Raw genomic sequence first — 55,763 nt, forward strand, 5'->3', positions numbered from 1 at the left:
CCGGCCAACCCCACGGCCGCGCGCTCACGGGCCACACCGCTGCCGTCCGGTCGGTGGTGTTCTCCCCGGACGGGCACCTGCTCGCCACCGCCGGCCACGACGGCGCGGTGCGGCTGTGGAACCCGGCCACCGGCCAACCCCACGGCCGCGCGCTCACGGGCCACACCGCTGCCGTCCGGTCGGTGGTGTTCTCCCCGGACGGGCACCTGCTCGCCACCGCCGGCGATGACCGCGCGGTGCGGCTGTGGAACCCGGCCACCGGCCAACCCCACGGCCGCCCACTCACAGGCCACACAGGCCCCGTCTACTCGGTGGCGTTCTCCCCGGACGGGCACCTGCTCGCCACCGCCGGCCACGACGGCGCGGTGCGGCTGTGGGACCCGGCCACCGGCCAACCCCACGGCTACCAGTTCGCCGGCCACACCGGCGCCGTCTACTCGGTGGCGTTCTCCCCGGACGGGCGCCTGCTCGCCAGCGGCAGCTACGACAACAAGGTGCGGCTGTGGGACCTAACCAGCGACCAACCCCACGGCTACCCGCTCGCCGCCCACACCGGCTCTGTCCACTCGGTGGTGTTCTCCCCCAACGGGCGCCTGCTCGCCACCGGCGGCGATGACGGTGCGGTGCGGCTGTGGGACCCGGCCACCGGCCAACTGCACGGAGAACGCCTGACCGACCACACCAGCCGCATCTACTCGGTGGTGTTCTCCCCCGACGGACGCCTGCTCGCCAGCGGCAGCTACGACGGCATAGTGCGGCTGTGGCCTCACCGCCCACCGAACGGCAGCCAAAGGAAGTGGTAGACGACTATCTTCCCCTTCTCCCGGTGTCTGCCGGGGCTCAGCGGATCAGTCGGCGCAGCACCGGCGCGCTCGCCCCCCGGCGGTGCCGTCGGCTCGGCCTCGGCGCGCACCGTCCGGTCATTTTCTCCCTGGTCGGCGACGCGCAGGTCAACGCGGGCCGACACGCGGCGGCTGTCGTGAAGCAGTGTCAGGACAGGGGGCGTTCGACGCCTTCCGTCACTACACGGCGACGGTGTACGCGGCCCGTCCACACGGCGGGACGGACGTGTCCCCGTCGCTGCCGCTGCTGGAGAACACCTCCGCCGTCTGCCGGCAGATGCAGGCGATCTGCAACCAGTACGCGGACGCCGTCGACGACTGCCGCAACTCGCTGATCGGCCTGGCGACGGCGGAGCCGGAATCATCACCACGGCCGGCGTCGTCCTGACCTTCTTCACGCTGGGCGGCTCGGACGTCGCCACCCGCGCGGCGGACGCGGCGCTCGCCGCCGACGCCGCCGTCGCGGCCGACGCGCTCGCGGCAGCCGAGGCCGAACTGGCGGCCGCCGCCGCAGTCGCCGAAGCCGAGGCGGTGGTCGCCTCGCTGGCCGCCCGCCTGTCCGTCACCGTCGCCGCGGCCGACGCGGTCGCAGCCTCGCCGGCAGTCGCCATCGCCTCGACACCGCCCGGCCCGCAAAACCCTCTCGCCGTGCCGGGCGTCGGCCCCGTCGCGGCACCGGCGCCGCCCCCGTACCCGACATACGGCCCTGCCCAGCAGTTCGCCGCCTCCACCCGGCGCTGGCGGCGCGAGGCCGGCAGGGGCCGGACGAGGGGGGCCTACCTCGGGTCGGGGCGCTGCGGGCGCAGCAGGACTTCGCTGCCGATCGGGGTGAACCCGCAGGCGAGGAAGGCGCGCAGGGAGCGCGCGTTGCCGGGCGAGACGGCGGCGAACACCGGCTCGCCGCCCGGGACGAGGCTCAGCGCATCGGCGATCAGTGAGCGTCCGCGACCTGGCACGGGCCCGTCCGGGAGGTGCAGTTCGACGCTCAACTCCCGCCGCCCGGCGAGGCCTTGGGCGATCGTCACCAGCCCGCGCGCGTCCCCGTACACGCCGACGGCGGTGCGCAGCTCGCGGGCGTGCCGGACCCGCGGGTGCCCGTCCGCCCCGTCGAGCGGGCTCAACTGCGCGGGGCCGCCGCTGCCGCGGGCGACCAGTGTCACGTCCAGACAGCCGATCCACCCGCCGGGCCCCGCCAGGTAGCGCAGGAAGTCCGGCCCCATCGACTCCCCGAACCCGTCCGGCCCCTGCGCCCGCACCTCGGCCGCCGGCCGCGCCGTCGCCACCACCGCGTGCCCGGTGAACGCCACCGCCCCCGCCAGCCCGCGCCCGAGCTCCGGCACCACCGTCACCCCGCCGTCCACGGGCGGAAACCTGCCCTCGGCCGCTTCCAGGAAGTACCCCAGCAGCGGATGCGGCTCCACCATTTCCCGACCACCCCTCCGTTTCGGACCACTGCCCTCGAACCTACGCCGAACTCGGCCCGCCGGACGGCGTGTTCCCGGGCCGCCGCTTGACGGTCCGTCAACGAGCCGGCGCGGGCGACGCCGAGGATCAGCCTCTCCGGCGCGTGCGACGTCGACGCTCGCCCCTCGACACTCGGGAAGAACCGGCCGCAGCAGAGGACGTCGAACTCGGGTGGGGCCGGGGCCTCGCGGGGACGATGTCCTTCACGATCCCGGCGAAAGCCTTCGCGGTGGGGGACTTCAGCAGGGCCGAAGCGGGCATCCGGTGTTGTTGAACACCCGTAATCGCTTTTGACAATTCGAACGCTACCTCTATTCTTCAGGCCATCTCTGCGCGTGATCAGCACCGCAGTCGCTTTCCGGTAGGGGCCCGCAGTGCATCCCGAATCCACGTACGACCAGCCGCGCCCGCAGGGCCTGCCCGACGACGGGCGGCTCGCCGGATTCCGGCGTCTGGCCCTGGCCGCACAGGTGCTGATCGGTGTTCAGACGGTCTGGAACCTGGTCCTCGGCGCGGCCGGCGGGACGCGATCCACGCTGTTCCGGCTGTCCGCGCCGCTCACGCTGGTGCTGTTCGTCGCCCCGATCGTCGTGTTCCTGCTCTGGTTCCGCCGCTGCCGGCTCAACGCCGACCACCTCGCCCCGGAGGGCCTGCAGGACTCTGCCGGCTGGGCCGTCGGCGCCTGGTTCGTCCCCGTGGTGATGTGGTGGATCCCGCGCCGGATCGCCCTCGACATCCGTCGTGTGTCCGCGCCCACCAGCAGCCCCTGGCTGATCAACGCCTGGTGGGCCGCCTGGCTGGCCATGACGCTCGGCGCCGCTCTGCTCCCCGTGCTCGGGGTGAAGTCCACCGGCTACTCGCCCTACAACCTGGTGCCCGGCCTGGCTGCGGCCGTGCTCGCCATCCTGGTGATCCAGCAGCTCACGTCCCATCAGGACGCCCGCCTGCGCGCCCTCGCGCAGCCCGCCCAGCACTCGGCTCTCGGGTCGTGATCCCGGTTTCTGCGGGTGCCGCACGGCCGTGATCGCTCTCTGCTGGGTTCGCCTGCGTCAGAGCAGTGCCATGTCGACGCGTCACCGGGAGGGTGAGGTTCATGGTTGCCGGGAGCGAGTTCCGTCACGTCCCCGACCGGGTCGCCGACTGAGCCGGCTTCTGCCGCCGGCGGTCCGGGCCGCTTCACAACTCCGGAGTTCGTCAACCATGCAGAGCATCACCCACCGCCCGCTGAGCCTGCTCGTGCTGGGCGGCACGCGTTTCGTGGGTCGCACCCTTGTCGAGGCCGCACTGGCCGAGGGGCACCAGGTGACGCTGTTCAACCGCGGCCGGACCGCGCCCGAGCTCTTCCCCGGGGTCGAGACCGTCGTCGGCGACCGCACCACCGACCTGTCCGCGCTCGGCGAGGGCCGCTGGGACGCCGTGGTCGATGTCGCGGGCTACGAGCCCGAGGTGGTCCGCCGTTCGGTCCGGGCCCTGGGCGAACGCGTGGGCCGGTACGTCTTCGTCTCCTCCCTGTCGGTCCTCGCCGACCAGGCCACCGTGCAGAACGAGGACGGCGAACTGCTCGTCCTCGGCGACGGCCTGGCGCCGCATCAGCTCTACGGCGCACGCAAGGCCGCCTGCGAGCAGATCGTGCTCGACGCCTACGGCGAGCGCGCCAGCATCGTCCGCCCCGGCCTGATCGTCGGGCCGCACGACCCGACCGACCGCTTCCCCTACTGGCCGCGGCGCTTCCGGCGGGGCGGCCGGGTACTGCTGCCGGGCGACCCGGCCGACGCCGCCCAGTTCATCGACGTCCGCGATGTCGCCGCCTGGATCCTGGGGTGCGTCGCGGCGCAGCGCGGCGGCGTCCACCACGTCACCGGCCGCACCCTGCCGTTCGGCGAGTTCTTCGCCGCCTGCCAGGCCCTGGTGAACCCCGGGGCGACGCCGGTCTGGGTCAGCACCGAGAAGCTGCTGAAGGCCGGCGTCGCCCCGTGGATGGGCGTTCCGCTGTGGATCGGCGCCCCCGAGTGCGTTGCGATCAACCGGGTGGACATCTCGCGCGCCCTGGCCGCCGGCCTGACACACCGTCCGCTCGCCGAGACCATTGCCGACACGCTCGCCTGGGACACCGCCCGCGGCGGGCCGGCCGCCGACGACGAGGGGCTCACCGCTGCGGAGGAGCAGCGGCTGTTGGACGAGCTGACGTGATCCGGCCCGGTGTGCTCGGGGTGGTGGCGGCCTGCGAGCCGGGCGCCTCGTGACCTCGCTCTGCGGGCCGATCGGCGGTCACCTGCCCCGGGATGCCGGAGTGGCCGCCTGCGGCCGCCCGCCGCGGGTCCCGCGCCCGAAGCCGCACCTCGTCCGCGCCACGGTGTGACGGTCCGTCCGGCACGTTCGGGGCTGCCGCCGGCCCGAGTCGGGATAGGTTCACGAGTATGTCGACCTCTGCGCAGTCCTTCGGTTCCGCGGCCCGCCTGTACGACGCGGTCCGGCCCACCTACCCGGCGCGGGCGGTCGCCTGGGCCGTCGGCGCCGGGCCGGTGCGCGTGCTGGATCTGGGGGCCGGCACCGGGCTGTTGGCCGGCGCTCTGCACGCCGCCGGCCACGAGGTGATCGCAGTGGAACCCGACGAGCGGATGCGCGCCGTGGCCGCCGAGCGGTACTCCGGCGTGCAGGTGCTCGCCGGCAGCGCCGAGGACATCCCGCTGCCGGACGGGTCCGTCGACGCCGTCGTGGTCGGGCAGGCCTACCACTGGTTCACTCCGCAGGACGCCCTGCCGCAGATTCACCGGGTGCTGCGCAGGGACGGCGTCTTCGCCGCGCTGTGGAACATCCGTGACGACCGGACCCCGTGGGTGTCCGCGCTGTCCGCCGTCGTCGGCCACGAGGGGTACGGCCTGGAGAGTGCCTGGCAGTACGGGCCGGTGACGCCCTGGTTCACCGAACCCGAACGCGGTCTGACCGAGCACACCGTGACCGTCCCGACGGACCGGCTGATCGACCTGGTGCGGTCCCGCTCCTCGTACCTGACCGCCGACGCCGCCGAGCAGGCCCGCCTGGACCGGGAGATCGGCGAGCTGGCCGCCACCGACCCGGCCCTGGCCGGTCGCGACAGCGTCGAGATGCCCTACCGGACCTGCGTCTACCGGATGCGGCGGGTCTGACTTCCCGGCCGTCGCCCTCGGCCTCGACCCACCGACCCTCGGACCTGCGCCTTTCGAACCTCCTCGAATCACTCGCCCCGACCGACCGCCGGACGATTCCATGGATTCACGCCGGAGCTGCCCGGTCACCGGCCGGAGCTGTTCCGGGCTGTCCGGGCTGTCCGGGGAGCCCAGGTAGCCCCGGGGTCCGGGCCGTCCGCGCCTCGTCGTGTGCCATCGGCATCCGGGAGGCGGCGCCCCGTCCGGCGGTCGTGGCACAACTTCGTTCGGGGGAAAGGGCATTGTCCATGAAGATCACGTCCAGGTCGGCGGTCGCCGCCGGAATCGCGGCAACCACCATCGGGCTCGCGACGGCGCTGGTCGGCCCGGCCGCCGCCGCGACCGGTGCCGCCGCAACCCGTCTCGATCGTGCCCACCTCGTCGCGCACTTCGATGTGACGGCCGGTCAGACCGCGGAGAACATCGCGTTGGAGCCCGACGGCTCGGCCGACATCACCTTCTCGGTCAGCCACCAGATCGCACACGTCACCCTCGACGGGCGGACCCGCGTTCTGGCCACGCTCCCGACCCCGCCCGACGGCGGCGTCAACACCCCGGTCTTCGGCCAGCCGATCGCCACCGGCATCGCCCGCGGCCAGGACGGCACCCTGTACGTCCTGTACGTCGCGGGCAGTGCGGACCTGACCGGCGTCTGGCGGCTGGCCCCCGGCAGCAGCGCTCCCGAGCACATCGCCGCCCTCCCGGCGGACAGCATCCCCAACGGCATGGCGCTGGACGGGCGTACCGGCACCCTCTACATCGCCGACTCGAACCTCAGCACGATCTGGACCGTCCCGACCACCGGCGGCGCCGCCACCCGCTGGGCCACCGCCCCGGAGCTCGGGCCGACCGCGGACGACCTCGGCGCCAACGGCCTGAAGCTGCACGGGGACGCGGTCTGGGTCACCAACACCTCCCACGGCACCGTCCTGCGCGTCCCCATCGGCCGGAACGGCCGGCCCGGCGCGGTCGAGACCCGGGCCACCGGCCTGGGCCCCGTCGACGACTTCGACTTCACCGGCCGGGGCGACCAGCTCCTCGCCGCTCTCGTCGAAGGCCCCGGTCAAGTCCTCCTGGTCGACCCCGACGGCACCCACTCCACCGTCCTCACCGCGGCGAACGGCCTCCAGAACCCGACCTCCGTCGCCGTCCGCGGCCGCACCGCCTACATCGCCAGCGCCGCCTACAGCACCGGCACCGACCCCAACCTGCTCCTCGCCCACCTCGACGCCGGGAAGTCCCGCCCCTGAACGGGCCGCCTGAGCACCGGTCAGGACGTGTTCGCCGGCCGGGCCACTCCGGACTCCTGCCCGGACCTCGGCTCGCCGCGCGCACAGCGCGCGTAGCAGCGCACTGCGGACGGGCGCACGCCGGGACGCGGTAGTACGTACCACTCGATCGGCCCAGTAGGGGCGTTCTCGCTTCGATCGCGGCGTCGTCGCACCGCCATCATCGTGCGGGTACCCGAACCACCGTGTCCGCCACCGGCTTCCGGCCGGACGAAAGGCGTGCTTGCACGGTGCCACCAATCCCGCAGGGTCGTTCGAAAGGGAATACGCACGATGAAGTTCCACCACCTCGCCCGCCGAGTGCAGTCGATCGCCGCCGCGGTCGTCCTTGCCGTTGGGACTTTCACCGGCGCTGCCCCGGCCCACGCAGCCGACTCCCACCAGGACGCGCTGCCGCGCCTCTCGCAGAACTATGCCGGGACCGGGCAGGTCGTCCCGACGGAGACCTCTCCGTGGGCCGGTGCCTCCCGGATGACGTTCCGCGGCCCGGCAGCTCGTACCGCAACCCGCTGAGCGTGGAGATCCGGGCGCAAGTGCCCAGCGCCGGGGGCCAGGGCCGGTCAGCCGATCGGGCGGCGCCAGCGGGGTGCCGGAGGCGAGCGGCGGTCAGATGGTCCGGCGGCCGCTGGTCCTGTCGGGGCCGCAGCTGAAGGTGCCGTCCGCCGGGACGTCCGCGACGGTGCAAGTGCCGTTGTGGTGCGCGCCGTTGGAGATCCGGGAGCCGAACTGCGCTGCTCACCCGCGCTGCTCACCGCCGGGCGGCCGGGCGCCGGCGGGCGGCTCGGCGGGCCGGCCGGTCGTGGCTCAGCCGACAGCCGACCCAGACCTCGTCACGTCGCGTCGGCCTGGTCGCTGCGGGTCGTCACGGTCGATCTCGGCGCGCAGCGGCGCCCCGGGTGCCGATCGCCGGGGTGACTGCGCGGGAAGGCGAGGTGTCGCCGGGTTCACTCCTGCTCTCTCAACACCCGGTCGACCTGGGTGCGTTCGTAGCCCCTCCGCACGATGTCGAACCCGGCAGGTCGCGGCCGCTGATCGGGCGGCAGCGCGAGGTGTGCATCGACCTGCTGCCGGTCGTAGCCGCGCCACGCCACGTCGAACGCGGCGCCCGGACCTTCCGCGGGCACCGGCTCGGCGGCGGTTCGACGCTGCCACCAGTGGGGGCGACGTTCCTCGGTCATGGCGGTGGTCCTCCCCCGTCGACGGTTCCTTCCGGGATGCTACCCGCCGGTCGGGGAGTCGCCCTGACGATGCCTCAGGGTCGTTCAGGCCCGGAGGCGTCGGCATCGACGGTCGCACTCGTGGCACCGAGTGGCACCATCTGGCACCGCTCGGCATCACCAGTCTCGCCCCGGCCCATGCCGCCGACCGCCACCGCCAAGCCGTTTCCGCAGGTCGACAGGGATCCCTCGGCCGCCACAACGCCCTGACGTCACAGGGGACTTGATGTGGCATCACTTTGGTGCCACCATGGGGCCATGGACCTCACTCCGTATGTCGACAACCTCCGGCGCGAGTTGGCCGTGGCCGCCGAGGCCGGCGGGCCGGACGCCCGCGAGTTGGCCGAGCGGCTGACGGCCCCGCTGGAGTCGGCGACCCGGCTGACCATGCTCCATGTGCTGTCCGCCGCGATGGCCGAGGTCACCCGCGAGCTCGCCCCGGGCTCGGTCGACGTACGGCTGCGCGGCCTGGACCCGGACTTCGTGGTCACCGCGCCGCCCGCCCCGATCGCGCCCGCCCTCGCGGCGGGCGCAGGCCCCGTGCCGGGCGCAGGCCCCGCACCCGCCGATCCGCCCGCCGCGGAGGACGACGGCGGGACGGCCCGGATCAACCTGCGGCTGCCGGCCCAGTTGAAGGCCCGCGCCGAGGAGGCTGCCGCCCGCGAAGGGCTGTCGGTCAACGCCTGGCTGGTGCGAGCGGTGGCGTCCGCCGTCGAGGGCGGGGCCCGTCCGCCCGGGCCGGTGGAGCGCTCGCAGACCTTCGGCCAGAGCTACACCGGCTGGGTCCGCTGAGCCGGACCACCCTTACCACCCCGCCGTCGGCCGACCGGACCCGGCGGCCGAGCCCCGACGGCCGCACTCCGCCGACCGAACCCCGACGGCCGCGCTCCGCCGACCGAACCCCGACGCCTCTGACGACCCATGAGGACGGTACCGCCATGCCTTCTTTCGACACTCCCGAGCCGATCGCGCTGAACGCCCAGGTGTCCGCGGGCTCGGTGCACGTCATCGCGACCGACCGCGCCGACACCGTGGTCCGGGCCCGGCCGCGCGACCCGCTGCGGGAGGTGGATGTGCGCGCCGCCGAGCAGACCGAGATCGAGTTCGCGGGCGGCGTGCTGACCGTCCGCACCCCCAGGCAGCGCCACCTGCTGGGGCGCACCGGCACGGTGGACGTGTCGGTGGAACTGCCGGCCGGCTCGCGGCTGGAGGCCGGCGGCGCCTGGATGCAGGTGCTCGGCGAGGGCCCGCTCGGCGAGGTGCAGGTGAAGACCGCGTCCGGCGACATTCGCCTGGGCAGCGCCGGGCCGGTGCACCTGACGGCCGCCCACGGGTCGATCACCGTCGACCGGGTGCGGGGCCGGGCGGAGATCAGCACCAGCTCGGGCAGCGTCCGGGTGGGGCTGCTGGACGGCCCGGCGGTGGTGAAGAACTCGTACGGCAGCACCACCGTCGCCGTCGCCGCCGACGACCTTCGGGTGAGCGGCGCCAACGGCGACATCACCGTCGAGCGGGCTGCGGCCTCGCTGCGCGCAGGCACCGCCCGCGGCGCTCTGCTGGTGGGTGAAGTCGCGCGCGGCAGTGTGCAGTTGGAGACCGGTTTCGGCGGGATCGAGATCGGTGTCCGCTCCGGCACCGCGGCCTGGCTGGACGTCAGCGCGCAGCGCGGCCAGGTCCGCAACTCGCTGACCGGGGCGGACGCCCCGGAGCAGCACGAGGAGACCGTCGAGGTCCGGGCCCGCAGCCGCTACGGCAACATCGACATCCGCCGCGCCCGCGCCTGACGTACGCCCGAACTCCCGCTCCACGTACCCCCTTTCACGTTCACCTTCACGCCACTCATCGGGAGGGCACATGCCTTCACTTGTCATGCCCGCATCCAGGAAGGCGCCCGACGGCCCGGCCGTCACCGCGATCGGCCTGCGCAAGTCGTACGGGACCAGGACCGTCCTCGACGGCATCGACCTCACCATCCCCGCCGGGACGGTGTTCGCCCTGCTCGGGCCGAACGGCGCGGGCAAGACCACCACGGTGGAGATCCTCTCCACCCTGGCGGGCGCCGACGGCGGCCGGGCGCAGATCGCCGGCCACGACCTCGCCACCGACCCGGACGGGGTCCGGTCGGCGATCGGCGTCACCGGACAGTTCGCCGCCCTGGACGACCTGCTCACGGCCGAGGAGAACCTCCGCCTGATGGCCGACCTGCTGCACCTGCCACGCAGCCGAGGACGCGCCCGGGTACGGGAGTTACTGGCGCGCTTCGACATCGCGGAGGCGGCCGGCCGGCGCACCGCGACCTTCTCCGGCGGGATGCGCCGCCGGCTCGACCTGGCCATGACGCTGGTCGGCGACCCGCAGGTGATCTTCCTGGACGAGCCCACCACCGGCCTCGACCCGCGCAGCCGCCGCACCATGTGGGACATCGTGCGCGACCTGGTCGCCCGCGGCACCACCGTGTTCCTGACCACCCAGTACCTGGAGGAGGCCGACCAACTGGCCGACCGGATCGCCGTCCTGGACGGCGGCCGGATCGTCGCCGAGGGCACCCCCGACGAGCTGAAGGCCCGCATCCCCGGCAGTCACGTCCGCCTGCGCCTCACCGATCCGCAAGGGTACGCGCGCGCCTGCACCGCCTTCCCGGAGGCGAGCCGCGACGAGGAGGACCTCGCCCTGCGCATCGCCGGCGGCGCCGGACTGGACGCCCTGCGCGGCGTGATCGCCCGGCTGGACGCGGCCGGCGTCCCCGCCGCCGACTTCTCCGTGCACACCCCCGACCTCGACGACGTCTTCTTCGCCCTGACCGGCTCCGGCTCCGGCTCCGATACCGCACTCCGCCCCTTCGCCGCCGAGGAGACCCCGCGATGAGCAGCACCCTCGCCCTCGCCGCGCACGACTCGCTGACCATGCTGCGCCGCAACCTCAAACACGCCGTCCGCTACCCGGCGTTGACGCTCGCCCAGGCGATGACGCCGATCCTGATGCTGCTGCTGTTCGTCTACGTCTTCGGCAGCTCGATCGGCGCCGGACTCGGCGGTCCCGGCAGCCCCGGCGGCGGCGTCGGCGGTCTCGGCGGTCTCGGCGGTCTCGGCGGTCTCGGCGGCGGGCGGGACGCCTACCTCGCCTACCTGACGCCCGGCATCCTGGTGATGGGCGTGGCCGGCGGCTCGATGTCCACCTCGGTCGCGATCTGCTCCGACCTGACCGGCGGCATCGTCAACCGCTTCCGCACCATGAACATCGCCCGGTCCTCGTTCATGACCGGGCATGTGATCGGCAGCGTGATCCAGACCATGGTCGGCCTGGTGCTGGTGGTCGCGGTGGCCGTCGCGGTCGGTTTCCGGCCGCGCGCGGGCGCGCCGGAGTGGCTGGCGGCGTTCGGGCTGCTGCTCGCGGTCGCGGTCGCCGTGACCTGGCTCTCGGTGGCGCTCGGGCTGATCTCGAAGACCGTCGAGTCGGCCTCCAACAAGCCGCTGCTGATCCAGTTCCTGCCGTTCCTGGGCTCGGCGTTCGTACCGGCCGGCTCGATGGCGCCGGGGCTGCGCCTGTTCGCCGAGTACCAGCCCTTCACCCCGGTGACGGAGACCCTGCGCGGGCTGCTGTCGGGGACGGCGATCGGCCCCAGCGGCTGGGTGTCGCTCGCCTGGTGCGCGGGCATCGGCCTGGCCGGCTACGCCTGGTCGCGCCGCCTCTTCAACCGCGCCACCCGCCGCTGACCACCCACTGCTGACCACCCACTGCTGACTGACCAATGCTGACTGACCACCCACCGCCGACCACCCGTCGGCGCAGGGTCGGGGGCCGGGCGGATCGCCGGGCCCCCGCCCGCACGCGCCGGTCAGTTCACCGGGGCGTTGACGCGTTCGATCTGCTGGGTGCCGCTGCGGGTGCGGTAGGAGCGGGTCCACTTGGTGGTGGCGTCGGGCTTGGTGCGGTCGGAGAGGATGTAGTAGTCCATCTGCGCCCACTCGGTGGTGAGGTCGAGGACGCCGTAGCCGTGCGAGTCCAGGTCGGTCCACTTGACGTGCCGGTTGGCGGACTGGATCGCGGCGGCGGCCACCAGGGAGAGCGTCTGCGGCGCGACCTTGAGGATGTCGTCGATGTTGTCGGAGCTGACCGAGGTGACCACGAACTCGGTGGCGGCGCTGCCGGACGCCGGGTAGGTGGCGGCCTCGAACGGGACGTCGCAGGCCCAGGCGGAGTGGATGTCGCCGGTGAGGAAGACCGTGTTGGTGATGCGGTGGTCCTTCAGGTGGCCGAGCAGTTCGCGCCGGTCGTGGGTGTAGCCGTCCCACTGGTCGGTGTTGACGGCCAGTCCTTCACCGGGCAGGCCGAGCAGTTGGGCGAGCGGGCGCAGCAGGTAGTCCGGCAGCGCCAGGAACGCGACGGGCGAGATCATCACCTCGTTGCCGACCAGCCGCCAGGTGGTGTCGGAGGCGGCCAGTCCGGCCTTCAGCCAGTCGAGTTGGGCCCGGCCGGTGATGGTGCGGTCGGCGGAGTCGACGTCGCCGTTGCCGATGCCGGCCTGCTGGGAGCGGAACGAGCGCAGGTCGAGCAGGTGCAGGTCGGCGAGCTTGCCGTAGCGCAGCCGTCGGTAGGTGGTGCCGGAGATGGACGGGCGGACCGGCATCCACTCGAAGTAGGCCTGCTTGGCGGCGGCGACCCGATCGCTCCAGTCGCCCTCGGCGCCGGGGGTGTGGTTCTCGGCGCCGCCCGACCAGGCGTCGTTGGCGAACTCGTGGTCGTCCCAGATCGCGATGGTGGGGACGGCGGCGTGCAGCGCCTGCAAGTCGCGGTCGGTCTTGTAACGGCCGTGCCGGGTGCGGTAGTCGGCGAGCGTGATGATCTCGTTGGCGGGGGCGTGCGGGCGCACCACGGTGCCGCGGGTGCCGTACGCGCCGGAGGCGTACTCGTAGATGTAGTCGCCGAGGAACAGGAAGGCGTCCAGGTCGCCGCGGGCGGCCAGGTGGCGGTAGGCGGCGAAGTAGCCGGCCTCCCAGTTGGCGCAGGACGCGACGCCCAGGCGCAGCCGGTCGACGGCGGCGTCGGCGGCGGGAGCGGTGCGGGTGCGGCCGACGGGCGAGACGGCGTCGCCGGCCAGGAACCGGTACCAGTAGGCGGTGTCGGGGCGCAGGCCGCGGACGTCGGCCTTGACGGTGTGGTCGGTGGCGGCGGTGGTGGTGACGGTTCCGCCGGCGACGACGGTGGTGAAGGCGCGGTCGGTGGCGAGCTGCCACTGGACGGCGGTGTCGGGCCCGAGGCCGGAGCCGGGCGCGGCGTCGGCGCCGGGGGTGACCCGGGTCCACAGCAGGATGCCGTCGGGGAGCGGGTCGCCGGAGGCGACGCCGTGCAGGAACTGGGCCGCGTCGGCGGCGGCCGCGCTGCCGGCGGTGGCGGTGAGCGGCAGGGCGAGCGCCCCGGCGGTGAGGGCGGCGGCCTGAATGACCTGGCGGCGCGCGGGGCGGGCGGTGGGCGCGGTGGCGGCGGTGGGTTCGGTCACATCACCTGAGACTTACCGACGGGTAATGGCTTGTCCAGAGCCCGGGTTGACTGTTCGTCAAGTTTTCACCATGACCTCGCCAAGGGCGGTCGGGCCCCGCCCGGCTACAGGCTTCCGGCCTCCGGCCAGTGCGACCAGTGGGTGTTGGGCGGCAGGGTGGGCCGGTAGCGGGACGGGTCGGCGCTGTCCAGCACCTCGGCGAACAGCCGGAAGGTCTCGTGCGCGCCCGGCCGCGTGTCACAGAGGTCCTCGGGCTGGTTCCACTCGTCCAGCCGCAGCAGCAGCGGCAGGTCGGCGGGCAGGCCGGCCCGCAGTTCGGCCTCGTCCGCGAGCAGCAACTCCCGGTGCGTGGGCACCAGTTGCCGGAAGACGTCCTGCAGCGGGGTGCCCGCCGCCGTGTCCACCGGCAGCGCGGTGCCCCGCACCACCACCGGCACGGCGCCGCCGGGGTGGCACTCCTCGCCGTCGGGGTCGAGCTGCGCCATGTTCTCCACCCGGTCGAGGAATTCCAGCGTCCCCGGCTCGCCGTCCAGGCAGTTGCCGTACCGGTGGATCACGTCGGCCAGGCTCCGGCTGCGCGGGCCGTACCCGAGCAGCTCGACCACCAGCGCCCAGCGTCGGCCGTCTCCGTACAGCTGGGCGCGGGTGTCGACGGGGTAGTAGTAGCCGTTGTCCAGGTCGGGGAAGTCCGCCCGGTCGGCACAGTGGTCGAGCTGCCCGAGGATCGCGGAGACGGTGATCACGGCCCCGAGCCTATGCGGACACGGGCTCCCGGACCGGCTCGGCCTCCGGGGCGGCAGCCGCGCTGCGGCGGCGTCCGACCATGGTGAAGACCAGCGCCGCGCCGAGCAGGCCGAGCACGCCCGACACCAGGAACGAGTCCCGCAGTCCGTCCGCGAACGCCTGGTGCACCAGCTCCGCCAGGTCGGCCTGCCGGTCGGGCGCGGCGCTGCCGATCACCAGGTCCGCCTGTCCGCCGGCGAGCGCGTCCGCGACGCCCTTGGCGTCCGGCAGCGCTCCGTCGCGCAGGCGGTGTTCGAGGCCGGACTGGAAGACCGCGCCGAGCACGGCTATGCCCAGCGCGTTGCCGAGCTGCCGTGCGGTGTTCAGCGCGCCGCCGGCCATGCCGCTGCGGCGCTGCGGCACGGCCGCCATCGCCGCCGCCGCCATCGCGGGCGTGGCCAGGCCGACCCCGGCGCCGGTGACCGCGAGGCCGGGCAGCAGCACCGGCCAGCTGGATCCGGGCCCGATCAGCATCAGCAGCAGCGCGCCGCTGCCGACCAGCAGCAGGCCGAAGCCGACGGTGAGCCGCGGCGAGGCGGTGTGCAGCCGCCGGCCGACCACGGCCGACACCACGAAGGCGACCACGCTCATCGGCACCAGCGCCAGGCCGGCCGCCACCGGGCCGAGGCCGCGCACCGACTGGAGCCAGACCGAGGTGTAGACCAGGTAGGAGAACGCGGCGGCGGAGAGCAGCAGCGCGCCGGCCAGCACCCCGGTGAAGCCCGGGTTGCGCAGCAGCGACAGGTCGAACATCGGTTTGCTGCTGCGCAGTTGGACGGCCACGAAGCCCAGCAGGGCGACCGCGCCGAGCGCGAACAGGCCCAGCGTGGGGGCCGATCCCCAGCCCTCGGCCGCGCCGCGGATCAGGGCGAAGGTCAGCGCGCCGGCGGCCACCGTGAAGGTCACCAGGCCCGGCAGGTCGATCCCCTTGGCCTGCGGGTCGCGGGACTCGCGCAGGGCGCGCACCGTCACCAGCACGGCCAGCACGCTGATCGGCAGGTTGATGAAGAAGATCCACCGCCAGCCCAGGTGCTCGGTGAGCAGCCCGCCGACGACCGGGCCGGCGGCTGCCGCGGCGCCGCTCACCGCACCCCAGACGCCGAACGCGATGCCGCGGTCCCGCCCCTGGTAGGAGGTGTTGAGCAGGGCCATGGTGGTGGCGAACATCGCCGCGCCGCCGATGCCCTGGACACCGCGGAACAGGATCAGCTGCCCGCCGTTCGCGGCCAGCCCGCAGGCCAGCGAGGCGGCGGCGAACAGCACCAGTCCGCCCACGTAGATCCGGCGCCGCCCGAACCGGTCCGCGACCGCACCGGCCCCCAGCAGCAGCGCGGCCAGGGCCAGCGCGTAGATGTCCAGCACCCATTGCAGGTCGGTGAACCCGGTGTGCAGGGCACCCGCCATGTCGGGCAGCGCCACGGTCACGATGGTCACGTCCACCAGCAGCATGAACGTGCCCAGGCTCACCGCTGTCAGCGGAAGCCACTTGCGCATGTTGTACTCCAGAATCCGATTGTCTTTCCGGATGAGGATCGCTGCGGGAGCGGCGAAAAGCGGCACCAGCGGCGTCCCGGCGGCGGATTCCGACAGGACCGCGCCCTGGCATGATGGAAACCATGCAGAGCGGGCAGAGCGGGCAGGGCAGACAGAGCAGGCAGGCGGTGGAGCTGGACGGGCTGGACCGGGCGCTGGTGCAGGCGCTGATGATCGACGGCCGGGTGCCGTTCAGCCGCCTCGCCGAGCTGCTGGCGGTCTCCGACCAGACGGTGATCCGCCGCTACCGGCGGCTGCGCGGCGACGGGCTGATCCGGGTGATCGGGCTGCCGGCCGGCCCGCGGGTGGGCCTGGCCGAGTCCTGGCTGCGCCTGCAGTGCCTGCCGGACGCCGCGCTCGCGGTGGCCGACGCGCTGGCCCGGCGCCCGGACATCTCCTGGGTCACGCTCAACTCCGGCGGCACCGAGGTGCAGTGCATCACCAAGGCCCGCACCCGGGAGGACCACGACGAGCTGCTGCTGCGCCGGCTGCCGCGCACCCGCCGGGTCACCTCGATCACCGCGCACAGCGTCCTGCGGTCGTTCACCGGCGGCCCGCAGGGCTGGGTGGGCCCCGGCCGGCTGACCGAGGCGCAGGCGGTCGCGCTGGCGGGCCCGCCGGTGCGAACCGACGGGCCGGTGGTCCGGCTGGACGCCGCCGAGCAGGCCATGCTCACCGTGCTGGGGAGCGACGGCCGCGCGGGCTTCCCCGAACTCGCCCGCGCCGCCGGGCTCTCCGAGTCCACCGCGCGCCGCCGGCTGGAGCAGCTGCGCGAGCGCGGCGCCTGCTACTTCGACGTCGAGATCGACCCGCGGCTGCTCGGCATGGAGAGCCGCGCCGCCCTGCTGATCACCGTCGCGCCGGCCCAACTCGCCGCCGTGGGAGCGGCGGTGGGCGGCCACCCGGAGGTGCCGTTCGCCGCGGCGATCACCGGCTCGGCGAACCTGCTGGCGATCGTGCTGTGCCGCGACAACGACGGGCTCTACCGCTACCTGACCGAGCGGATCGGCGCGCTGACCGGGGTCCAGCACGTCGAGGTGGTGCCGCAGCTGCGGTCGATCAAGCGCGCCGGCATGCTGACGGACGGCTACCGCCTGATCGACCCGCCGCCGGCCTGAACCGGGGTGGCGTCAGCAGCCGGCCAGGACGTTGGTCAGGGCGGTCTTCTCGGCGGCGTCGACGGACAGGTTGTAGTAGTACTTCACCTGCACCCAGGCGCGGACGTAGGTGCAGCGGTAGCCGACGACCGGCGGCAGCCACTCGGCCGGGTCCTTGTCGCCCTTGGAGCGGTTGGTGCTGGCGCTGACGGCGACCAGCTGGGGGCGGGTGACGTCGTTGGCGAAGGCCTTGCGCTGGTCGGTGGTCCAGGCGGAGGCGCCGGAGTCCCAGGCCTCGGCGAGCGGGACGACGTGGTCGATGTCCAGGCCGGAGGCGGCGGTTATGGTGACGCCGTCGTACGGGGAGACCCAGGTGCCGGAGGTGGCGGCGCAGCTCGCGTCGGTGACGACGTTGGAGCCGTCGCGCTTGAGGACGGTCTCCCGGGTGTCGCAGGTGCCCGAGATGGTGATCCAGGTGGGGAAGAGGCTGCGGCTGTAGCCGGTGCGGTCCTCGGCCTTGACGGTGAGTTGGGCCAGGTAGCTGCGGGCGGTGGCGGCGGAGACCGGGGTGGGCAGCGCGGCTTCGGCGGTGCCGGTGCCGACGGTGACGGCTCCGGCGGCGAGGGCCGCGGTGGCGGCGAGGGTGGCGAAACGGCGGAGGAAACGGTTCGTCACGACGTGGGGCTCCTGGACTCGGCGGCGGGGCGGGGAGAGCGGTGCCGGGACAGCGTGGCAGCCCAGGGTCTATGCGGGTAGATACTTCGCCGTGAAGATTGCGTTACCGTCCGGTAGCCGACTCGGCCCGCAATGTGAAGGTTCATCATCAACCGCCCGGCGGGCGCCACTTACGGGCACCGCCCCCTACTCAACTCCCCTCCCTCCCCTCCCTCCCCTCCCCCGCTCAGCGTCCGCGCGCGGCCGGCCAGCGGTCGAGCGGGAGCGGGCCCCGGGAGCGGATGGTGCGGATCGCGAACGTGGACCGGGCGTCCCGGACCGGACCGATCGCCAGGATCTCGTCCAGCAGCACCAGTTCGTAGGTGGCGAGGTCCGGCACCGCGATCTCCACCAGGAAGTCGGCCTCGCCGGAGACCACATGACAGGCCACCACCGCGGGAATCTCGGTCAGCCGCTGCTCGATCTGCCGCGACGTCTCCCGGGAGTGCTGCTCGACCCGCAACGAGACGAACACCGTCAGCCCCAACCCGACGCGCTCCCGGTCGAGTTCGGCCCGATATCCGGCGATCACCCCGTCCGCCTCCAACGCCTTGGTACGGCGCAGCGCGGAGGACGGCGAGAGCCGGACGGCCTCGGCGAGGTCGACGTTGGCGGTGCGGCCGTGCCGCTGCAGGTGTTCCAGGATGGCGCGGTCGATGCGGTCGTACTGCTGGCTCGGCATGCCGTGCTCCCTGGACGAGTCGTTCCGATGCGGCCTGTGGTCGCGGGCGACCGGGGCCGGGGCGATCGGGGCTGCTGCCGCCTCCTGCCGGTCGGACGCCGTGCAGCCGATCCCGCCGGAGGTGAGGCGGCGGAAAAGTTCACGATATCGGATGATTCCATGTCCGATTTATGACGTTTCATCACGATCCCGGGGTTAGCGTGCAGCCGGACGAGCCGGAGCGCCGACGACCCAGCCGGGCTGGGAGCACCGACGCAGTTCCGGCAGCTGCGCCCTGATTCCCCACGCCTGCGTGAACACGCCAGGCGCCGACCCGGGACCGCCGGGCCGCCGGGTCTCTCGTCGGCCCGTCCTGTCCCGCCGCGAGAGGAAAGACCGTGACCCAGCAGCAACCCCCCGTGCCGATCCTGATCAAGAACGTGCGGGTCTTCGACGCGGTGCACTCCGGGCCGAGCCGGCCGACCCGGCCGACCGTCCTGACGGAGCCGACGTCGGTGCTCGTCCAGGACCGCAGGATCGCCGCGATCGGCGTGGAGAACCCTCCGGAGGGGACCGTCGTCATCGAGGGCGGCGGGCGGGTGCTCATGCCCGGCCTGACCGACGCGCACGTCCACCTCTTCGCGACCGGGACCTCCCTGGCGGGCCTGACCACCGGCGCCACCGGCACGGGCTACTACAACGCACTCGCCGAGGCCGAGCGGATGCTCATGCGCGGCTTCACCACCGTCCGGGACATGGGCGGCGACGTGGCCTCGCTACGGCAGGTCCTGGACGCGGGGACGTTCCCCGGCCCGCGCATCTACCCCAGCCAGGCGGCCATTTCGCAGACCTCCGGCCACGGCGACTTCTCCCACGTCTACGAGAACGCGAACACCTTCACCTGCGGCGCGCATGCCCGCGCCGAGCAGATCGGCTTCCTGCGGGTCGCCGACGGCCGCGACCAGGTCCTCGCGGCCGTGCGCGAGCAGCTGAAGAAGGGGGCCTCCCAGATCAAGGTCATGGCGGGCGGCGGAGTGTCCTCCGCCTACGACCCGCTGGACGTCCTGCAGTACACGCCGGACGAACTCAGGGCCGCGGTCGAGGCCGCCACGGACTGGGGCACGTACGTGGCCGCGCACGTCTACAACGACGAGGGCATCCGCCGTGCGATCGCCGCCGGGATCAAGTCGATCGAACACGGCCACCTCGTCGCCGGCCCCGAGACCGTCAAAATGATGGCGGACAACGGGGTGTGGCTCAGCACCCAGCCCTTCCTCGAGGACGACCACGAATACACCAACCCGGAGAACACCAAGAAGAACGCGCAGGTCTGCGAAGGCGTCGCGAACTCCTTCCAGTGGGCGCGCGAGCAGGGCGCGAACATCGCCTTCGGCACCGACCTGCTGCTCGAACCCGAGAAGGCCGGCCTGCAGAACGAGATGCTCACCCGGCTGTCCACCGACTTCGACTTCACGCCCGCCGAGGCCCTGGCGATCGCCACGTCCGGCAACGCCGAACTCTTCCGGCTCTCCGGCGAACGCGACCCCTACAAGGAGGCCCGGCTCGGCCAGATCACCAAGGGCGCCTGGGCCGACGTCCTCCTCGTCGAGAGCGACCCCACCCAGAACCTCACCGTGCTGAACGACCCGGACAAGAACCTCGCCGTGATCATCAAGGACGGCCGCATCTACAAGAACCTCCTCGGCTGACCCCGTCCGAGCAGGCCGCAGAGGCTACGGATTCCCGGGCGCTACGGATTCCCGGGTGCCCGGGTCGACGGGCGCGACACCTTCCGGGTGGCCGCGCCCGCTTCGCTGCCGCCCTCGTGCTCCTCACCGCGCCCCCGGCCCGAGGGCGGTGGCCCGTACACCGTGTTCAGCAGGCCGTCGACGAACGCGCCGAGGTCGTCGAGCCCCGCCGCCGTGCGGGACGCGGGGGTCTCGGCCACCAGGTGGGGGAGCGCGGCGTGCAGGGCCAGGGTGACGGCGGCGGCCCGCCGCGAGGTCACGGGCAGGCCCGCACTGCGCTGGGCGTCCTCGAAGTACGCGAAGTCGGCGGCCGTGAAGGCGTCGAGCGGCGCCGCCAACCACGGCGTCCGCGTCGCCTCGCGATGGAGCTCCAGCAGGGCGAGCACCCGCACCCGGCCCGGCCCCCGGGCATGTTCCAGGAGCGTGCGCAGCAGGTCGTTCAGGCCCGCCCGGTCGACGGGCGCGGGTCGAGGGATCGCGGCGTGCAGTTCGACGATGCGCTCGGTACTCCCCCGCAGCAGGGCGTCCCTGGTCGGGAAGTAGTTCTTGGTGGTGCCCGGCGGCACGCCCGCTGCGGCGTCCACGGCCCGGTGGGTCAGACCCCGGCTGCCGGACTCCGCCAGTACCCCGATGGCCGCGTCGCCCAGGCGTTCCCGTCTTTCCTGATTCACGTACCCAAAACTACCACATCTGTGGTACCACAGATGTGGTAGTTCAAGTCGAGTGTCGAACGGGGAGGTGGTTCGGATGGCCGTGGGCTATCTGACGACGGTCGTACTGGCCACAGTGATCACGGTGTTCTGTCTGGTGCCCGTCCGGGGGCCGAGCCTGCTCTTCTGGTTCAGCTACCGCCTGGGGCTGGTCTTCAACGAACTGCCGTTCCTCGCCCTCTACGGATTGGCGGCGGCAACGGCACTGGCCTTCGCGGAGGGTGACATCGCGACGACGGCGGACCGGGTGGTCGTCGCACTGGCGGTGATCCCCGCCGCCGGACTGGCGGTCGTCGCCCGGCGGGGAACGCACACCGCAGCCGTGGTCGGACGCGCCCTGGACGAGGCGCTCGGGGCCGGAACAGCCACCCGCCGCCGGCCGCCGCTGGCCCGCATCCTGCTCAGGCCCGTCTTTCGCCGGCGCCGCGAAGTCCGGCGGGTGGGCAATCTCAGGTACGGCGACGCGGGCCGCCGCAACCTCCTGGACGTCTACCACCACCGCGCCCGCCCCGAAGGAGGACCCGTACTGATCCACTTCCACGGCGGCCACTACGACCAGGGCCGCAAGAACACCCAGTCCCTCCCCCTGCTCCACCGCCTCGCGAGCCAGGGTTGGGTCTGCATCAGCGCCAACTACCGTCTGCGGCCCGCTTCCTCCCATCCGGACCACCTGATCGACGCGAAGAAGGTCATCGCCTGGGCCCGCGAGCACGCCGTCGAGTACGGCGCCCACCCCGAGGCCGCGGTGTTCGCTTCGGGGAGTTCCGCGGGCGCCCACATGGCGGCACTCGCCGCCCTCACCCCCAACGACCCCGCCTACCAGCCCGGGTTCGAGGAAGCCGACACCTCCGTGACCGCGGTCATCGCCCTCAACGGCTACCTCGGGACGTACTTCGACGGAAACCCGGCCACCTCCCCCGTCAATCTCGCCCGCCCGGACGCGCCCCCCTTCCTCATCGCCCACGGCGACCTGGACGAACTGGTCGGGACGGACAACCCCAGGGCCCTCGTCAACGCCCTGCGCTCCACCTCCACCTCCCCCGTCGTCTACGTCGAACTCCCCGGCGGCCACCACGCGTTCGACCTCTTCCACTCCTTCCGCTTCGAAGCACTCATCGACGGCATCGAGGACTTCGCCGCTTGGGTGCGCAGCAGGGCAGAGCCGGCGCGGCAGACGACCACCTGACCGCCGCTGGAACCCTGGCCCCGCACAGGACGAAGGCCCCGGACCGCAGAGGCGGGTTCCCGCACTGCAACGGTGCTTGCCGTGACGGGCGTTGGGCCGGCTCGTCGGGCCGAGGAGCTGACGCACCGTCACCATGGCACCGCCTGCCGCGCAAACCGCCCGGGTGCGGTGGATTCTGCCGCACGGCGGGCTCCGCGCGGCGAAATTCGCCATCGCGTGCCGCGCGTTCGGGGCCACAATCGCCGCATGTCCGAGAAGATCGTCGAAGGTCGTCCACCGCTGTCCACGGCCGGCGCGGCCGCGCTGTACATCGGGGCCCTGCTGGGCCCGAGCCTGTTGCTGCTCCCGGGGCTGGCGGCGCGCGCCGCCGGCCCCGCCTCGCTGCTGGTGTGGCTGGCCCTGCTGGTGCTGTCGGGGCTGATAGCCGTCGTGTTCTGCGCGCTCGGCACCCGTCTCGGTTCGACCGGCGGCGTGGCCGGCTACACCGCCGCCGGCCTCGGCGAGCGGGCCGGGCGGGCCGCCGCCTGGTGCTTCCTGGCGGGCGTGGTGGCGGGCGCGCCGGTGGTCTGCCTGATCGGCGGCAGTTACGCGGCGGCGGCGCTCGGCACCGGCGAGTCGACCGCGGTGCCGGCGGCGCTGGTGCTGCTGGCCCTGGTCCTGGCGGTCCGGCTGGTGGGGGTGCGCACCGGCGTGAAGCTCCAAATGGCGCTGGTGGCCGTCCTGATGGCCCTGGTGCTGTTCGCCGTGCTCGGTTCCGCACCGTCCTCCCGGGCCGCCAACTGGACGCCGTTCCTGCCGTACGGCTGGGCGGGCGTGGCGCGGGCCGCGCCGCCGCTGATGTTCGCCTTCGTCGGCTGGGAGGCCGCCGCCTCGCTGACCACCCGGCTGCGCGACCCGCGCCGCCAGCTGCGCCTGGTCGTACTGATCGCTTTCGTGGTGACGTCGCTGCTCTGCCTCGGCCTGGGAGCGGCCACCGTCGCAGTGCTCGGCCCGGGCGCGGGCGGCGCCGTCCCGCTGGCGGACCTGATGCGCGCCGCGATCGGCGACAGCGGCCGAATCCTCGCCGTCGGCGCGGCACTTGTGCTCACCCTCGCCGCCACCAACACCTACCTGACGGGCGCCGCCGAACTGGCCGAGGCCCTCCTCCCGCCCGCTCCCACCCCGGGACGACGCGGCTCGTACGCGGTCGTGGCGACCACCGCACTGACCGGCGGCCCGCTGATCGCCCTGGTCGGCTCGGGCACCCTGACGACCGATCAGCTGGTGGCGGTGCCGACCGCGCTCTTCCTCTCCGTCTACGTGGCCTGCACGGCCGCCGCCGTCCGGATCCTGGACGGACTCCCCCGCCTGGCCGCCCTGGTGTGCTGCCCCGCCGTACTCGCCCTGGTCCTCGGCACCGGCTGGCCCGTCCTCGCCGTCGCCGCCGTCGCCGCGACCGCAGCCGCCCTCCCCGGACGCCGCCCGGCCCCCGCCGACCCGGTCGGCGACGAACTCCCGGACGTTACAGCGCCGTTGGCCTCTCACGACAGCCGCTGAACCGACGTGACGGCCGAACGGAAACACCGTGCACCCCTCCCCCGCCGGCTGCGCCCCCTTCCCGGTTCGCCGCAGCCCGGCCGAGTCGGTGCCGACCGTTGTCGATCACGCTCTCGCCCCGGCCCGGGCGCTGCCGCGATCGTCCCCGGCGGGCGAGAGAGCCGACCCGGCCCGACTGCGCCAGGGCGCACGCCTGCGGCGCTGTGGGCCGCTGATCGCCGCCGACAGGCCTGCGGGCCCACGCCCGTGTTGCGGGCAACTGATCGCCCGCCGGCAGGCACCCGCGCCCGCTGGACGCCGAGCACCGTCGGCAGAGCTGCGGCTCCGAGCAGCCAGTTCCGGTGGCCGGCGAGGAGCAGCGCCGGGCCGAGATGGGCCGCCGCCGTGGCGACCGGGCTCCACCGGTGCACGGCCGAGGGCGTTCTGGGCCGCCGCACGGCGCTTCGTGCGGCCCGGACGCACCTCGCCGACCAACAGGAACCGAGGGCGAGCACACGCAGGTGCAGACCCTCAGGCTCCGCCCGTCCTCCGTCCCCGCCTGCTAGAATGGTGATCGTCGCGCAAGCCTTCTCGGCCCGGATTCCGATCCGCCGAGGAGGCTTTTTTCATGCCCCGGGCCGGCCCGCGCCGAGCAGCCGACCGCGCCGGCGGCCACCCGTCACTTCCCCAACTGCCAAGGGAGATCCCTGTCATGAGCTCATGGACGAACGCCGCATCCGCCGCCGGCACGTGGTGTCTCGGCGACCGGGTCGTCAACCGTCTCGGCTTCGGCGCGATGCGGCTGACGGGCACCGCACCGTTCCACGGTGGCGTGCCGCGTGACCGTGACCGGTCGATCGGTGTGCTGCGGCGGGCGGTCGAGCTCGGTGTGAACCATGTCGACACCGCCGCGTTCTACTTCTCGGCGACCCGGGCCGCGAACGAGTTGATCAACCGGGCGTTGGCGCCCTACCCGGACGAGCTGGTCATCAGCACCAAGGTCGGGCCGGGCCGCGACCCGTCGGGTGCCTGGTGGTGGGCCACTCCGGAGCAGTTGCGCGGGCAGGTCGAGGAGAACCTCCGTCAACTCGGCCGCGACCACCTGGACGTGGTGAACCTGCGGGTGCCGCCGAGCAACCGGACGGGCTCGATCGGCGAGCACTTCGCCGCGCTGGCCGACCTGCGCGCGGCCGGTCTCGTCCGCCACCTCGGTGTCTCCCACGTCACGGCCGAGCAGCTGGCCGAGGCCCGGACAGTCGCCCCGGTGGTCTGCGTGCAGAACCCCTTCGGGGTCGGTGCGCCCGACGAGGACCGGGCGCTGCTGCGGCGCTGCGGTGAACTCGGCGTCGCCTTCGTCCCGTTCTTCGCGATCGCCGGCGCCCGCCACGATTCGGCCCGGGGCGCCGACGAGCACGAAGCGGTGCGGGCCGTCGCCCGTGCACACGGGGCGTCCGTCGCCCAGGTCCGGCTGGCCTGGACCCTTCAGCAGGGGCCGCAGGTGCTGGCGATCCCCGGGACCGGCGATCCGGAGCACCTCGCGGAGAACGTGGCGGCCGGCGCGCTGCGGCTCTCGGCCGGCGAGCTGGCCCGCCTCGACGCGATCCGACCGGTCAGCGCCGACGGGCCGGCCTCGAACTGACGCCCCGTCGCCGCTCGGGCGTTCCGGCCCGGGCGGCGGGTGGTTCGCCGCGTTCACCGCCCCGTGGGGTTTGGGCGGGGACAGGTCTCGACAGGGCGGCGACAGCCGGAGGATCGGGCAATGGACCCTGCCCCAGGCGCGTTCCCGCCGCCGTTCCCGCACCTGCCCCCGCTGCCACCACACCTTCACCTGCACTGGCCGCCCTGGCACTGCCCGCACCTGCACCCGCACCCCAGCCCGAGTCCCAGTCCGAGCCACAGCCCCACGCCCAGCCCGACGGCCGCTCCCCCGGCCCACCCTTCGCCGGCACCACCGCCGCCGGAACCGACCCCGGCGGTGGCGGCCCCCGCCCCGCACCGGCCGACACCGCCGCCCCATCAGTCGCCGGTCGCCAAGGCGGCGCCGGCCACCCCCGCACTCGCCCCGCCGCCGGCCGTCCCGGTGCGCCCCGTCCCCACCCCCTCGACGACGCTCGCCGCGCCGCCGCCCCCGGCCGCACCGGCCGCCGCGGCGATCGAGCCGTCCGTATGGGCGACCGTGCTGGTCCTCACCGTTCTGCTGCCGGCGGCGCTCGCCGCATTGGCCGGGCAGCACCTCGTGTCCTCCAGGAGGAGCCGATGAATCCCTCTCCGCTGCTCGGTGCGCTGGCCGCGATGACGCTCGCCGTCGGCTCGCTCGTGATCGCTCACCGACTCCGCCCGCGGACCTCGGAGGGCGAGCCGCCGCCGGACCCGCACCCCGCCCTGGGCGCGATCGGCTCCGGGCTGCTGTCCGGGTTCACCCTGCTGACGGGGTTTCTGATCGCCACCGGCTGGGCCGCGCACAGCACCGGCATCGTCCCGCCGGACGGCCTCTACCTGGCCGACCTGGCGGCGGGCGGCGCGGTGCTGCTGTACCCGTCGCTCGCAGGGCTGCCGGTCACCCCGCGCTACGTGACGGCGGTGTGCCTGTTCGGACTGCTGGTCGGCTACGTGATGGTGACGGCCGTCCAACTCCGGCCGTGAGCAACGACGTTGCCCCGCCGACCTGAGCAACGGGCGGCGGGGCAGCGCGGCGGAGCGGGGCAGCTGGCCGGGCGGGTCAGGCGAGCGTGCAGGCGGCCCCGTTCAGGGTGAAGGCACTCGGTGCGGTGTTGCTGCTGCCGTACGTCGCCTGAAGCCCGAACGCGGTGGACGCGCCGGCCGCCAGGGTGCCGTTGTAGCCCAGATCGGTGGCGGTGACGGCGGCCCCGCTCTGGGTGACGGTGGCGTTCCACGCGCTGGTGACCTTCTGGTCGCCCGGGAACGTCCAACCGAGCTTCCAGCCGGAGATGGTGGCACTGCCGGTGTTCTTCACCGTGACGTCGGCGGTGAACCCTCCGCTCCACCCGTTCACCCGGTACGCGACCGAGCACGACGCCCCACCGCTCGGCGGCTGCGAGGTCGGAGGCTGCGAGGTCGGCGGCTGCGAGGTCGGGGGCTGACTGGTCGGCGGCTGCGAGGTGGGCGGGCTGCTCGGGTCGGCCGCGTTCACCGCCAGCTGGTAGGCGATGTCGGGGACGAACGTGCCGGCGGCGGCCGCGCAGCCGTCCGCCTCGCCCGGGGGCTTGATCCACAGGAACGCGTCGATCGCGCTGTCCCCGGTGCTCGCCGTCGGATAGTTGCCGATGGCGCGCCCGGACGGGTCGCACCAGGTGCTGCCGGCCGGGCCGTTGCCGTTGCGGCTGGTGTCGATGACGGCATGCAGGTTGCCGGGGTTGCCGAGCGCGGAGAGCACGTTGCGCGCGAACGCGGCCTCGTTGGGGGTGGTGTTGAAGTTCGAGACGTTGGTGAAGAAGCCGTCCGCGTTCAGTACGCCCGCGCTGCGCAGCCGGTTGGCCTGTTCGCTCGCCGAGTTCCAGGTGGAGTGCCCGCCGTCCAGGTACACCTTGGCGGCGGGGCTGGCGGCGTGGATGGCGGTGACGGCGCGCGCCAGCGAGGCGAACCGGTCGCTCTGCTGCTGGGCGCTGAGACAGGTGGTGAGCGCGATCGAGTCCGGTTCGAGCACCACGACGGAGCGTGAACTCCCCAGCCCGGCGGCGAACTTGGTGACCCACGCGTCGTACGAGGCGAGGTCCGGCGCCCCGCCGGCGGACGCGCCGCCGCAGTCCCGGTTGGGGATGGCGTAGGCGACCAGCACCGGCGTCTGCCCGGCCTGTTCGGCAGCGGCCGTCACCGCACGGACGTCCGAAGTGACGGTGTTGGGGCGGTAGTTGCTGAACCAGATGCCCTGCGGCTGGCTGGCGATCCGCTTGGAGATCACCGGCGTGCGCGAGTCGCCGGGGTTGGCGGCCACCCACTTGACGACCTGGGACGTCGAGTCCCGGTAGAACTGCGTGCCGCCGGGCAGGCTGCCCTGCACGGCGGCGTCGGCACCGCCCTGCACGCCGGCGACCAGTCCGAACGCGGCGGCCGTGGCGGCCAGCGCGAGCCCGGCGGCCCGGCGGGAAGGGCGGCCGGTGGGGCGGGGTGGGACGGTGCTGCTCCGGTGGGGGTCGGGGGTGTGCACGGTGTCCTCCGGGGTGCTCTCGAGTGGGAGAGGGCGGCCGCCCGCCCGGGTGGGGGCAGGCTGACCTGGGCCGCAGCGGGAAGCAGAGCGTGGGAGCGCTCCCGCAGCGGGCACGGCCGATGGTAGCGGTCCCACCGGCCCCGGCGGCAGGCCGCGCACACCGCCAACTCCTCTTGTTCCAACCCTCATTGACACCCCTTCCCGCGCTCCGACCTGCACCCTCTCCGGACGTCCCGGGCCTTCGGGCCCCCGGCCCCCCGCCGTGTAACTTCCACCGAATCACCATGGCCCGGCGTCGGATCGGGCGCGTACGGTTGTCCCAGCACGTGCGGCAACCTGGGGAGGGACGGACGATGCGCACTCTTGGGCGGGTGGCCGGGAACGTGGCGCTGGCCGCGCTGATCTGGGCGGCGGTGCTCTTCGCCTTCCGCGGGCTGGCGGAGCTCTCCTACCGGGCGAGCATGCAGGTCGCCATGCCGGCGATCGTGATCACCGTCCTGTGGATCGTCTTCGCCGCGTGGTCGTCCTCCCACAAGGACCCGACGGGCTGGATGATCGTGGTCGCCGTCCTGGCCGTCGTCATGCTGATCGCCCACAGCTACCTGCTGGACGTCCGGGCGCTGCGCGACCACGGCCTGTTGCAGCACGCCCGGATCACCAAGGTGACCACGGAGTTCAACGCCGACAACACCTCCTACCCGCGCTACACCCTGGAGGCCATCGACGGCCCGCCCATCACCGGCACCGTCACCGCGGGCTCCGGCTCCTCCTACCGGGTCGGCGACACCGTCACCGTCACCACCGACCCGTCCGGCCACGTCGGCACGGAACTCGGCACCCTCCCGAGCGCCACCGCCGAACGCTGGACGCGCTGGGTCGACACCGCGGCGGCCGCCCTGATGATCCCGGCCCTGGCCGGCTGGGCGATCACCCGCATCCGCAAACGGCCGACCCCCGAGCGCGGTTGACGCCCCGGAGGGCGCGCCGGAGTCCGCTGCGCCCCGCCCGTACACTGCGCGCCGTGACTGATGCACCCGCGGATCCCGCATCCACCGACCACACGGCCACCGACCGCACTGCCGCCGATCCCGCATCCACCGCCCGCGCTGCCGCCGATCGCACGACCGCCGAACGCGAGGCCGCTGCCGAACGGGAGGCCGCCGCTGCCGCCTTCGGCGCGCGCCTCGGCCGGGCCGCCGCCGAGATCGGGCTGCCGCTCCCCGCGCCGGCGGAGCTCGCCCGCTCCTGGGCGAGGTTCCTCGACCACGGCACCGGCGACCAGGCTTCGATCCGCGCCTGGGTGCCCGACGCAGGGCCCGCCGTCTCCCTCGCGCGCGCCGAAGTGACGCTCGCCAACGGCCACGCGCCGGATCTCCCGGGGGCGGTCCGCGCGGTCATCGCCTGGCAGGCGGGTGCCGACCTGGCGGAGGTCCGGTCCGTCGCGCCGTTCCTGATCGTCCACGACTGGGCGTTCGCGCACGAGCGCACGCCGCTCGGCGAAGTGGAGCTGATCTGGCATCAGCGGCTGGGCCGGTTCGACACCCGGCCGCCGCACCGCGACCCGCTCGGCAACCGGGCGATGTTCGAGGCGGCGTTCGCCGAGCCCCGCCTGCGTCGGCTGACGCCGGTGACCAGCCACTACCGGCTGTGGTTCTCCGCCGTCCCGCACTTCCCGTTCCAGCGGGTCGGCGGGTCCATCGACCCGCTGCTCGACGGGGGCTTCCTGGTCCGGAACAGCCCGACCAGCCCCGCCGTCGAAGTCGCCACCGCCGAGCGGGCCGTCGCCCTGCTGGTGGAGGGCCTGCCGCCGGGATTCTGACGGCGCGCCGGGCCGGAGCACGTCCCCGACGGCTCCGAGCCCTGCGTCCCGCGCCCGGAGCCGTTCCGGTTCCGGCTGAACGCCGGCAGGATCGGCCGGGTGCCGGAACGGGATGCGCCGCACCGGCCTGACCAGCCCCGGCCGGGCGCGGCCGGGCGCGGCCGCCGACGCCGACGAACCCTGCGGCCGCCGTCCTGTCGCCCTCCGGGTGTCCGGTGGCCGGTGCCGCTCCCCTGTTCCGACGGGCCGTCAGGCCGCCACCGCCCCGCCGGCGTCCACCGGGAGGTCGGCGAGCCGCCATTCCAGCATGCCGTCGTCGAGCCGGATCGCCCGCCGCCCGCGTGCGGTGAGCAGCCGGACGGCGTCGTAGGCGAGGGCGCAGTACGCGCCGCGGCAGTAGACGACGACCTCGGCGTCCTCGGGCAGTTCGCCGATCCGTTCGGCGAGTTGCTCGACCGGGATGGAGAGCGCGCCGGGGATGTGCCCGGCGGCGTACTCCTCCGCGGGGCGGACGTCGAGGGCGATGGCCTGGCCGGCGGCGACCCGGCCGAGCAGTTCCTCCCGGCTGAGGGCGTCCGCGTCCTGCGGCGTGTCGGGGCCGAGGTAGGCGGTGCGGGCGGGGGCGACGGCGGCCTGGTGGCGTTCGGCGGTTCGGCGCAGCAGGTCGAGGAGTTGGGCGACGTCCTGGCCGGCCAGGCGGTAGTGGATGCGGACGCCGTCGCGGCGGGTGGCGACCAGGCCGGTCTGCTTCAGGGTCTGGAGGTGCGCGGAGGCGGTGGTGAGGTTGAGGCCGGCGGCCCTGGCGAGGGCGTCGACGGTGCGCTCGCCCTGGGCCAGCAGGTCGAGCAGTTCGAGCCGCTTGCCGCTGGAGAGGGCTTTCCCGGTGGCGGCGAATGCCTCGTAGAGCTCGGTCTTCGCGGCCCGGTCCGCCATGGCTGCCGCCCCTTTCTCGGTCATTCTATGGAATAAGGGTACTCCGCGCCGGGGACCGGTCCCGGACCTGCTACGCCCGTCCCACCGCACCCGGCCGGGCCTGCGCGGGGAGCTTGCCCGCCCTGCCCAGCGCCCACTGGACCAGCGTGATGGCCACCGTCGCGGCGATCGCCGCCACCGGGATCAGCGAGCCAGCCGACCCGCTGCGCAGGGCCGCCGAGATCGGCAGGGCCAGCACCGGGACGGCAACGGCGGGGCCGGCCGCGTACCAGACGGTGAAGAAGGCGACGCCGCTGCCTCCGGCGGTGCCCCGGTAGAGCAGGTCCTGGCGGGCCGCGCCGCGGCAGGCGTTGACCAGGCCGGCCGTGACCAGGGGCGGGACGGCGAGCGGGGCCAGCCAGGATGTCGGCCCGCCGCCGAGCGAAGCCGTCACGGCCGAGCCGGCCAACGCCAGGGCGAGGCCGAGAACGGTGGGGACCACGGCGTGACGCAGCATCAGGCCGGCGAACGGGTACGGCGACCAGGACGCGCGGCGCACGTCGTCGGTCTCGATCCGGGCGGGCTCCAGCAGTTGGGCGACGGCCAGGTAGTCGAAGACCAGGGCGACGGCCGTCACCAGGAAGGACATCAGGCCCGTGAGGTCGTGTGCCAGTACGGCGCAGAGCACGGCCGGCACGGTCAGCAGCACGGCGCGTCCGAGTCGTGCGGGTGCGCGGAGCAGGGAGAGGGAGTCCCGCCAGTACAGGATCAGCCAGGGCCGGCGGGGTGCGGGCAGCCGCACCCGGAGCTGTCGGCCGCTGCCGGACGCGCCGGTCACGGTCAGTCGGGCGGCGCGCAGTTCGACCGTCCGCAGCGCGGCCAGCACGCCGGCCGCGGTCCGGGCGCGCTCGCGCAGCAGGGGCAGCGACAGCGTGGCGGCGGCCCGGTCGGCGAGCACCAGGCAGCCGGCGGTCGACGCGATCAGCAGCGCGGCGGCGATCGCGCCTCCGGGGACGGCGGCGGGCGTCGGCGCCAGTGCGGCGATCCCCGCCCAGCCCCACGGGCCCGACCACAGCTCCACCCGCTCCAGCCAGTGGACGGGGTGGCCGGCGACGGCCAGCGCGCTCTGCACCGCGAGCGCCATGACCAGCAGGGTGGCGTACGGGGTCAGCCTGCGCACCCAGTGCGCGACCCGGGCGCTGCTCTGCACCAGCAGCCCGGCGCAGACGCCGAGCAGGGGCAGGCCGAGCCCGCCGACCAGGCACCAGCCGAGGGCGGCGGGCAGGCCGACGCGCACGGTCAGGCCGAGCGTCACCATGCCGCCGACGGCGATCACCAGCCCGGGAAAGGCGGCCAGTGCGCAGGAGAGCCAGAACCACGGCCGCAGCACCGGGCGGGTGCGGACGGGGTGTGCGAGCAGCCAGTCGGTGGTGGCCCGGGGCGGCACGACCGGCCCTCGCCACAGTCCGTCGCGGACGGCCAGCAGCACGGTGGCGAGCCCGGCGGCGGCGATGCCGCTGGGCATGGCGGCGAGCAGGTCGGGGCCGTGCCCGGTGTAGTCGGCGCCCAGCGAGGCGTGGAGGAAGAGGCCGAGGCTGGGGATGCCGCCCCAGATCACCAGGATGAGCACGGTGCAGTACAGCGCGAACGCGATCTGCTTGGCGCGGTTGCGCCGGTGCGGTGCGCGCAGGGCGCGCAGCACCGCCAGCGCCTCGTCGGTCCAGTCGTCGTCGGCCGTCCACTCGGCGGCGGTCGCGTCCGCGTCCTCCCCGGGCTCGGTCGCCGCGACGTCGAGGCGGCTCACCGGGCGCCGGCCGATGCGGCGCGACCGGCGGTGCCGATGCCTTCGTCGGCGAGGACCGTGGCGGGTGCGCCCTGCCGGACGATCCGTCCCTCTTCCAGGACCACCACCCGGTCGGCGACCTCCCGGGCCAGGTCGGTGTGGTGGGTGACCAGCAACACGGCCACGCCGTCGGCGAGTTCCGCCGTCAGGAGTTCGGCGAGCCGTCGGCGCGCCTCCGGGTCGAGGCGCTGTTCGGGCTCGTCGAGGAGCAGCAGGTCGCGGGGCCGGACGAGTGCGCAGGCCAGCAGCAGGGCCTGCATCTGTCCGGAGGAGAGGGCCGAGGGCAGCGCGTCGGCCCGCTCGGTGAGCGACCGGTTCTCCAGCACCTGGTCGACCCAGTCGGCGGCGTCGGCGACACCGTGTGCGACGGCGACCAGCAGCAGGTGCTCGCGCACCGTCAGGTCGGGGTAGCAGGCGACCGTGTCGCCGACGACCGCGACCCGGGCCCGGATCCGGGGGTCGTTCTCGTTCATCGCCAGGCCGTCGAACCGGACGGTCCCCGCGGTCGGCAGGTCGCGGCCGGCCGCGACCCGCAGCAGGGTGGACTTGCCGGATCCGTTGTGCCCGAGCAGCGCCACGCACTCGCCGGCGGCCAGTTCGAGATCGACGGGGTGGAGCACCTCCCGGTTGCCGTACGAGCGGCTCACCCCGGTCAGTTGCAGCAGCGGCTTGAGTGCGCCGGCTCGGGGTGCGGCGGAGTTCTTGGCCATCTGGACGGGCGCCTCTCGACGAATTGGTCGATCAAGTATGGCCCGCCGTCCCCGGGGCTCTTCCCGCCCCCCGGCGCCTGCCCGAACGCCGTTGTGCGCAGAGCGAGTTCCCCCGGCCGGGCGGGCGGGCCGGGGGAACTCGCCGCTGCGGTCGCTCAGGCCGTCAGGGCCTCGCGGAGCGTCGAGGACTTGACGCCGAAGGTGTCACGGATGGCGCTGTCGTCCACCAGGAACGGGCGGTCGGACATGTAGCTCATCTCGATGAACTCCCGCCACAGCGGCTCGCTCAGCGACATCAGGGTCATGTCCCGCTCGGTGAGCGACTCCAGTCGCGGTTCGGGGGCGCAGTGCAGTTCGGCGAGGGCGGTGGCGGCCTCGCGCAGGGTGGCCGTGATCACGGGCGCGTTCCAGGCCCGCCCCCAGGACCGCTCGTCGCGGCCGACCGCGACCAGCGCCGCGGCGACGTCCTCGATGTACGAGAACGCGTGCACCGCGTCGGGGTTGCCGTGGGCGAGGGCCAGCTCGCCCTCCTGGACGCGCGGCGCGACGAGCAGCGTGAACGCGGAGACGGCGCCCGGGCCCAGGTACTGGCCGGCCCGGACTTCGGTGACCCGCAGCCGCCCGTCCCGGTGGGCCTGCTCGGCCTGCCGCCACAGTTCGGCCCGGACCTTGCCCTTGCGGGTGTGCGGGAGCAGCGGGGTGCGTTCGGTGATCGGGCCGGTGGTCTGCTGGTAGGCGTAGAAGTTGCCGAGCATCACGTAGTCGGCGCCGGCCCGTTCGGTCGCCGCGAGGATCGACGCGAACAGTGGCGGCATGGTCTCCGGCCAGGTGTGGTAGGCCGTCATGGCGGCGTTGTAGACGGTGTCCGCCCCGGCCAGTGCCTCGGCGAGTTCCTCGGTGCGGCCCGCGTCGAGGGCGATCCGCTCGATGCCCGGGTGGTCGGGGCCGCTGCCGCTGCGGGTGACGAGACGGACCTGCTGTCCGCTGTCGGCGAGCTGCTTCGCGGTCGCGACTCCGGTCGCGCCGGCCCCGATGACGACTGACGTGGACTTGGCCATGATGGCGGCTCCGTTCTGCTCAGGAGTGGTGTCCCCGGGGGGACTTGATGCGCGGGGGCCCGACCGCGAGCCCTACTCTGCCCGGCGTTCGGGGCGTAGGGTCAGTGGCCTGATAGCCACGATCTCCAAGGATTCGGCCAAGGATTCGGCCAAGGACTCAGCCATGAACACCGCCACACCTGTCGCACCTGCCGTACGTGTCGCACCCACGACGCCCAGCACCCCCGGTACGCCCACCGCACCCACCGCACCCACCGCACCCACTGTGCCTGCCGCGCCCGCCGTACATCGGGTCGCCGTGCTGGCCGTCCCGCCGGTCAAGCCGTTCGATCTGTCGATGCCGTCGGTGCTGCTGGAAGCCGTCGAGTTCGACGGTCGCCCGGGGTACGAGGTGACGGTGTGCACGGCCACGCCGGGTGTGCTCGCCGCGTCCGGCGGCATCGGGGTGGTGGTCGACCGCGGCCTCGACGTGCTGGCGGCGGCGGACACGGTGATCGTCCCGTCGACGGCCAGTCGGCACGACGCGGAGCCGGCCGCGCTGGACGCGTTGCGGGCGGCGGCCGCGGCGGGCAAGCGCATCGCGTCGATCTGCAGCGGTGCTTTCGTCCTCGCCCAGGCCGGCCTGCTGGACGGCCGCACCGCCACCACCCACTGGGCGCTGGCCGAGGAGCTGCGGCGTGCCTTCCCCGCGGTGCGGGTGGACGCGGACCGGCTGTTCGCCGAGGACGGGCGGATCGTCACGGGCGCCGGCTCGGCCGCGGGGCTCGACCTGTGCCTGCACCTGATCGACTCCGACTTCGGGGCCGCCGCGGCCAACGCGGCGGCCCGGGCCGCCGTCGTCACCCCGGTGCGCCACGGCGGCCAGTCGCAGTTCGTGCAGACGCCGCTGCCGGCCCGGACCGGCTCGCCGTTGGACGCCGCCCGGACCTGGGCGTTGCAGCACCTGGACCGGCCGATCTCACTGCCCGAGCTGGCCGATCGGGCGAAGGTCAGCGTGCGGACGCTGACCCGCCGCTTCGCCGCCGAGACCGGGGTGACGCCGTTCCAGTGGCTGCTCCAGCAGCGGCTGTTGAGAGCGCGTGAGCTGCTGGAGACCACCGGGCTCACCGTCGACCAGGTGGCCGATCGCTCCGGTCTCGGCTCCGGCGAGTCGCTCCGCCAGCACCTGAGCCGCCAGCTCGGCATGACCCCGGCCGCCTACCGCAGCGCCTTCGCCCATCGGCCGAACGCGTCGGCAGGGGCCGGGAGTTGACTCTCAGCCGAGGACGAGCTCGTGCTCGACCGACGAATCGTCGCCGGGCACGGGGACGGTGTGCCCGCTGCGGGTGAAGCCGAGCTTCCGGTAGAACGCCTCGGCGCGCCCGTTGTCCTGGTGCACGAACAGGCGGATGCGGGAGACCTTGGGCTCGTCGAGCTCGTGGGCGAAGGCGATCGCCGCGTCGAACAGGGCGCGGGCCAGGCCGGTGCCGCGCTGCTCGGGGCGGACGAACACGCCGACCAGGTGGGCCTGGTCGGCGTCGACCGATCCGCCGAGGACGTCCTGGCCGCCGGCCCGCTCGATCAGCACCGTGACCGACCCGTCCAGGCTGCCGTCCGGCCGCTCGGCGATGATCTGCTGCGCGATCGTCTCGCCGCGGGATCCGGCCGCGCGCTCCTGCCAGAGCGAGTCCGGCTTGGCGGCGGCGGCCTCGTAGGTGTCCAGGAAGGCGATGTTCGCGACCGGGTCCCGCAGGGCGTCCAGCCGCAGGTCCTTGACGCGTCGCCAGTCCTCGGCGGTGGTGGCTCGTATGACGTGGTTCATGTCCAGATCCTCGGCGAGCCCCACCGGGCGGGGCAAACGCATTACCCGACCGACGAGGAGCCGAAACCGCCTCAGACCGGCTCCGGCAGCTCCAACGTGGCGACGTCCTTGCCGAGTTCGAGCATCCGGTCGAGGATCCACCGGCGTCCCAGCAGGGCGTTGCGCGCCCGCAGGCCGGCGGCGGTGCGCGGGGCGAGGAACGGCCCGGTGCGGTCGCCGCCGCGCTGGCAGCGCTCGGCGTAGGGGCGGACGGTCCGCTCGTAGCGGGCGAACGCGGTGCGGTGATCGCCGTCGGCGCGGGCGAGTTCGGTGGCGAGGACGTACGCGGCGACCAGCGCGGTGCCGGTGCCCATGCCGCCGATGGTGGCGCCGCAGGCGGCGTCGCCGAGCAGCGCGATCCGGCCGTTCGACCAGCTCGGCACGTCGGCGCGGCTGATCGAGTCGAAGTAGAGGTCGTCGGCGTCGCGCAGGCTCTCCAGCAGGTGCGGGACGGGGCGGCCGAGGTCGGCGAAACGTTGCTGCAGCAGGGACTTGAGGGCGTCGGTGTCGTGCCGGTCGTGGTCGAGCTGCGGCGAGGCGAACAGCAGGAACGCGCCGGCCCGCTCCGGGTCGCGGGGGTCGGCGCCCGCGGCGGCGAGCCGGCCGGGGGTGTTGATGCCAGTGCTGCCGGCGGGCAGGCCGAGCCGGTTGGGGAGCTGCCAGGTGGCGGCGTAGTAGCCGAGGTGGCGGACGTAGTCCCGCTCGGGGCCGAAGGCGAGGGCGCGGATCCGGGAGTGCAGGCCGTCCGCGCCGATCACCAGGTCGAACCGGCGCTCGGGGCCGTACCGGAAGGCGACCCGGACGCCGCGGTCGTCCTGCCGGAGTGCGGTGACGGTGTTGCCGAACAGGTACTCGGTGGTGGATTCGCTGTGCCGGTGCAGGAGTTGGGCGAGTTCGCCGCGCGGGATCTCGACCTCGCCGCCCGCGAAGTCGGCGGGCAGTCGGAGCTGGACGCGGCCGTGCCGGTCGGTGAAGGTCATCGGGTTGCCGCCGGTGTCGAGCCTGTGGAGCTCGTCCAGCAGACCCATCCGTCGAAGCACCGTCAGGTGGGCGGGGCCGCGGAAGTCGACGGGCTGGCCGCCGGCCCGCAGCGCCGGGGCGAGTTCGACCACGGTGGGCAGGTGGCCGTGGCGGCCGAGCCAGTGGGCGAGCGCCGGTCCGCCGATGCCGGCGCCGGAGATCAGGATCTGCACGGTGTTTCCCCCTCAGGAATCGAAAAGCATCGAAGGCATCGAGAACAGGTGGAGAACGGGGGTTCGACGGGCCCTCCCCGGGCCCGGAACAGAAAATGTGTCTCGCGGACACTGTTCGCTGCTGTGTACGGTAGACGCAGTTTTGGGCCGGGCGCAAGGCAGTTCGGCACGGCACCGGGGAGGGCCCGTGGAGGAGCAGGCGGAGCGCGATGCGGCGGCGCGGCTGCTGTGGGGTCCGCCGGCCCGGCCGACCCGGGGGCCGAAGCCGGCCCTCAGCCTGGAGTCGATCGCCCGGGCGGGCATCGAGATCGCGGACGCCGAGGGCCTGGCGGCGGTGTCCATGCAGCGCGTGGCCGGGCTGCTGACCTACACCAAGATGTCGCTGTACCGGTACGTGCCGGGCAAGGCCGAACTGATCGCCCTGATGGTCGAGCACACCGTCGGCGAGCCCCCGCCGCCGAGCGGGGCCCCGTGGCGGGACCAACTCACCGACTGGGCGCACCGGATGGCGGAGCTGTTCGCCGCCCACCCGTGGGTGCTGGACGCGCTGTCCGGCCCGCGGCTCACCGGCCCGCGCGAACTGGCCTGGCTGGAACGGGTGGTGGCGGCGCTGGACGGCCAGGGGCTGAGCGGCGCGGAGCGGATGGACGCCGCGGTGCTGCTGGTCGGCCACGTCCGGGCGATCGCCGCCCAGCAGCGGACGTCCCGGGAGGGTTCGCCGGAGGCGGAGTTGCTGCGCGCCCTCGGCGGGCTGGTCGCGGCCCACGCGGAGCGCTATCCGGCCCTCGCGTCCGCCATGGCCGAACCGGGCGACGGTCGGGACAACGCCTTCGACTTCGGTGTCGAACGGATCCTGGACGGCCTGGCCGCCCTGATCGACCGCCGACGCCCTCTCAACAACGAGACACCCCAGGACATCTGACGATCACACAAACACCCGCCGCAGGTCAGGGGTTCGGCCGACGCGGCCCGGCGCGGTGACGGCCGCGCCGGGCGGGCGCGCGGGTGGCGCTGACGGCGCCGGCCAGGACGAGCGGGGTGAGCAGCAGAACCATGGTCAGGTGCATGCGGTGCCTCCGGGTGGTCCGGTTCCTGCTGGTGCCGTTCCCGTGACGGGCCCGGACATATGGGCCGCCGGCACGGGATCACCCGCCCGGACCGCGTCGCGATCCGGATCTCCCCCGGTCGGTCGTCGCCCAGCAGTGGATCTTCCCGGGCCGACGATCCGTCAATCTGCTTCGCGGGGGCGCTCGGGCAGCACGATGGGCGCGCCTCCGCGGGGGTGCGCCAGCACCTCGACGGGGTGCCGGTAGACCCTGCTGAGCAGCGACGCGTCCAGAATGTCGCCGGTCGGGCCGACCGCGACGGTCCGGCCCGCGTCCAGCAGGGCGATCCGGTCGGCGTGCGCGGCGGCGAGCGTGAGGTCGTGCAGGACCACGATCACTCCCCGGCCCGCTTCCGCGCGCTCCCGGGCGATCCGCAGGACGAGTTCCTGGTGGCGCAGGTCGAGCGCGGCGGTGGGTTCGTCGAGCAGCAGCAGCGGGGTGTCCTGGGCGAGGATCCGGGCCAGCGCCACTCTCGCCCGTTCGCCGCCGGACAGCGCGGTGAACGGGCGGGCCGCCAGGTGCGCACAGTCGGTGGCGGCCATCGCTCCGGCCACCGCCTGCTCGTCGTCGCCCGCCGAGGAGGTTCCGGTCCAGGGCGCGCGGCCCATCCGGACCACCTCCCCGGCCGCGAACGGGAACGACACCTCGTGGTGCTGCGGCAACAGGGCCCGCAGGCGGGCCAGTTCGGCGGGCCGGTGGGCGGCGAGCGGGCGGCCGTCCAGCCGCACCTCGCCGCTGGTCGGCCGCCGGTCGCCGGCCAGCACCGACAGCAGGGTGGACTTGCCGGCGCCGTTCGGTCCGAGCAGCGCGAGGATCTCCCCCCGGCGCACCGTCAACCGGACGTCCGTCAGCAGCGGCCGTCCGCCCAGCGTGCAGCCGACCCCGTCCGCGTGCAGAAGCTCCGCCGCGCCCGACCCCGCCGTGCCCGGCTTCGTCGTGCCCGGCCCCGCCAGGTCCGACCTCGTCGCACGCGACCCCGTCGTGTTCGAGTTCGTCGTGTTGGAGTTCGTCCTGTTCGAGTTCATCATGCCCAGCCTCCCTGGCGGCGTCGGGTGCGGCGCAGCAGCCAGAAGAAGAACGGACTGCCGATGAGTGCGGTGAGGACGCCGAGCGGGAGTTCGGCGGGTGCGGCGAGGGTGCGGGCGGCGAGGTCGCCGGAGACCAGCACCAGGGCGCCGCCGACGGCGGAGGCGGGCAGCAGGAAGCGGTGCCCCGGCCCGGCGAGCATCCGCAGCAGGTGCGGGACGACCAGGCCGACGAACCCGATGATGCCGCTGACGGCGACGGCCGCGGCGGTGAGCAGCGCGACCACGGTGATCAGCACGATCCGCATCCGCTCGACATCCACGCCGAGGTGGCGGGCGGGCCGCTCGCCGAGGGCGAGCAGGTCGAGGCGGCGGGCGTAGCGCGGGGCGACGGCGAGCCCGAGCGCGGCGAACGGCAGGACGGCCAGCACCTTGCTCCAACTCGCCTGGGAGAGCGAGCCGAGCTGCCAGAACGTCACCTGGCTGATCGCGGCGGTGTCGGCGGTGAACAGCAGCAGGCCGATCAGCGCGCCGCAGAACGCGTTCACGGCGACGCCGGTGAGCAGCAGGGTGACCACTTCGGTGCGTCCGCCGCTGCGCGACATGGCGTAGACGACGCCGACGGTGAGCAGTCCGGCGGCGAACGCGGCGGCGGTGACGGTCCAGCTGCCGAGGGCGTCCAGGCCGAGCACGATGCAGGCGACGGCGCCGACCGCGCCGCCGGAGGAGACGCCGATCACGGCGGGTTCGGCCAGCGGGTTGCCGAACACGCCCTGCATCAGTGCCCCGGCGCAGCCGAGCGCCGCGCCGACCAGCAGGGCGAGCACCACCCGGGGCAGGCGGACGTTCCACAGCACCGATTCGGGGACCCGCTCCAGCGGGTGGCCGCCGAGGTGGGCGCGGTGGGCGAGCGAGGCGAGGATGTCGCCGAGCGGGATCCGGTACGCGCCGGTGCCGGCGGCGAGCAGCGCGCAGGCCAGCAGGGCGGCGACGAGGCCGGCCAGCAACAGCGGCCTGCGGTCGCGAACCGGCTTGGCGGGGGCGGCGGTCGAGGTCTGCTCCGGCTGCACGGCGGTGGTCACTTGCCCTCCCGGTACAGCTGGGCGGCGATCTCGCGGAGCACCTGCGGGGTGCGCGGCCCGTAGGACAGCAGCCGGCCGTCGTCGACGGAGACGATCCGGCGGTCGAGCCCGGCCGGGGTCTGGGCGACGCCGGGGAGCTTCAGCAGGCCGTCGATGCCGCCGACCGAGTCGAGCCCCTTGCCCATCACCAGGATGGCGTCCGGCGCGGCCTTGACCAGGGCTTCGCTGGTGAGCGGGGTGAAGTCGCCGGTGAGCCCGGCGGCGGTGCCGGCGTCCTCGCCGCCGACCGCCTCGATCAGCGAGGGCGCGCCGGAGTCGGGCCCGCCCAGCAGGAACACCGAGGCGCTGCCGCGCAGGTAGAGGAAGGCCACCTTGGGCCGGGTGCCGCCGGCCGCCGGGAGCTGCCCCCGCACCTCGGAGATCTGCTGTGCGGTACGGGACTTGAGCTCCGCTCCCGCGTCGGGGACGCCGAGCGCGGCGGCGACCCGGTCGATCCGGGCGTCGATGTCGTCGAGCTTCTTCGCGTCGTCCAGCACGATCAGCGGGACACCGGCGGCCCGGATCTGCTCGACCGCCTCGGCCGGGCCGGTGCTGCGGTCGGCGAGCACCACGGTGGGGCGCAGCGAGAGCACGCCTTCGGCGGAGACCTCGTGCGCCTGGGTGATCACCGGCAGCTGTGCGGCCTGCTCGAAGGTGGTGGAGACGTCCCGGGCCACCGTGTTCGGGCCGAGTCCGAGGCTGAAGACCAGTTCGGCGAGGCTCCCGGTCAGCGGGATGATCCGTTCGACGCTGCTGACCGTCACCTGCCTGCCGTCGGCGGACGGCACGGTGACGGGCAGTCGGGGTGTCGGCGTCCCGGGCAGCGCCTCGATCCGGTCCGGGCTCGCCGTGCCGGTCTGCTTCGGCGCGGCGGCGGGTGTGCCGGTGGCGCAGGCGCTCGCGCCGAGCAGCAGGGCGACGGCTCCGAGGGCGGCTCCGGCACGGGCGCGCAGGCGACTGCGCGGAGTGCGTGGGCTGCGGGGGCTGCGTGGACGGCTCAACCTCGGGCCTTTCTGAGTGCGTTGACGTCCCGTCGAGGCCGACCCGACGGGGTCGTGGCGGAACGCTTGACCCATATATTAGGTTAGCCTTACCTGACTCCGACAAGGGGGTCGCCCCGCGGGATGTCCCCGGCACCCGCTCCGACCTGCCCTTGCCCTGTCCCCGCTCTGTCCTCGCCCTGTCCTCGCCCTGCCTTCGTTAGGCCTTCGCTCGGCCTTCGTTCCGCCAACAGCCCTCTCCCGAGGAGTGATCCACCATGCCCGTCTCCGGACGGCCCCCCGCTCCCCGCAGCCTGCTGCGCGCCGCCCTCACGCTGCCGCTGGCCCTGCTGCTGACCCTGCTCTGCCTCCCCGGGCGGGCCGCCGCGGCCGACCCGGCGGTCTCCGGCGGACGGCTGGACTGGGCAATCAAGGCGAGCTTCCTGAACTACGTCACCGGCCCGGTGGCGAACGGCAAATGGGCCCTGAGCGGCGGCGCGTCCACGGTCGGCGGATCGGTGTTCCGCTTCCACTCCGCCACCGGCAGCTACGATCCGGCGACCGGCCGGCTGTCCGCCGCCTTCCAGGGCGGTGTCCGCTTCACCGGCCACCAGGAGAACGGCAGCAACGCGCTGGACCTGAGCATCTCCCGACTCACCGTCAAGGCCGACCCGAACGGCAGCGCCGCACTGTACGCCGACGTCAGCTCCAAGTCCCGGCAGACCGGGCAGACGTCCGCCGCCTCCCAGGCCCGGCTGGCCGACCTCTCACTGGCCGGCGTCTCGCTGAAGGGCGCGTCCGGCACCGTCACGCTCGACCGGGTGCCCGCCACCCTCACCTCGGCCGGCGCGACCGCCTTCGGCGGCTTCTACCCCGCCGGGACGGCGCTCGACCCGCTGACCTTCTCCGTCACCCTCAAGTCCGCACCGACGCCCGCGCCGTCCGCCGCCACACCTTCGGAGACCGCGCCTTCGGAAACCGCGCCTACGGAGCCCGCACCCTCGGAGACCGCCCCGCCCGCAGCTGCCTCCTTCAGCAACGGCGCGCTCGACTGGGGCGTCCGCCGGACCTTCCGCGACTACGTCACCGGCTCGATCGCCCAGGGGAGTTGGCAGCTGAGCGACGGCGCGGCCGACGGCGGCGCGTTCTTCCGCTGGACGCCCGGCCGAGGCACCTGGGACGCGGCGACCGGAACCCTGGAGGCCTCGTTCACCGGGGCCGTCCACTTCGGCGGCCTGCGCCAGGGCGACACCCTCGGGCTCGACCTGACGTTCGCCAATCCGCGGCTGTCCGTGACGGGCGGCCAGGGCCGCCTGCTCGCCGACGTGAACGGCCGCACGCCCGACGGCTCCACCCACGCCTCCCCCGCGACCGAGCTCGCCACCTTCCCGGCGGACGCGCTCAGGACCGAGAACGGCCTGCTCACCGCCACCGACCTCCCGCTGACCCTGACCGGTTCCGGCGCCCAGGCCTTCGGCTCCCTCTACCCCGCCGGCACCGAGCTCGACCCGCTGACCTTCGCCGTCGCCCTCGACCCCGCTGCCACCCTCCCCCCGCTCCCCGACCTCGGCAGCCCCGCGCCCGCACTCGACCCCGCCCCGGTCGCGGCCGCCACCACCGCCGCCGACGGGACCGGCAGCGGCCCGTCCACCACCACCGTCGCGATCCTCGCCGCCGCTCTCCTCGCGGCCGCCGGAACCGGCGCCGCGCTGGTCGTCCGCCGACGCCGCCGCAGCTGACCCCACTCCCCCTGTCCCCTGCCCCCTTCCTTCTGGAGCCCAACACCCATGTCCCGTTCCACCACGCCCCACCGCAACCGCACCCGCCTGGCCGCGCTCGCCGCAGTCACCACCGGTCTCGGCCTGACCGCCTTCGGCCTGCCGACCCTCGCCTTCGGCGCCGGCGCCCCGACCTCCGTCACCTACGACACGGGCTCGCTCGACTGGGGCGTCAAGGCGAGCTTCCGCAACTACGTCACCGGGCCCGCGGGCGGCGGCAGCGTGGACCTGACCGGCGGTGCGACCACCAACGCGGACGGCTCGTACCACTTCAACCTGGCGTCCGCCGGCTACGACCCGACGACCCACTCGCTGAACGCGGCCTTCACCGGCGGGGTCCGCTTCCTCGCCCACGACGGCGCCCTCGACGTGGCCATCAGCGACCTGCGGATCACCACCTCCGGCACCACCGGCACCCTCACCGCCGACACCGCCTCCAAGGAGACCGTCGGCGCGCCCGCCCCGACCCTCCGTCAGGACGTCCCGCTGGCCACCTTCACCGTCGCCCGCGACACCACCAACGGCACCGCCACCCCCGCCAAGCTCACCGCGGAGGGCGCCAAGGCCTTCGCCGGCTTCTACCAGGCCGGCGCCGAGCTGGACCCGCTGTCCATCGTCCTGAAGCAGTCCACCACGGCCCCCTCCCCGACGCCGACCGACCGGCCCACCACCGAGCCCACCGGCGAGCCGTCCACCGAACCCACGGCAACCCCCTCCACCGGACCGACCGGCCGGCCCACCACCGAACCCACCACCGAACCCACCGCGACCCCGACGTCCGACCCGTCGTCCACCGCCTCCCCCGGCTCCCCCTCGCCGTCCGCCTCCACCCCGACGAGCAGTGAACTGGCAGTCGTGGACGGCCGGTTGGAGTGGGGCGTCAAGGAAGGCTTCCGCACCTACGTGACCGGGCCGATCGCGGCCGGCAAGGTGCAGTTCGACGACGGCGCGAGCGACTACCGCTTCGGATCGGCCACCGGCAGCTACCGGACCGACACCCACGCGCTGACGGCCGACTTCGCGGGCTCGGTCCGCTTCCTCGGCCACCAGTCCGCCGACGGCCACTACGAGTTGGACACCCGGCTCTCCCACCTGGGCGTCCGGGTGGACGCCTCCGGCGCGTTCCTGGTCGCCGACGTGGCCGCCGCCACCCGGGGCGGCGCACCGGTCTCCCTCAGCGGGGTGCGTCTCGCCGAACTCGACCTCTCCAAGGCCGACTTCAAGCCCGTCGACGGCGTGGTGACGCTCCGCCAGGTGCCCGCCAAGCTCACCGCCGACGGCGTCCCCGCGTTCGGCACCTACCAGGCCGGCGAGGCGCTCGACGCCCTCACCGTCACCCTCACCTTCGACCGCAACGCCACCCTGCCCACCCCGACCCCGGCCCCGACCTCCGGCACCACCACCACGGACACCACCGGTGCCACCCTCACCACCTCGGCCGGCCCCGGCGGCGAACTCGCCTTCACCGGCGGCGGCTCCAACTCGCTGCCCCTGCTCGCCACCGCCGCCGGCCTGGTCCTGCTGGGCGGCGCCACCACCGCCCTGGTCCGCCGCCGCACCACCCAGGACCCCACCACCGACTGACCCAACCCCAGGCCCGGGCGGACCCCAACTCCCGCCCGGGCCTTCCCCCTTGCACCAACCGCACAGCAAGGCCCGGCAGCCTCCTCACATCGCGCCGGGACGTCCACTGCCGTCACGGCCGGGTCGCACTTCAAACGTCCCGCCTGCCAGCGGAATCGGGGCCACCGGCACCGTCCGGCACCGGAAGCAGACCGCCGAGGTGCAGACCGCCGCTGCCGCGCCTACCGCCCACCACACAACCCCAGGTCACACAGCCTTCGCCCGCCCACCCCTACCGCCACCCAACAGCACCACAACGAGCACCAACAGCACCAGACAGACCCCACCAAGCGCCCACAGGACGGTGTGGAAGGCGTCGTTGTAGGCGTGGACCAGGATCTCGGTGAAGGTGCCGCGCTGCGCCTCGGCGACCTGTCCGGCCGGGCCGGAGATGTTGCCGCCGGCGACGGTCCCGGCGACGGTGTTCGGGTCGCCGGCGTCGGCGTATTCGGCGAGGCCGTTCCGGGTCCGGCCGTTGATGACGGTCGCGAGCAGTGAGCCGTAGACGGCGACGGCGACGGCCTCGCTGCCGAGGCGCATGGTGTTGAGGAAGCCCGCGGCCATGCCGGCCCGCTCCGGGGCGACGAGGGCGAGGGCCTGGCCGTCGACGAGGCCGGCCGCGAGGGCGTAGCCGGTGCCGGTGATCAGCATCGGCAGGGCGACCAGCGGGAGGCTGATCTCGGGTTCGAGGAGTTCGAGGCCGACCGCGCCGACCACCAGGAGGACCAGGCTCAGGCGGATGATGCGCATCGCGGGGACGCCCTTGGCGACGAGCTTGGCGGCCACCAGGGGGAGGACCAGCATCGGGGCGGTCAGCATCAGCATGATCGCCCCGGCCGCGCCGCTGGTGCGGCCACCGGCGGCGGTGAGGTAGCTGGGCAGGTAGGTCAGCATGGTGACGAAGCCGAAGGAGCCGGCCACCGGTACCAGGCAGAGCGCCATGAACCGGCGGTTGGTGACGATGCTCAGGTCGAGCATCGGGTGTGCCTTGCGCTTCTCCACTGCGGCGAAGATCGCGAGGACGGCGATCGTGCCGGCGAACAGGCCGAGCACGCCCGGGCCGGTCCAGCCCCAGTGCGGGCCCTGTGCGATGCCGGTGGTGAGCAGCAGCATGGCGAGGATGAACAGGGCGGAGCCGAGGGTGTCGATGCGGGTGCCCTCGGTGCGGGTCTCCCGAATCGTGCGGCTCATGGTCGGGACGGCGAGCAGGACCAGGGCCAGCACGATCGCGTGCACGGCGAACACCCAGCGCCAGCCGGCGCTCTCGATCAGCGCGCCGGACAGTGACGGGCCGAAGGAGACGCCGATGCCGGCGACGGTGCCGAACAGCGCGAACACCCGGCTGCGGGCGGGACCTTCGAAGACGGTGGAGAGCAGGGCCGTGCCGCAGGCGAAGATCGCGGCGCCGCCGATGCCGGCCAGCGCACGGGCGACGTCCAGCAGGATGACGTTGCCGGCGAAGACGCTGATCAGCGAGGCGGCCGCGTAGATCGCGGCGCCGAGGGCGAAGGCGCGGACGCGGCCGATGATGTCGGCGATGGACCCCCAGGCAAGAGTGAGGCACGCGAACGCCACGTTGAAGGCGTTGACGACCCACTGCAAGGGCACCAGGCCGGCGTCGAGGTCGGAGCCGATGTACGGCAGCGCCACACCGGTGCCGGAGATGGACGTGGGGACGACGAGGACGGCCAGCAGGACGGCGACCAGGATCAGTGTGGTCCGCCGGCGCCCCGGCGTCCGAGGTCCGGCGTCTTCCCCGGCGAGGGGGGATTCGGTCTGTGCAGCCATGGCTGGGGGAAGCTCCCGTTTCGGAGGACACCGAACTCAAGGTTCGGTTTCGATCGAACCTGAGGCTTTCAGGGAGCAGAGGTATCATGCAAATCGAACCTGCACCACGGCTCCGGCCGGCGAGCGACGGAGAGGCAGCGAGATGGTCGACGCGGAGGGGCACCCCAGCCGGGACGAGATGGAGCTCGCGGCGATCCTGAACGCCCTGTCGGATCCCTTGCGGTACAAGGTCGTTCAGGAGTTCGCGGAACTGCCGGACGGCACCGAGCGGACCTGCCTGTCCTTCGAACTCGGGGTCTCGAAGTCCACCCTCAGCCACCACTTCCGCATCCTGCGCGAATCCGGGCTGGTCCAGCAGATCGACCGGGGGAACAGCAGAAAGGCGCACCTGCGCCGGAAGGACCTGGAGGCACGCTTCCCGGGGCTGCTCGACCTGATCGGCCAGAACCCGCCCCCCAGGAAGGACCCGGCGGTCGACGCGGACGCCGCAGCGCCGCCGAGGTCACGATCGGGCCGCCGCGCGAAGCCGTCGACGGAGCAACCCGGAGATCGGGCTTGACCTCGACGCCGCCCGCTCGCCTTGGCCGTCGGCGCCGGGCGCGGGCTGCCATTCTCAACTCCCCTGCGGAGACACCCCTTCCGGGGACTGGCGCTCGACGGCGAGGACCGCGAGTTCACGCAGCCGGGTGAAGTACTCGCGGGCCTCGGGGTCGTCGGCGAGGGCGGGGAGGATGCGGTGGACGGTGGCGATGCCGTGGTGGAGTGCCTCGCGGCGACGCCGGTCGAGGGGGCCGGTCAGAGCGGCGGACACACAGCCGGCCAAGTGGCTGTCGAGCAGGACCAGGTCTTCGCCGACGGGGGCCTGCCGGTAGCAGCTGCGCGGAAAGGGCAGCGCGAGGAAGTCCTGCCACAGCCGGGCCAGCCGGTCGGGGTGCGTGTCGCTCATGGCGTCGATGATGCCCGAGCGAACGGCTGCCGCGTCACCCCGTCCCGACCTGCGGAAGAACAGCCCCCGAACGCCCGGGCCCGACCTGCGGAGGAACAGCCGCCGAACGCCCGGGCCCGACCTGCGGAGGAACAGCCGCCGAACGTTCAGGCCTGACGCTGCGTCGAGTGCCGTTCGGCGAGCTCGGCGAATATCGCGCCGTTCAGGCCGAAGGCCGCCTTGCACTCCTCGGCGACCCGCTCGCACTCGGCCTGCCCCATCAGCTCGCCCGCGGCGTCCAGCTTGGCGCGGTAGTCGCGCTTGAACGCAGCGGGGTTGTCGATGGCGTCGAAGACGTAGAACCGGACGCCGTCACCCTTGCGCTCGAAGCCCCAGGTGCGTTCGGCGACGCCACGGATGATCTGACCGCCCGACAGGTCGCCGAGGTAGCGGGTGTAGTGGTGGGCGAGGTAGCCGGCCGGCCACTCGGTGGCGAGGGTGCGGATCCGCTCCGCGCAGGCGGCGGTGGCGGCCAGCGGGGCGAGGGTGTCGCGCCAGTCGGGGCCGGCCAGGTGGTCGAGGTCGCGCTCGATGGCGGCGGTGCGCAGCAGGGCGCGGTCGGTCAGCAGCCCGGCGACGGGGTGCTCGGCGAGGGTGTCGAGGTGGGCCTCGAGGGCGCGGTAGATGTACCAGAGCTGTCCGGTGAGGTCGGTGTAGGCCTCGATGCCGAGCCGTCCGCCGAGCAGGTCGCTCATGAAGGAGGACTGTTCGGCGGCCTGGTGCTCCTCCGCGCTGGCGGTGCGGAGCTGGGCCGAGAACGGGACATCGACGGCGACGGGCACGGACATGGGTGGGCCTCCAGAGATCGACTTCCTCGATTATTTAGGTGAGGCTTGCCTAAGTCAAACTCTTTGCCGACGCGGTGTCGGAAAACCCGCGGGAACATCAATTCGCCCACCCGCAGCGGCTTCCGGATGCTTCCATACTTGGCATGGACGCTTCCTTCGATGACCTCCTCGACGAGGCCGCAACCGCCCCGGTCGACGGGTGGGACTTCTCCTGGCTCGACGGCCGGGCCACCGAGCAGCGCCCCTCCTGGGGCTTCCAGCGACTGCTCGGCGGACGGCTGAGGACCGCCACGGCCGCACTCGACCTCCAGACCGGCGGCGGCGAGGTGCTGGCGGGTGCCGGCCGGGAGAACTTCCCGCCCACCATGGCCGCCACCGAGGGCTGGCCCCCGAACGCGGCGCTGGCCACCCGCCTGCTGCACCCGCTCGGCGTCGTCCTGGTGACGCACCAGCCGGACACCGAACTCCCCTTCTGCGACAGCTCGTTCGACCTGGTGACGAGCCGCCACCCGGCCGCCGTCCAGTGGTCGGAGATCGCCCGGATCCTCACCCCGGGCGGCAGCTACCTGGGGCAGCACATCGGCGGCCGCTCCAACCTGGAGCTGAGCGAGTACTTCCTCGGCCCGTTCGAGGCCGACGGCTCCCGCGAGCCCGAGGTCGAGTCCGCCGGAGCCCGCGCGGCGGGCCTGGAGGTGGTGCAGTGCCGCAACGAGCGGATCCGCCTGGAGTTCTTCGACGTCGGCGCGGTGGTCTGGTTCCTGCGCAAAGTCGTCTGGGCGGTCCCGGACTTCACCGTCGACCGCTACCGGGACCGCCTGCACGAACTGCACGACCACATCACCCACAAGGGCGCGTTCGTCTCCACCACCTCCCGCACCCTGATCGAGGCCCGCAAGCCCGTCGGCTGACCCGCCCTCGGGCGGGCCGCCACCCGGGCCATCCGCACTGCCTTCCTTCCGGAGAAGGATCTCCCGATCCGCCACCTCCTCCCGGCGAGCGATGCCGCGGAGGTGGCGGAGCCGTGAAGCTGACGGGCGACGAACCCCTTCTGTCAGGGCTCGGAGAGCGTTTTGTCGAAGGAGACTCGTGTGAAGAAGTACCGATCCGCACGGCGGCTGGCCGCATCCCTGCTGGCGGGTGCGTCGGTGTTCGCCCTCGCGCCCACCGCGCAGGCCGCCGGGCAGGCCGCCGGGCAGGCCACCCCACAGACCGTCGCGCAGGCCGCCGGGCGGGCCGCCGGGCCGGGGTCCGTGCCGGTGCCGCAGCGGGCCTCGTTGCAGCAGGGGCTGGACGCGCTGACCGGGCGGGCGGGGGCCAGTGGCGCGATCGCCGAGGTGCGCGACCACGGGCGGGCGGTGTGGCGCGGCACGTCGGGCGTCGCGGACCTGGCCACCCGGCAACCCGCGCCGGTGGACGGGGAGTTCCGGGCGGGCAGCCTCACCAAGACCTTCGTCGCCACCGTGGTGCTCCAGCTCTCGGCCGAGCACCGCATCGACCTCGACGAGCCGATCGAGCGCCACCTGCCGGGCGTGGTCCCGAACGGCGGGAACATCACGGTCCGCCAGGTGATGAACCACACCGCGGGCCTGTTCGACTTCCTGGAGGACCCGCGGTTCGCGTACGACTCCGACGAGCAGCTGCGCCAACTGCTCGCGGTGGACCGGTGGAAGACCCTCCGGGCCGGCGACCTGATCGCGATCGGCGTCTCGCACCAGCCGTACTTCGCGCCGGGCCGGGGCTGGCACTACTCGAACACCGACTACCTGGTGCTGGGCGAGCTGGTGCAGCGGGTGACCGGCAACGACTGGCGCACCGAGGTGGACCGCCGGGTGCTCCGGCCGCTGGGGCTGCGCCACACCTTCCTGCCGGGCACCGCGACCGCCGTTCCGGGGCCGCACAGCCACGGGTACCTGGCGCTGTCCGACGGCCCGGCCGACATCACCGAGCTGAACCCGTCGATGGCGGGCGCGGCGGGCGAGTTGATCTCCACCACGGACGACCTGGCGCGGTTCGACGCGGCCCTGCTCGGCGGCCGCCTGCTGGCCCCGGCGCAGCTCGCCGAGATGACGACGACGGTGGCGGCGGACGAACAGCCGCCGACCCGCTACGGCCTGGGCCTGATGCAGCTCCGGCTGTCCTGCGGCGACGTCTGGGGCCACCCGGGCGGGATCCACGGCTACGTCACCTACCTGTTCGGCGACCGCTCCGGCACCCGCCAGATCGCCGTGTCCGCGAACCCGTACGACCCGCAGAAGGGCGCCGAGCTGACCCCGGCCGTCCTCGACCTGATCGACCTCGCCTTCTGCGGCCCGAAGCCCTGAGCCTCCCCGAAGTCCTGAGCCTCCCCGAAGTCCTGAGCCTCCCCGCAGCCTGTACGGCCCTCCCCGAGGTCCTGAGCCTCCCCGCCGCCCGTACGGCCGCCCCGCTCCCGCCCGGAGCGGGTCGGCCCGCTCAGTTCCGGGGCTTCTCGGCGGTGATCACGTGCAGCGTGACGGAGGCCAGGAACGGTCCGCGGGCGAGGTGGTCGAGGAAGTCCTCGGCCTGGCGGCGGGTCAGGTAGCCGGCGGTGACGGCGCGTTCGGTGTTGCGGTGCAGGCCGAGCACCTGGTCGGCGGCGCGGACCTCGCGGTAGACCGAGGTGACGGGGACGACCGACCGCACGTCGAAGCCGAACTGTTCGGCGAGTCTGGGCAGTTGACGTCCGATGACGGGGTTGCGGACGATCCGGTCGGCGAGGTGCCTGGTCCAGGCGCGGGCGAGGTCGAGGTCGGGGTGGTCGACGGCCAGGGTGTCCCAGTCCGGTTCGGCGGCGACCAGCCGGCCGCCGGGGCGCAGCACCCGGTGGGCTTCGGCGAGCGCCCGGGGGACGTCGGCGAGGTGTTGCAGCAGCCGGTCGGTGCGCACCCGGTCGGCGCTGTCGGCGGCCAGCGGCAGGGCGTGCACGTCGGCACGCAGGACCCGGACCCCGGGAAGGGCGGCGGCCCGCCCGGCGGCCTCCCGGACCATCGCCGGGTCGTGGTCGATGCCGAGGACGCGGCCACGGGCGGTGACGGCGCGGGCGAGCGCGTCCAGGTCGGTGCCGGGGCCGCAGCCCCAGTCGAGCACCAGTTGCCCGGGGCGGGCGTCCAGGGCGTCCAGCAGCACCTGCTTGTAGGCGCGGACCTGGTCGGTGGCGGCGAGTCGTTCCTGGTAGGCGATCCGGTCGGGGACGACGGTCTCGAAGAGCCGGCCGGTGACGTCCGCGAGTGCGCCCAACTCCCGTCCCAGCGCGGCCCGTCCGTCGTCGGTGAGGCGGATCGGGCGGCGTCGGCCGTCGCCGCCCAGGTAGGCGATCAGGCCTTTTCCGTGCAGCCGGGCGAGCGCGCCGGAGAGGCTGCCGCGGCCGAGCCGGGCGCCGGTCATCCGCTCGATGGCGGTGTTGACGGCGTAGCCGTGCAGCGGGCCGTCCGCGAGCGCGGACAGCACAAGCATCTGGGCGTCGTTGGTGCGCACCTGGTTCCGTTCCGGTTCCCGATAGCACGCGACGCGTGCTATTCATGTCTCCCAGTATGCACTGCCCGCCCCTTGAAGGGACGTCACATGCGCCTCACCGCTCCGCTGTACACGCTGTACACCCGCCGCCTGCGCCGCCGGCTCACCGGCGCCGAACTCCCCCGGCACATCGGGCTGATCATGGACGGCAACCGCCGCTGGGCCCGCGAGCGCGGCCTCGCGGACACCCGTCTCGGGCATCGCTTCGGCGCGCAGCACGTGGGCTCGGTACTGGGCTGGTGCGAGGCGCTGGGGGTGCGGCACGTGACGGTGTTCGTGTGCTCGGCGGAGAACCTCCAGCAGCGCGGCGACGACGAGATCGCCTTCCTGATGCGGGTGATCGAGGAGGTGCTGGCCGCCCACCTGGCAGTCCCCCGCCCGCGCTGGCAGGTGCACCTGGCGGGCGATCTGGACACCCTGCCCGACTCGACGGCCCGCGCCCTGAAACACGCGGTGGAGGCGACCGCCGACTGTACGACGGGCGCCCAGCTCACCCTTGCCGTCGGCTACGGCGGACGGCAGGAACTGGTGGACGCCGTCCGGGACCTGCTGCACGAACAGGCCGACGCCGGACGGCCGGTGCGGGAGATCGCGGACACCCTGACCGCCGAGTCCATCGCCCGCCACCTGTACACCGCGGGCCGCCCCGACCCGGACCTGGTGATCCGCACCAGCGGCGAGCAGCGGATGTCCAACTTCCTGCTGTGGCAGAGCGCCTACGCGGAGCTCTACTTCTGCGAGGCCTACTGGCCGGCCTTCCGCGAGCTGGACTTCCTGCGCGCGCTGCGCGCCTTCGCGGCCCGCCGGCGCCGCTACGGCGCTTGACGCAGCGGCGGGCCGACGGGCCGTCAAGGGCGGGCTCAGGCATGCTCAGGCGGGCTTGACGCCCGGGTTGCCGGCCTCGGTGACGAAGGAGGCGGCGGTGAGCAGGGCGCCGTCGGGGCGGGTGATGTGGGTGACGGCCCGGTAGTCGGCGCGGGCCTGGTGGCGGTCGAGGGTGACCACGGTGTAGCCGCGCCGCCCGTCGTAGAACTTCATGTGCGGGTTGGCGGCGGTCAGGGTGGCCCAGTTGGACGGGTGGGCCTCGCCGTCGCCGTCGCTGCTGATCGAGGTGCCGACGAACTCGACGCCCACGGTGCGGGAGTTCGGGTCGTCGAAGTTGCGCTTGACGTCCAGTGCGTAGGCCACGTGCACGTCGCCGGTGAGCAGCACCAGGTTCTGCACGCCGGCCTGCTCGACGGCGGTCAGGAATCGCTCGCGGGCGGCCGGGTAGCCGTCCCAGGCGTCCATGGACAGCTTGGAGCTGGCGGCGGTGGTGTTCTTGCGGCGGGAGAACACCACCTGCTGCGGCACCACGTTCCACAGCGCCTTGGAGCGGCGCAGCCCGTCGGCGAACCAGCGTTCCTGGGTGGCGCCCATCAGGGTGCGCTTCGGGTCCTCGGACTCGGGGGTGGGGTACTGCCAGCCGTCGCCGTTGGCCTGGTCGTCCCGGTACTGGCGGGTGTCGAGGATGTCGAACTGCGCCAACTGCCCGTACTGGAAGCGGCGGTAGAGGGTCAGCTCGGTGCCGGCCGGCTTGGGCATCCGCAGCGGCTGGTTCTCCCAGTAGGCGCGGTAGGCGGCGGCGCGGCGGGCGACGAACGGCGCCGGGTCCTGGTTCTTCTCGGGGATGCCATTGGCGTAGTTGTTCTCCACCTCGTGGTCGTCCCAGGTGACGTACCAGGGGTGCGCGGCGTGCGCGGCCTGCAGGTCGGGGTCGGTCTTGTAGAGCGAGTACCGCAGCCGGTAGTCCGCGAGCGTGGTGGTCTCGTGGTCGAGGGCGGCCGGCAGCACGCGGTCGGTGTACTTTCGGTCGCCGCCCGCGGAGTCGATGCCGTACTCGTAGATGTAGTCGCCGACGTGGAACACCGCGTCCAGGTCCTCCTGGGCGAGGTGCCGGTAGGCGGTGAAGTAGCCGTCCTCGTAGGCCTGGCAGGACACCAGGCCGATCTTCGTGCTGTCCAGCTTGCGGCCGTGCGAGGGCGCGGTGCGGGTGCGGGCGGCGGGGGTGCTCCACTGGCCGACGGTGAACCGGTACCAGTACGCGCGGCCCGCCTCCAGCCCGTCCACGTCCACGTGCACCGACCAGTTGAACTCGGCGTGCGCCCGGGCGGTGCCGCGCCGCTCGATCCGGCGGAACCGCTCGTCCCGGGCCACCTCCCAGCCGACCTTGACGTTCCCCGCCGGCGGCATCCCCGCCCCCGGCTCCAGCGGACGCGGCGCCAGCCGGGTCCACAGCACCACCGCGTCCGGCAGCGGGTCGCCGGACGCCACACCGAGGGTGAACGGGTTCTCGGTGAGCGTGCGCGCCGCGAGCTCGTTCTCCTCGGCGTGCGCACTCGGCAGGTTGACGCCGAACGCGAGCGCGGCGGCGGCCGAGGTGACGGTCAGGAACCGCCGCCGGTCGAGCCGGGCGGCGGCAGCACGCAACTGCTGGTCGGGCGTGGGACGGGCGACACTGCTGCTCATCGGACGGGTGCCTTTCGCTGAACGGGCTGGTGTGCGAAAGAGATTCGACCCGTTCCGATGGTCCGCCCGAGGTCATTGCCCCGGCAAAAGAATGATCATTTCATGGCAAAGTCGTGAAGGGCGATGCCGGTGAGGCTCACTGATCGACCGTGAACACCACCGCCCGCCCCTCCTCCGCCGCCCGCCGGTAGAACTCCCGCAGGTCCGGCAGGAAGGACACCGTGTACGCCAGGTCGTCCTCGCCGCGGGCCCCGTCGTACTCCTCGAACTCCAGCTCCGCGTACCGCCGCCGCAACCACGCCTCGTCGATCCCCTCCAGCGCCGCCGCGACCGCCCGCACCTCTCCCGGTTCCACCCGACAGACCACGTAGTCGTCCCCGTCGTACATCGGCCGCCCGCCCAGCACGGCGTGCGACAGCGGAAACTCCCCGTTCCCGTACTCCAGCCGACCGTCCGTCAGGCACCGGTGCAACGCGTCCCACGCCTTGTCCAGCTCACACACCCGCGGCTCGTCCCAGGCCTCCTCCACCTCCTCGACGAGCGCCCTCACCTCCTCGTCCCCGTCGCACGCCGACAGCCGCGCCCACTCGGATTCCGCCAGCGCGAACAGCACTCCCCGACACGCCATCCCGGCGCCTCCCTTCCCTCCCCGGGATCCAACCGCCCCCCACTGACAAATCCCCGGCCGCCGCCACCGACGCCCCCGCGGACCGCCCCGGCACACGCCGAGGGCGGCCGCCGGCTCTCGGCCGTCGAGGTCGTGTCAGGCCTGGGGGTGCAGAAGTTCCCCGGCGAGCTGCTGGATGCGCTCGACGGTGATGCCGGTGCGCTGCTCGACCGCCAACGGGTGGTCGGTCGGCTCCAGTTCGAGGGTGGGGCGTTCGCCGACGGGGCGGGTGTGGAGCATGGTCTTCAGGTTGATCGTCGACGGCGTGTACGGCGACAGCTCGGTGGACAGCCAGCCGAAGTACGGCGGTTCCGACTCGCGTCCGGGGGTCTCCCACAGCTCGCACGCCCGCGCGAAGTTCTTGGCGCTGAGCGAGACCCAGACGCCCCAGGAGAAGACCTCGTCCCGACCGACGACGGGCAGCTCGATCAGGGCGCGCACGAAGAACGCCTCGCCCCGGATCACACACTGGTCGGACGTCAACTCGCAGTCCGGGGCGTGCTCCATGTCGGGCTCCCAGTAGTCGGGGGCCGGGCTGGAGAAGTTCATGGGCGTCTCCGCGTGCCGCTCGCCGCAGCAGGCGCAGGTGAATCCGAGGTCGATGGACATGGGATCCGAGCCTACCGCCCCTCCTGACCAGCGAAAACCAGGTGCCGGCCGGGCCCCGGGGCACTACCGTGAGCGTCCGTGAGCACCGACATCCACGGCGGCATCGAGTTCCACCATCCCGGCGTCGACACCGATTACTACGACGGCGAGCCGTGGGTCCTGGCAATGAACCTGTGGCCGCTGTACGACCGGACCGACCATGACGCCTTCGGCTGCCTGTTCGGGGTCCGCAACGACGCGGGCTTCCGCCCGCTCGCCGCCGACCGCGGCCTT

52 protein-coding genes and 1 pseudogene (1 of these 53 cut by a window edge) are annotated in these 55,763 nt (G+C 73.6%); 28 read left to right on the top strand and 25 right to left on the bottom strand.

What is annotated here, in order from left to right:
• A partial coding sequence (locus tag ACIQF6_RS17405; RefSeq protein WP_400895580.1) for a WD40 repeat domain-containing protein occupies positions 1-803 on the top strand: 803 nt, incomplete at its 5' end.
• Between the two features lie 184 nt (positions 804-987).
• A complete protein-coding gene (locus ACIQF6_RS17410; RefSeq protein ID WP_400895583.1) occupies positions 988-1,230 on the top strand; it encodes a hypothetical protein in 243 nt (80 codons plus the stop codon).
• A gap of 388 nt (positions 1,231-1,618) precedes the next feature.
• Here the strand turns inward: ACIQF6_RS17410 and ACIQF6_RS17415 are convergent, their stop codons facing one another.
• The gene (locus tag ACIQF6_RS17415) at positions 1,619-2,266 is read right to left on the bottom strand and encodes a hypothetical protein (RefSeq protein WP_400895585.1); all 648 of its coding nucleotides are present in this window, start codon (positions 2,264-2,266) and stop codon (positions 1,619-1,621) included.
• Between the two features lie 414 nt (positions 2,267-2,680).
• Between ACIQF6_RS17415 and ACIQF6_RS17420 the strand changes: the two genes are divergently transcribed.
• The 4 genes from ACIQF6_RS17420 to ACIQF6_RS17435 all read left to right on the top strand — a co-directional run bounded on the left by ACIQF6_RS17420 (position 2,681) and on the right by ACIQF6_RS17435 (position 6,741).
• On the top strand, positions 2,681-3,298 hold the full coding sequence (locus ACIQF6_RS17420; protein ID WP_400895587.1) for a DUF4328 domain-containing protein: 618 nt from the start codon (positions 2,681-2,683) through the stop codon (positions 3,296-3,298).
• Between the two features lie 208 nt (positions 3,299-3,506).
• A complete protein-coding gene (locus ACIQF6_RS17425; RefSeq protein ID WP_400895589.1) occupies positions 3,507-4,496 on the top strand; it encodes an NAD-dependent epimerase/dehydratase family protein in 990 nt (329 codons plus the stop codon).
• A 227-nt stretch (positions 4,497-4,723) separates the two neighbouring features.
• Positions 4,724-5,452 carry a class I SAM-dependent methyltransferase gene (locus ACIQF6_RS17430; protein WP_400895591.1) on the top strand — a complete coding sequence of 243 codons (729 nt, stop codon included), beginning with the start codon at positions 4,724-4,726 and terminating at the stop codon, positions 5,450-5,452.
• Positions 5,453-5,739: 287 nt separating this feature from the next.
• Positions 5,740-6,741 (top strand): hypothetical protein, encoded by a 1,002-nt coding sequence (locus ACIQF6_RS17435; RefSeq protein WP_400895593.1) that lies wholly within the window; start codon positions 5,740-5,742, stop codon positions 6,739-6,741.
• A 983-nt stretch (positions 6,742-7,724) separates the two neighbouring features.
• On the opposite strand, the gene ACIQF6_RS17440 is transcribed toward ACIQF6_RS17435, so the two are convergent.
• Positions 7,725-7,958 (bottom strand): hypothetical protein, encoded by a 234-nt coding sequence (locus tag ACIQF6_RS17440; RefSeq protein WP_400895596.1) that lies wholly within the window; start codon positions 7,956-7,958, stop codon positions 7,725-7,727.
• Positions 7,959-8,255: 297 nt separating this feature from the next.
• Between ACIQF6_RS17440 and ACIQF6_RS17445 the strand changes: the two genes are divergently transcribed.
• The 4 genes from ACIQF6_RS17445 (at position 8,256) to ACIQF6_RS17460 (ending at position 11,710) form a co-directional block, all read left to right on the top strand.
• A complete protein-coding gene (locus ACIQF6_RS17445; protein ID WP_400895598.1) occupies positions 8,256-8,789 on the top strand; it encodes a toxin-antitoxin system HicB family antitoxin in 534 nt (177 codons plus the stop codon).
• Between the two features lie 146 nt (positions 8,790-8,935).
• Positions 8,936-9,781 carry a DUF4097 family beta strand repeat-containing protein gene (locus tag ACIQF6_RS17450; protein WP_400895600.1) on the top strand — a complete coding sequence of 282 codons (846 nt, stop codon included), beginning with the start codon at positions 8,936-8,938 and terminating at the stop codon, positions 9,779-9,781.
• A gap of 85 nt (positions 9,782-9,866) precedes the next feature.
• A complete protein-coding gene (locus tag ACIQF6_RS17455; RefSeq protein WP_400895602.1) occupies positions 9,867-10,862 on the top strand; it encodes an ATP-binding cassette domain-containing protein in 996 nt (331 codons plus the stop codon).
• Positions 10,859-11,710, top strand: coding sequence for an ABC transporter permease (locus ACIQF6_RS17460; protein ID WP_400895605.1), 852 nt, complete (start codon positions 10,859-10,861; stop codon positions 11,708-11,710). Before ACIQF6_RS17455 ends, ACIQF6_RS17460 begins: the two co-directional genes overlap by 4 nt.
• A 122-nt stretch (positions 11,711-11,832) precedes the next feature.
• On the opposite strand, the gene ACIQF6_RS17465 is transcribed toward ACIQF6_RS17460, so the two are convergent.
• The 3 genes from ACIQF6_RS17465 to ACIQF6_RS17475 all read right to left on the bottom strand — a co-directional run bounded on the left by ACIQF6_RS17465 (position 11,833) and on the right by ACIQF6_RS17475 (position 15,771).
• Entirely contained in the window at positions 11,833-13,494 is a 1,662-nt protein-coding gene (locus ACIQF6_RS17465) for an alkaline phosphatase D family protein (RefSeq protein ID WP_400895608.1), read from the bottom strand.
• 104 nt (positions 13,495-13,598) lie between these two features.
• Positions 13,599-14,237: a DUF7003 family protein gene (locus ACIQF6_RS17470; RefSeq protein WP_400895610.1), complete on the bottom strand. Its 639-nt coding sequence runs from the start codon at positions 14,235-14,237 to the stop codon at positions 13,599-13,601.
• A 10-nt stretch (positions 14,238-14,247) separates the two neighbouring features.
• Positions 14,248-15,771 carry an MFS transporter gene (locus ACIQF6_RS17475; RefSeq protein WP_400895612.1) on the bottom strand — a complete coding sequence of 508 codons (1,524 nt, stop codon included), beginning with the start codon at positions 15,769-15,771 and terminating at the stop codon, positions 14,248-14,250.
• A gap of 110 nt (positions 15,772-15,881) precedes the next feature.
• On the opposite strand from ACIQF6_RS17475, the gene ACIQF6_RS17480 reads away from it, so the two are divergent.
• A complete protein-coding gene (locus ACIQF6_RS17480; RefSeq protein ID WP_400895615.1) occupies positions 15,882-16,928 on the top strand; it encodes an Lrp/AsnC family transcriptional regulator in 1,047 nt (348 codons plus the stop codon).
• Positions 16,929-16,940: 12 nt separating this feature from the next.
• Here ACIQF6_RS17480 and ACIQF6_RS17485 read toward each other — a convergent pair whose 3' ends face one another.
• Positions 16,941-17,582 carry an HNH endonuclease family protein gene (locus ACIQF6_RS17485; RefSeq protein ID WP_400895617.1) on the bottom strand — a complete coding sequence of 214 codons (642 nt, stop codon included), beginning with the start codon at positions 17,580-17,582 and terminating at the stop codon, positions 16,941-16,943.
• Between the two features lie 226 nt (positions 17,583-17,808).
• Positions 17,809-18,303 (bottom strand): Lrp/AsnC family transcriptional regulator, encoded by a 495-nt coding sequence (locus tag ACIQF6_RS17490; RefSeq protein WP_043912098.1) that lies wholly within the window; start codon positions 18,301-18,303, stop codon positions 17,809-17,811.
• A gap of 377 nt (positions 18,304-18,680) precedes the next feature.
• Here ACIQF6_RS17490 and ACIQF6_RS17495 point away from each other — a divergent pair, with 377 nt between their 5' ends.
• Positions 18,681-19,991, top strand: a complete 1,311-nt coding sequence (locus ACIQF6_RS17495; protein WP_400895621.1) for an amidohydrolase family protein — start codon at positions 18,681-18,683, stop codon at positions 19,989-19,991.
• Positions 19,992-20,140: 149 nt separating this feature from the next.
• On the opposite strand, the pseudogene ACIQF6_RS17500 reads toward ACIQF6_RS17495, so the two are convergent.
• Positions 20,141-20,701 (bottom strand): annotated as a pseudogene (locus ACIQF6_RS17500) (TetR/AcrR family transcriptional regulator); the annotation flags it as partial.
• Positions 20,702-20,777: 76 nt separating this feature from the next.
• On the opposite strand from ACIQF6_RS17500, the gene ACIQF6_RS17505 reads away from it, so the two are divergent.
• The 5 genes from ACIQF6_RS17505 (at position 20,778) to ACIQF6_RS17525 (ending at position 26,084) form a co-directional block, all read left to right on the top strand.
• The gene (locus tag ACIQF6_RS17505; protein ID WP_400895624.1) at positions 20,778-21,926 is read left to right on the top strand and encodes an alpha/beta hydrolase; all 1,149 of its coding nucleotides are present in this window, start codon (positions 20,778-20,780) and stop codon (positions 21,924-21,926) included.
• Between the two features lie 246 nt (positions 21,927-22,172).
• Positions 22,173-23,462, top strand: coding sequence for an APC family permease (locus tag ACIQF6_RS17510; RefSeq protein ID WP_400895626.1), 1,290 nt, complete (start codon positions 22,173-22,175; stop codon positions 23,460-23,462).
• A 691-nt stretch (positions 23,463-24,153) separates the two neighbouring features.
• The gene (locus ACIQF6_RS17515) at positions 24,154-25,080 is read left to right on the top strand and encodes an aldo/keto reductase (protein ID WP_400895628.1); all 927 of its coding nucleotides are present in this window, start codon (positions 24,154-24,156) and stop codon (positions 25,078-25,080) included.
• Positions 25,081-25,416: 336 nt separating this feature from the next.
• Positions 25,417-25,701, top strand: coding sequence for a hypothetical protein (locus tag ACIQF6_RS17520; protein ID WP_400895631.1), 285 nt, complete (start codon positions 25,417-25,419; stop codon positions 25,699-25,701).
• Positions 25,698-26,084: a hypothetical protein gene (locus ACIQF6_RS17525; protein ID WP_400895633.1), complete on the top strand. Its 387-nt coding sequence runs from the start codon at positions 25,698-25,700 to the stop codon at positions 26,082-26,084. The genes ACIQF6_RS17520 and ACIQF6_RS17525 overlap by 4 nt, the downstream gene beginning before the upstream one ends.
• Positions 26,085-26,160: 76 nt before the next feature.
• Here the strand turns inward: ACIQF6_RS17525 and ACIQF6_RS17530 are convergent, their stop codons facing one another.
• The gene (locus ACIQF6_RS17530; RefSeq protein WP_400895636.1) at positions 26,161-27,606 is read right to left on the bottom strand and encodes a glycoside hydrolase family 6 protein; all 1,446 of its coding nucleotides are present in this window, start codon (positions 27,604-27,606) and stop codon (positions 26,161-26,163) included.
• Positions 27,607-27,959: 353 nt separating this feature from the next.
• On the opposite strand from ACIQF6_RS17530, the gene ACIQF6_RS17535 reads away from it, so the two are divergent.
• Both ACIQF6_RS17535 and ACIQF6_RS17540 read left to right on the top strand, forming a co-directional pair.
• Positions 27,960-28,574 (top strand): hypothetical protein, encoded by a 615-nt coding sequence (locus ACIQF6_RS17535; RefSeq protein ID WP_400895638.1) that lies wholly within the window; start codon positions 27,960-27,962, stop codon positions 28,572-28,574.
• Positions 28,575-28,627: 53 nt separating this feature from the next.
• Entirely contained in the window at positions 28,628-29,425 is a 798-nt protein-coding gene (locus tag ACIQF6_RS17540) for a DUF6193 family natural product biosynthesis protein (protein ID WP_400895640.1), read from the top strand.
• A 249-nt stretch (positions 29,426-29,674) separates the two neighbouring features.
• On the opposite strand, the gene ACIQF6_RS17545 is transcribed toward ACIQF6_RS17540, so the two are convergent.
• The 4 genes from ACIQF6_RS17545 to ACIQF6_RS17560 all read right to left on the bottom strand — a co-directional run bounded on the left by ACIQF6_RS17545 (position 29,675) and on the right by ACIQF6_RS17560 (position 33,948).
• Entirely contained in the window at positions 29,675-30,382 is a 708-nt protein-coding gene (locus ACIQF6_RS17545; RefSeq protein ID WP_400895643.1) for an ArsR/SmtB family transcription factor, read from the bottom strand.
• A 46-nt stretch (positions 30,383-30,428) separates the two neighbouring features.
• Positions 30,429-32,141 (bottom strand): hypothetical protein, encoded by a 1,713-nt coding sequence (locus tag ACIQF6_RS17550; protein ID WP_400895645.1) that lies wholly within the window; start codon positions 32,139-32,141, stop codon positions 30,429-30,431.
• A complete protein-coding gene (locus tag ACIQF6_RS17555; RefSeq protein ID WP_400895648.1) occupies positions 32,138-32,890 on the bottom strand; it encodes an ABC transporter ATP-binding protein in 753 nt (250 codons plus the stop codon). The genes ACIQF6_RS17550 and ACIQF6_RS17555 overlap by 4 nt, the downstream gene beginning before the upstream one ends.
• Before the next feature lie 155 nt (positions 32,891-33,045).
• The gene (locus tag ACIQF6_RS17560; protein ID WP_400895651.1) at positions 33,046-33,948 is read right to left on the bottom strand and encodes an NAD-dependent epimerase/dehydratase family protein; all 903 of its coding nucleotides are present in this window, start codon (positions 33,946-33,948) and stop codon (positions 33,046-33,048) included.
• 163 nt (positions 33,949-34,111) lie between these two features.
• On the opposite strand from ACIQF6_RS17560, the gene ACIQF6_RS17565 reads away from it, so the two are divergent.
• Positions 34,112-35,200 (top strand): GlxA family transcriptional regulator, encoded by a 1,089-nt coding sequence (locus ACIQF6_RS17565; RefSeq protein ID WP_400895654.1) that lies wholly within the window; start codon positions 34,112-34,114, stop codon positions 35,198-35,200.
• Positions 35,201-35,203: 3 nt separating this feature from the next.
• On the opposite strand, the gene ACIQF6_RS17570 is transcribed toward ACIQF6_RS17565, so the two are convergent.
• Positions 35,204-35,749: a GNAT family N-acetyltransferase gene (locus tag ACIQF6_RS17570; protein WP_400895657.1), complete on the bottom strand. Its 546-nt coding sequence runs from the start codon at positions 35,747-35,749 to the stop codon at positions 35,204-35,206.
• A 71-nt stretch (positions 35,750-35,820) separates the two neighbouring features.
• Complete coding sequence (locus ACIQF6_RS17575) at positions 35,821-36,981, bottom strand: FAD-dependent monooxygenase (protein WP_400895660.1); 1,161 nt, start codon at positions 36,979-36,981, stop codon at positions 35,821-35,823.
• 187 nt (positions 36,982-37,168) lie between these two features.
• Here ACIQF6_RS17575 and ACIQF6_RS17580 point away from each other — a divergent pair, with 187 nt between their 5' ends.
• Positions 37,169-37,903 carry a TetR/AcrR family transcriptional regulator gene (locus tag ACIQF6_RS17580; protein WP_400895663.1) on the top strand — a complete coding sequence of 245 codons (735 nt, stop codon included), beginning with the start codon at positions 37,169-37,171 and terminating at the stop codon, positions 37,901-37,903.
• Between the two features lie 306 nt (positions 37,904-38,209).
• Here the strand turns inward: ACIQF6_RS17580 and ACIQF6_RS17585 are convergent, their stop codons facing one another.
• The 3 genes from ACIQF6_RS17585 to ACIQF6_RS17595 are packed head-to-tail and all read right to left on the bottom strand — an operon-like array spanning position 38,210 to position 41,234.
• Complete coding sequence (locus ACIQF6_RS17585) at positions 38,210-39,115, bottom strand: heme ABC transporter ATP-binding protein (RefSeq protein WP_400895665.1); 906 nt, start codon at positions 39,113-39,115, stop codon at positions 38,210-38,212.
• Positions 39,112-40,194, bottom strand: coding sequence for a FecCD family ABC transporter permease (locus ACIQF6_RS17590; RefSeq protein WP_400895668.1), 1,083 nt, complete (start codon positions 40,192-40,194; stop codon positions 39,112-39,114). Before ACIQF6_RS17590 ends, ACIQF6_RS17585 begins: the two co-directional genes overlap by 4 nt.
• Positions 40,191-41,234, bottom strand: coding sequence for a hemin ABC transporter substrate-binding protein (locus tag ACIQF6_RS17595; RefSeq protein ID WP_400895671.1), 1,044 nt, complete (start codon positions 41,232-41,234; stop codon positions 40,191-40,193). Before ACIQF6_RS17595 ends, ACIQF6_RS17590 begins: the two co-directional genes overlap by 4 nt.
• Positions 41,235-41,491: 257 nt before the next feature.
• Here ACIQF6_RS17595 and ACIQF6_RS17600 point away from each other — a divergent pair, with 257 nt between their 5' ends.
• Entirely contained in the window at positions 41,492-42,952 is a 1,461-nt protein-coding gene (locus tag ACIQF6_RS17600) for an HtaA domain-containing protein (protein WP_400895674.1), read from the top strand.
• 48 nt (positions 42,953-43,000) lie between these two features.
• A complete protein-coding gene (locus tag ACIQF6_RS17605; protein ID WP_400895676.1) occupies positions 43,001-44,575 on the top strand; it encodes an HtaA domain-containing protein in 1,575 nt (524 codons plus the stop codon).
• A gap of 246 nt (positions 44,576-44,821) precedes the next feature.
• Here the strand turns inward: ACIQF6_RS17605 and ACIQF6_RS17610 are convergent, their stop codons facing one another.
• Entirely contained in the window at positions 44,822-46,402 is a 1,581-nt protein-coding gene (locus ACIQF6_RS17610; protein ID WP_400895679.1) for an MFS transporter, read from the bottom strand.
• 142 nt (positions 46,403-46,544) lie between these two features.
• Between ACIQF6_RS17610 and ACIQF6_RS17615 the strand changes: the two genes are divergently transcribed.
• Positions 46,545-46,961 (top strand): ArsR/SmtB family transcription factor, encoded by a 417-nt coding sequence (locus ACIQF6_RS17615; protein WP_400895682.1) that lies wholly within the window; start codon positions 46,545-46,547, stop codon positions 46,959-46,961.
• A gap of 54 nt (positions 46,962-47,015) precedes the next feature.
• Here ACIQF6_RS17615 and ACIQF6_RS17620 read toward each other — a convergent pair whose 3' ends face one another.
• Positions 47,016-47,348 carry a hypothetical protein gene (locus ACIQF6_RS17620; RefSeq protein WP_400895684.1) on the bottom strand — a complete coding sequence of 111 codons (333 nt, stop codon included), beginning with the start codon at positions 47,346-47,348 and terminating at the stop codon, positions 47,016-47,018.
• A gap of 146 nt (positions 47,349-47,494) precedes the next feature.
• Complete coding sequence (locus ACIQF6_RS17625; RefSeq protein ID WP_400895686.1) at positions 47,495-48,175, bottom strand: heme oxygenase (biliverdin-producing); 681 nt, start codon at positions 48,173-48,175, stop codon at positions 47,495-47,497.
• 143 nt (positions 48,176-48,318) lie between these two features.
• Here ACIQF6_RS17625 and ACIQF6_RS17630 point away from each other — a divergent pair, with 143 nt between their 5' ends.
• Positions 48,319-49,083 (top strand): methyltransferase domain-containing protein, encoded by a 765-nt coding sequence (locus tag ACIQF6_RS17630; RefSeq protein WP_400895689.1) that lies wholly within the window; start codon positions 48,319-48,321, stop codon positions 49,081-49,083.
• 180 nt (positions 49,084-49,263) lie between these two features.
• Positions 49,264-50,496 carry a serine hydrolase domain-containing protein gene (locus ACIQF6_RS17635; RefSeq protein ID WP_400895692.1) on the top strand — a complete coding sequence of 411 codons (1,233 nt, stop codon included), beginning with the start codon at positions 49,264-49,266 and terminating at the stop codon, positions 50,494-50,496.
• A 130-nt stretch (positions 50,497-50,626) separates the two neighbouring features.
• On the opposite strand, the gene ACIQF6_RS17640 is transcribed toward ACIQF6_RS17635, so the two are convergent.
• Positions 50,627-51,667: a methyltransferase domain-containing protein gene (locus tag ACIQF6_RS17640; RefSeq protein WP_400895694.1), complete on the bottom strand. Its 1,041-nt coding sequence runs from the start codon at positions 51,665-51,667 to the stop codon at positions 50,627-50,629.
• Between the two features lie 87 nt (positions 51,668-51,754).
• On the opposite strand from ACIQF6_RS17640, the gene uppS reads away from it, so the two are divergent.
• Positions 51,755-52,531 carry a polyprenyl diphosphate synthase gene (uppS, locus tag ACIQF6_RS17645; RefSeq protein ID WP_400895697.1) on the top strand — a complete coding sequence of 259 codons (777 nt, stop codon included), beginning with the start codon at positions 51,755-51,757 and terminating at the stop codon, positions 52,529-52,531.
• Positions 52,532-52,576: 45 nt separating this feature from the next.
• On the opposite strand, the gene ACIQF6_RS17650 is transcribed toward uppS, so the two are convergent.
• The 3 genes from ACIQF6_RS17650 to ACIQF6_RS17660 form a co-directional block, all read right to left on the bottom strand.
• On the bottom strand, positions 52,577-54,214 hold the full coding sequence (locus ACIQF6_RS17650) for an alkaline phosphatase D family protein (protein WP_400895700.1): 1,638 nt from the start codon (positions 54,212-54,214) through the stop codon (positions 52,577-52,579).
• A gap of 136 nt (positions 54,215-54,350) precedes the next feature.
• Entirely contained in the window at positions 54,351-54,842 is a 492-nt protein-coding gene (locus tag ACIQF6_RS17655) for a YfbM family protein (RefSeq protein ID WP_400895703.1), read from the bottom strand.
• A gap of 135 nt (positions 54,843-54,977) precedes the next feature.
• Positions 54,978-55,490, bottom strand: a complete 513-nt coding sequence (locus ACIQF6_RS17660; protein WP_400895705.1) for a DUF2199 domain-containing protein — start codon at positions 55,488-55,490, stop codon at positions 54,978-54,980.
• Positions 55,491-55,568: 78 nt separating this feature from the next.
• Here ACIQF6_RS17660 and ACIQF6_RS17665 point away from each other — a divergent pair, with 78 nt between their 5' ends.
• Positions 55,569-55,763, top strand: the start of a protein-coding gene (locus ACIQF6_RS17665; RefSeq protein WP_400895708.1) for a hypothetical protein. It continues 432 nt past the right edge of the window; only the first 195 of its 627 coding nucleotides appear in the window; it begins with the start codon at positions 55,569-55,571; its stop codon lies off the right edge, out of view.

Source organism: Kitasatospora sp. NPDC092948 (genome assembly GCF_044754805.1).
Lineage (GTDB): Bacteria > Actinomycetota > Actinomycetes > Streptomycetales > Streptomycetaceae > Kitasatospora.

Excerpts from the sequence above, each read along its gene's own strand:
- ACIQF6_RS17415 (WP_400895585.1), bottom strand. The coding sequence starts at position 2,266 with ATGGTGGAGCCGCATCCGCTGCTGGGGTACTTCCTGGAAGCGGCCGAG.
- ACIQF6_RS17425 (WP_400895589.1), top strand. The coding sequence starts at position 3,507 with ATGCAGAGCATCACCCACCGCCCGCTGAGCCTGCTCGTGCTGGGCGGC.
- ACIQF6_RS17430 (WP_400895591.1), top strand. The coding sequence starts at position 4,724 with ATGTCGACCTCTGCGCAGTCCTTCGGTTCCGCGGCCCGCCTGTACGAC.
- ACIQF6_RS17435 (WP_400895593.1), top strand. The coding sequence starts at position 5,740 with ATGAAGATCACGTCCAGGTCGGCGGTCGCCGCCGGAATCGCGGCAACC.
- ACIQF6_RS17440 (WP_400895596.1), bottom strand. The coding sequence starts at position 7,958 with ATGACCGAGGAACGTCGCCCCCACTGGTGGCAGCGTCGAACCGCCGCC.
- ACIQF6_RS17445 (WP_400895598.1), top strand. The coding sequence starts at position 8,256 with ATGGACCTCACTCCGTATGTCGACAACCTCCGGCGCGAGTTGGCCGTG.
- ACIQF6_RS17450 (WP_400895600.1), top strand. The coding sequence starts at position 8,936 with ATGCCTTCTTTCGACACTCCCGAGCCGATCGCGCTGAACGCCCAGGTG.
- ACIQF6_RS17455 (WP_400895602.1), top strand. The coding sequence starts at position 9,867 with ATGCCCGCATCCAGGAAGGCGCCCGACGGCCCGGCCGTCACCGCGATC.
- ACIQF6_RS17460 (WP_400895605.1), top strand. The coding sequence starts at position 10,859 with ATGAGCAGCACCCTCGCCCTCGCCGCGCACGACTCGCTGACCATGCTG.
- ACIQF6_RS17475 (WP_400895612.1), bottom strand. The coding sequence starts at position 15,771 with ATGCGCAAGTGGCTTCCGCTGACAGCGGTGAGCCTGGGCACGTTCATG.
- ACIQF6_RS17480 (WP_400895615.1), top strand. The coding sequence starts at position 15,882 with ATGATGGAAACCATGCAGAGCGGGCAGAGCGGGCAGGGCAGACAGAGC.
- ACIQF6_RS17490 (WP_043912098.1), bottom strand. The coding sequence starts at position 18,303 with ATGCCGAGCCAGCAGTACGACCGCATCGACCGCGCCATCCTGGAACAC.
- ACIQF6_RS17505 (WP_400895624.1), top strand. The coding sequence starts at position 20,778 with ATGGCCGTGGGCTATCTGACGACGGTCGTACTGGCCACAGTGATCACG.
- ACIQF6_RS17510 (WP_400895626.1), top strand. The coding sequence starts at position 22,173 with ATGTCCGAGAAGATCGTCGAAGGTCGTCCACCGCTGTCCACGGCCGGC.
- ACIQF6_RS17515 (WP_400895628.1), top strand. The coding sequence starts at position 24,154 with ATGAGCTCATGGACGAACGCCGCATCCGCCGCCGGCACGTGGTGTCTC.
- ACIQF6_RS17525 (WP_400895633.1), top strand. The coding sequence starts at position 25,698 with ATGAATCCCTCTCCGCTGCTCGGTGCGCTGGCCGCGATGACGCTCGCC.
- ACIQF6_RS17535 (WP_400895638.1), top strand. The coding sequence starts at position 27,960 with ATGCGCACTCTTGGGCGGGTGGCCGGGAACGTGGCGCTGGCCGCGCTG.
- ACIQF6_RS17545 (WP_400895643.1), bottom strand. The coding sequence starts at position 30,382 with ATGACCGAGAAAGGGGCGGCAGCCATGGCGGACCGGGCCGCGAAGACC.
- ACIQF6_RS17555 (WP_400895648.1), bottom strand. The coding sequence starts at position 32,890 with ATGGCCAAGAACTCCGCCGCACCCCGAGCCGGCGCACTCAAGCCGCTG.
- ACIQF6_RS17560 (WP_400895651.1), bottom strand. The coding sequence starts at position 33,948 with ATGGCCAAGTCCACGTCAGTCGTCATCGGGGCCGGCGCGACCGGAGTC.
- ACIQF6_RS17565 (WP_400895654.1), top strand. The coding sequence starts at position 34,112 with ATGAACACCGCCACACCTGTCGCACCTGCCGTACGTGTCGCACCCACG.
- ACIQF6_RS17570 (WP_400895657.1), bottom strand. The coding sequence starts at position 35,749 with ATGAACCACGTCATACGAGCCACCACCGCCGAGGACTGGCGACGCGTC.
- ACIQF6_RS17585 (WP_400895665.1), bottom strand. The coding sequence starts at position 39,115 with ATGATGAACTCGAACAGGACGAACTCCAACACGACGAACTCGAACACG.
- ACIQF6_RS17600 (WP_400895674.1), top strand. The coding sequence starts at position 41,492 with ATGCCCGTCTCCGGACGGCCCCCCGCTCCCCGCAGCCTGCTGCGCGCC.
- ACIQF6_RS17605 (WP_400895676.1), top strand. The coding sequence starts at position 43,001 with ATGTCCCGTTCCACCACGCCCCACCGCAACCGCACCCGCCTGGCCGCG.
- ACIQF6_RS17610 (WP_400895679.1), bottom strand. The coding sequence starts at position 46,402 with ATGGCTGCACAGACCGAATCCCCCCTCGCCGGGGAAGACGCCGGACCT.
- ACIQF6_RS17615 (WP_400895682.1), top strand. The coding sequence starts at position 46,545 with ATGGTCGACGCGGAGGGGCACCCCAGCCGGGACGAGATGGAGCTCGCG.
- ACIQF6_RS17620 (WP_400895684.1), bottom strand. The coding sequence starts at position 47,348 with ATGAGCGACACGCACCCCGACCGGCTGGCCCGGCTGTGGCAGGACTTC.
- ACIQF6_RS17625 (WP_400895686.1), bottom strand. The coding sequence starts at position 48,175 with ATGTCCGTGCCCGTCGCCGTCGATGTCCCGTTCTCGGCCCAGCTCCGC.
- ACIQF6_RS17630 (WP_400895689.1), top strand. The coding sequence starts at position 48,319 with ATGGACGCTTCCTTCGATGACCTCCTCGACGAGGCCGCAACCGCCCCG.
- uppS (WP_400895697.1), top strand. The coding sequence starts at position 51,755 with ATGCGCCTCACCGCTCCGCTGTACACGCTGTACACCCGCCGCCTGCGC.
- ACIQF6_RS17650 (WP_400895700.1), bottom strand. The coding sequence starts at position 54,214 with ATGAGCAGCAGTGTCGCCCGTCCCACGCCCGACCAGCAGTTGCGTGCT.
- ACIQF6_RS17655 (WP_400895703.1), bottom strand. The coding sequence starts at position 54,842 with ATGGCGTGTCGGGGAGTGCTGTTCGCGCTGGCGGAATCCGAGTGGGCG.
- ACIQF6_RS17660 (WP_400895705.1), bottom strand. The coding sequence starts at position 55,490 with ATGTCCATCGACCTCGGATTCACCTGCGCCTGCTGCGGCGAGCGGCAC.